Source organism: Sedimentibacter sp. B4 (genome assembly GCF_000309315.1).
In the GTDB taxonomy this organism is placed as follows: Bacteria; Bacillota; Clostridia; order Tissierellales; family Sedimentibacteraceae; genus Sedimentibacter; species Sedimentibacter saalensis.
The window spans coordinates 1-57,671 of record NZ_CANG01000902.1 but is presented as its reverse complement, the minus strand read 5'-3'; the positions used below and the strand labels follow the sequence as shown (position 1 = coordinate 57,671).

Genomic DNA, 57,671 nt, shown 5'->3' with positions numbered 1-57,671 from the left:
ACGGAATATTTGACATCATAAAAGAAATCAACAAACTTGGTACCACTATACTTCTCATAGAGCAAAATGCCAACAAGGCTCTAAAGGTTGCTGATTATGGTTATGTACTTGAAACAGGAAACATAACAATGGAAGGAAAAGGTCTTGACTTGCTCCAGGACGAGAGAGTCAAAGAAGCATATCTGGGAACTTCAAAAGCAAAATAAATAAGACAAAACCACTGAAAACTATATATTAATTCATTGTCATTCTGAGAGCTCGCTCGAAGAATCTCATGTTTGCAACAAAGATGAGATTCTTCACTGACGTTCAGAATGACAAGACCAGGTAACTTGTTGTATTCATAATAAAAAACGGAGATATATGGATATCTTCCGTTTTTGCTACATGAACAATTGTATCAGTACCCCTGCAATTACGCTTGAAACGTATATGTACAGAAGAATTTTGAAATTTTCCTTCATATTTTCATTGACTCTGAACAAAACAACAAGCCCTATTCCTGCTCCTGTTGACAGCCCTGCTATTACTGAGCCGAAGCTCAGGCTGCCCTCAACGAAGAGCTGTGTAAGTATAACTGAAGCTGCACAATTGGGTATAAAACCTATTAATGCTGCCAGTGCTGGCTGTAACATGCTGTTGGTTAAAAGAAACTTGGATAGATTTTCTTCTCCAATTAATGCAATAATAATGTTCAACACCAAAGTTGTCAAAGTCATGAATATGAATATGTTGAATGTATGCTTTGCTGCCGGTATTAAAATGCCCTGTTTTTCACATCCGCAGTGCTCATGTGAACACATGTGGTGGAGGGCCTCTGATGTTTCATTATTTTTGTTTTTTGCTTCCTTTGGAGAATCTATCTAAAATGAAATCTGCAAACAGTCCTGCTGCCAAAGCAACAAAAATTTTTACAGATATTAGTTTCAAAAGTATTCCTGCGTTATTGGGATTGGCCAACATAACAGGTATTGCTTCGTCAGAAGTTGAAATAAATACTGCTATTAATGTTCCTGTTGTAATGATCTTTCCTGCAAATAAGTTTGATGCTGCTACTGAAAACCCGCACTGAGGCACCGTTCCCAGCAATGCTCCGCCAAAAACCCCGAACTTTCTAAGTCCTTTTACGAGCTTTTCCGAAGATTTGTGTTCTATATATTCGATTGCCAAATATGCTGCAAATAAAAAGGGTAATATTTTCAAAGAATCTACAATAGTATCCTCAAGAATTTCCCACATGTTGCCTCCTGTTAGAAATATTTGTAAATTTATTATACTTTTTTATTTCTATGTTTGTCAACATATTAAAAAGTTGCTCCGCAACTCCGCTAGGGGGACCTATGTCCCCCTTCGGCGTAAAAACGCATACGCGTTTTTACGGAGCACCCCCCTTGACGGCAAGGACGTCCCGTCCTTTGCAATCCTCGTTTTTAATATGGTAGGAAAGTTCACTTTCCTACCATATTAAAAAGCCGTATAAACGGCTTTTAGATATGTGTAAATATTTAAATGGTCTTAATTAGTTTACAGCTTCTTTCAAAGATTTTCCTGCTTTGAATACTGGAGCTTTTGATGCTGGTATATCTATTGTTTCGCCAGGATTTCTAGGATTTCTTCCTTGTCTTTCTTTTCTGTCTCTAACTTCAAAAGTTCCAAACCCTACTAATTGAACTTTGCCGCCTGCTACTAGTTCGTCTTTTATTGTTTCCATGAAACCATTTAATGCTTTTTCTGCATCTTTCTTAGTAAATCCAGTTTTTTCTGCAACGCTAGCAATTAAATCAGCTTTATTCATAAAAAACCCTCCTTAATAAAAATGTAGTTTGTTTTTTTTATCTAAATTCCTATTGGAACTTTGATTTTTCCCACAGCTCATCCATTTCTGTCAGAGTCATATGCTTTAAGTCTTTGGTTGAATTATTCTCAATATATTCAAATCTGTCGATAAATTTGTTAATTGTCCTGTTCAATGCAACGTCAGGATTAATTTTCAAAAATCTTGCCATATTGACCAATGCAAACAACAAATCCCCAAATTCTGCTTCCATTTTGTCCGCGTCATTGTTGTCGTATTCTTCAGTAAATTCCAAAAGTTCTTCCTTAATCTTAAGAATGGCTCCTTCTACATCAGGCCAGTCAAAGCCAACTTCTGCAGCACGCTTTTGTATTTTGTAGCTCCTGCTCAAAGGTGACAATGCCTTTGGTACATTCTTTAGATTGTCGGTATAAGTATTAAGATTTTTTTCTTTCTGCTTAGAAGACTCCCAGCTTTCAAGCGCCTCATCAGCGTTGTTGGCTTTTACATCTCCGAAAACGTGCGGATGTCTTGAATACATTTTTTTGCAAACATTTGTAAGGACATCGTTTATGTTAAAATATCCTTCCTCGCTGCCAAGTTCCGCGTGGAAAACCACTTGGAAAAGCAAATCACCGAGTTCCTCCACAAGGTTATCAATGTCATCGTTGTCAATTGCATCAACAACTTCATATGCTTCTTCTATAACGTGCTGCCTGATGGAATTATGTGTCTGTTTCTTATCCCACGGGCATCCGTCAGGTCCTCTTAAGACTTTGACAATCCTTAACAGATTATTTACATTATACACTGTATTTTTTGAAATTTCAATAGGCAGAATGCAAATATATGTTGAAAATCCGTATTTTTTTTCTTGATCCAGCAAAAATAGTGGTATTTTTTTAACATTTTCTTCCAAAACGTCGATTATGAGCACCTCAGAAGTGTCAGGATACAATTCCATAAGTTTCAATTTAAGCCCTGAAGCAATATCCTCGTCATATACCTGAGTCACAATGTTAAAGGAATTTATGTCAAAAGAGAACTCGTCTGCTTCCAGACAATCCAGAACAGCTATGCTCTTATAGTCCGTATGGCCGGATAACTTAATGCATTTGTCAAGAAAACTCATTCCATCAATTATTATTATATTTATTTCGTCTTTATATTCATCAATTAATTTTTTTGTCACTATATCGCCATAATATGGGCTACCTGCAGTGCAGTAGTTTATCATGCCGTGCTCTTTCGCAAGTTCTGCAACGGTATGTGTTATTTTTTCATAAACCGCATCAAAGGATTCATATTTTTCAAAATAGTCATCAAAACTCTTTATATTGATTTCTTTTCTTAGCTCTCCAACAATGGGGTGTCTGTCTGTTCGGGCAAAAGTGGGAATATTTTCCCTAAGCGCATTGTATGCCTTAACAGTGAGATCTTCAACTGTCCCTGCTCCCAATCCTATTATTTGAACTGTATTCATTTTATTTCCTCACAAATCTCCTTAGTTTTTCCCCTTTTGGTATTAACTCCAAATCTTCTTTTGTTATTGCTCCTGTAAGGAATAAGAACACAACATAGACAACTACTGCTGCTCCTATTGATCCTAACGTAGCTAGATTCTGGCTTCCTAAAACTGACCTTAAAATTCTGAAAGATATGCTAACTGCTGCTGCCATAGCTGCTGCTGAAAGAAGAGGCCTTGCTGAAACTTTTATTAAACTTATCTTTATTTTTGTGCTTCTGTTTATGTCCCACCAGTTTAAGAGTGCTACAACCAGGTATGATATGGTTGTGCTTATGGCAGCTCCTCTTATGTTAATTGACGGCATTCCTATTAGTATGTAAGAAAAAACAACTTTTACAACCAATCCCACAGCCAGGTTCTTCACAGGATGGAACTGTTTGTTCACAGACTGCAAAATTGCTGTAAACGACTGAACCAATGTGAGGAATATTACGCTTATTGCCATTATTTCAAGAAGAGCACCTGAGCTTGCATGCTTTGCAGGTCCTATTGATGGATACAACAGTGCTATTATTGGCTCTGCAAGCATGAAAAGGCCAATGCCGCAAGGAAGCCCTATGATCATGGATATTTTAACGCCTGCATTTGCAGTGTCATTCAGTTTCTCATACTGTTTTCTTGTGAATGTTTCTGTTATAACTGGCACAAGGCTCATTGCAACTGCAGTTGAGAAAACCTGCGGAAAGTTGATGAGCGTCTGTGCTGTCCCGCTCAGTTCGCCGTACATGTCAACAATTTCTAAGCTTGTGTACCCGATTGCACCAAGTCTGTTTGATACTATGTATGAATCTATCATTCCCATGAGAGGAGCAATGGATGCACCTATGGTAATTGGAACTGCTATGTACAAAAGACCCTTTACCACATTCCACACAGGTTCTTGTTTATTGTTAGATGATAATTTGATTTCTTCCTTGATGCTTTTCCTGCTCAGGAAAAACATGACATAAATCAATACCAGTGCTGCCAGTCCGCCTGCAGACGCACCAAATGTTGCTCCGGCGGCGGCTTCTTCCAGTCCTCTGCCCACAAGGCTGTAAGCAAGGTACAGACCTACAGAAACTCTGAAAACCTGTTCTATTATTTGTGACAGAGCTATTGGCATCATGTTTTGTGATCCCTGGAAAAATCCCCTGTAAGCCGATAAAAGAGGAACGGCAAACAATGCAGGAACCAGAGCTATCATTGAATAATATGAACCAGGAAATCCCAGGAATGTTACAAGACTTCTTGCAAACACAAGAACAACTACCGATGAAACAAGTCCTATTAAAAAGAGTCCCCATCTTGATACCTTGTATACCTGGTACGCTCCTTCATAATTCTGAAGAGCTCTTTTTTCTGAAACCATTTTTGCTATTGCTGTTGGAAAACCTGACAAAGACACAACCAGCAGCAGGTTATAAATGTTGTAGGCAGGCTGGTAATAGCCTATTCCTTCTGTTCCTATTAAATTAGTGAGGGGAATTCTGTATACAGCTCCCAAAATTTTTACCAACAGCCCTGCAACACTAAGTATTGCAGCGCCCTTAACAAAATTTTCTTTAGACATAACAATTCCTTTCCTGCAAATATATTTATACTTTAATATATTATTGCACACAAATGTTTACTTTTCCTAAATTTTATAATATTTTAATCTTATGCTGAAATTTAGTTTACCACAGTTTTACTGCCTTTTAAAGAGAAATTTGTTGAATCCATCATTTTATAGGATTGACATTAATTTTGTTTTTTATATCATTAGTTTGTGATATAATTTTGTAAGGTTAAACTTAAAGGAGCAATTGATGGAAACACTGAAGGGTACAATCATTGAAACAATTTTCCGCAATAGTGAAAACGGCTATACTGTTGCGTTAATGGAGGCTGACAATGACATTATTACAGTGACCGGGGTTTTTACTGCCGATGTCACAAGTGAAACCATAGAAGTTTACGGCAAAAAGGTGAAGCATCCCAAGTATGGCGAGCAGTTTCAGGTGGACATGTACAACACCGTCCTTCCATCAAGTCTCGTCCAAATTGAAAACTACCTTTCCTCAGGACTCATTAAAGGAATAGGAAAATATACAGCAAAAAAAATAGTGGAGGTCTTCAAGGAAGACACATTCAGCATAATTCAAAAAAATCCTGAAAGGCTCACTGAAGTTGAAGGTATAGGCGAAAAAAAGGCCGAAATGATTGCAAAAAGCTTTGCAGAACAATCAGACATCAAGGAAATCATGATATTCCTTCAGAGCCATGACATAAGCACAAGCTACAGCGTAAAAATTTACAAGGAATACGGCAAAAATACAATAAATAAGATTGCTGAAAATCCATACAGATTAACTGAAGACATTTACGGCATTGGATTTAAACTTGCAGATAAAATTGCAGCTTCTCTGGGTGTTGAAAAAACTTCTCCTTACAGAATATCCTCAGGAGTCAAGTATGTGCTCAAAGATTTCGCCTCAAGAGGAAATACATATGTACCATACGAAATTCTTTTAAACAGCACACTAGCGCTTCTTGAAACAAACGGTGAAGGCATAGAGGATGAAATAAGGAACATGGCTTTTAACGGCGGCATTCATATTGAAAAAATTTACGACGAGCAGGTTGTTTATTATGTTCCTTACCACACAGCAGAAGTAAATGTATGCAGGGACCTTATCAACCTTGCGCGCACGGATTTTGGCATGTCTGAGGAAGACATACTGCCTTTTCTTGATGCAACACAGGAAGAATCTTCAATAGTTCTTACGGATATGCAAAAAGAAGCAGTACTGCAGTCAATTTTAAACGGCGTCACTGTAATTACAGGAGGTCCGGGAACAGGAAAAACAACTATAATACTTTCTATACTAAGGATTTTTGAAAAAATGGGAAAAAAGGTGTTTCTTTGCGCCCCAACAGGCAGAGCAGCCAAAAGGATTACAGAATCCTCAGGAAGAGAAGCACGTACAATTCACCGCATGCTTGAGTATGCTTATGGCGAAGATGACAGCAACCTTTCGTTCAACAAAAATGAAGAATCACCTCTGGAATGCGATGCAGTGATAGTTGATGAGGTATCCATGGTTGACATACTGCTCATGAACAACTTATTAAGAGCCATAAAACGAGGAACAAGGCTCATTCTGGTTGGAGACGTGGATCAGCTTCCATCAGTTGGAGCAGGAAATGTGCTTTCAGACATTATTAATTCAAGCACCATTAAAACCATACGACTTGACACAATATTCAGGCAGTCGGCAGGAAGCATGATTGTACAAAATGCCCACCTCATAAACAAAGGGGCCATGCCTTTGTACAACAAGAAGGACTGTGACTTTTTCTTCATGCGGGAAGGCCGCAGCGACGACCTGACGGACTTGGTAGTGGATCTATATGAAAACCGCCTTCCATTGAAGTATGGCTTCAACCCCTTAAAGGACATACAGATTCTTTCCCCCATGAAAAAAGGAGATGCAGGTGTGATTGAACTCAACAAGAAGCTTCAGGCTGCTGTTAATCCTCCTTCAAAAATAAAAAAAGAAAAATTGTACGGCAAGTACACATTCCGGGTAGGCGACAAGGTCATGCAGATAAAAAATAACTATCAGGCTGAATGGAAAATAACCCACAAGGATGGTACCACCATAACAGGAGAAGGAATTTACAACGGAGACATAGGATATGTAATTTTCATAGATGAAACAGAACAGCAGCTGTTTGTGCAGTTCGAAGAAGAAAAAGAAGTTGCATATCCTTTCAGCCAGCTTGATGAACTAATACTTGCATATGCCACCACTGTCCACAAAAGCCAGGGAAGTGAATTTCCCGTTGTAATAATGCCAATTGTGTGGGGACCACCCATGCTTCTTACAAGAAACCTGTTTTACACTGCCATAACGAGGGCAAAAAAACTTGTTGTTCTTGTGGGAATTGAAAAGTATATGCGCGACATGGTCAACAACAACAAAATCGATAAGCGCTACTCTGCTCTTGATTACAGGCTGCGCTCGGCAGTTGAAACCTATGCAATGCTGTCCGAGGGCTTTATGGAGTAATTATGAAAGATTATGTTGAGTCGTTTCTAGAGCTTTTGTACCCCGAAAAAAACACATGTTTCTTCTGCGAAGCTCATGATGAAGCAATATGTGACAGGTACATCTGCATAGACTGCGAAAGAACAATGAAAAAGATAGTTCCTCCCATATGCATGAAGTGTTCAAAGCCTATTGACCTGAACTCTCATGAAGAACTTTGTTCTGACTGCAGAAAACATGATCACAGCTTTGAGATGTCAAGGTCTGTCTTTTTCTATGAGGGAACTGTGAAAAAGGGCATATATTTGTTCAAATATTACAACAAGCCATATTTCTACAGGTTTTTTGGAAAGTGCCTCGTTGAATTTATGGAGGATACAAGCTATGGCAGATTTAATCTTGTTGTTCCTGTCCCTCTTCACCGTTCGAAACTGAGGAAAAGAGGATACAACCAATCGGAACTTCTGGCCAGGTACATTTCAAATAAAACAGACGTTCCTTATGGGGATGTATTAAAAAGAATAAAGAAAACACCTAAGCAAAGTCAGGTGACAAAAGAAGACAGAAGGAAAAACCTTATTAATGCATTTGATGTTAAAAGAAGCATGGCTGAATTACTCACAGGAAAGAATGTACTTTTAGTTGATGACGTGTTCACAACAGGCTCAACAGCAGATGAATGCTCCAAGACACTCATAAAAAACGGTGCCTCCAAAGTATATGTAATCACAATAGCAAGATAACAAAAAATCAGGCGCAAGCCTGATTGGTTCATTACAAAATTATATTTGGACGTTGTCATTCTGAGAGCTTGCTCGAAGAATCTCATGTTTTCAACAAAGATGAGGTCCTTCACTATCGTTCAGGATGACAGCGTCAAAGTTTGTCAATATTCTAAATCAAGCACAAGCTTGATTTTACATTTAATTCTTAATTCTTAACTCTTCACTCTTAATTAGTATAAATGCTCTTTTCCGTAATTATCATATCCATCTTAATATCGTGCTCTTCTGATGGAACTTCGTCAAGCACCTGAAAATCATATGCTACTGCAACCGCCTTTGCACCATTCTTCAAGCTGCACAATATGCGGTCATAATATCCCTTTCCAAAACCAATGCGGTTTAAATTCTTGTCAAAAACCACTCCCGGTACAACAACAAGGTCAAACTCCTCCGGCTTCACCGGCAGAATTTTATCTTTTGCAGGCTCATAATAACCAAACTTGCTTTTAACCAAATCTTCCTCTATGTTTTTAAGCTCTGATGGAATAATGACTGTATTAACAGTGTCCGTGTAAGGAATCACTACTCTCTTATTTTCCTGAAGCATTTTTTTAATGAGAGTCATTGTTTCCACTTCATTATTAAATGCCATGTACACAAACACTATCCGAGCTTTTTCGTATATGTCCAACGCAGTCAACTTTTCTATTATCACAGCGCTTTTTTCTGAAGAATCTTCCTTTTCCATGTTGTTTCTGATGTTAAGCATTTTCTTTCTCAAATCGCTTTTATTTTCCATGGCTCTCCTAAAAAATCAATGTTATCAGCATATTGTAGACAAAGTTTATTCCAGGGCTTATGATGAGGCTCACACCGTTGAATACAATCAAAAGAAGCATTGCAAATCTCAGGTGATCGTAATATTTGTAGTAGAAGTTCCAAACCTTTGCTCCCCCAATGCTCCCCAAAATATGGTGGCCGTCAAGAGGCGGTATTGGAATCAGGTTAAACATCATGAGAACAAGATTTATGATAACAGTGTTCTGCAAAACTTCCCAGATTATTTGTCCAAGCTGGTTGTAAGGCAGGTAATTGTCTGCAAGTTTAAGAAAAAACACAAACAGTGCTGCTGTCAACAGGTTTGCCAGAGGTCCTGCTATGGACACAATGGCGTCATCTCTTCTGGGATTCTTAAAATTTCTTGAATTGATCATAACAGGCTTGGCCCATCCAAATCCAAAAAGCAAGAGGCATAAAAAACCCATGGGGTCAATGTGATGTATTGGATTTAATGTGAGTCTCCCTTGAATTCGCGGGGTATCATCCCCCATTTTTACGGCGGCATAGCCATGGGAAAATTCATGAATTGAAATTCCAAGCAAAATCCCAGGCAATACCAATAATTTATTTATTAAATAGTTCATAGTTCCTCCTTGTATTATAATAATACAAGATTTAACTTAAATATATCTGAAATTAATCAACATAATCAGTCGGATCTTGATTTTTATAAACAATGGCTGTTTCCAGCCTTCTTCCCTTTATTTCAGTAATTTTGATTTTAAGTCCGTACTCATCCATCTCCATTGTGCTTCCGTCTTCCGGAATGATTCCCAGAACCCCGAAAACAAGACCTCCAAATGTGTCAAAGTCCTCATCAGGCAACGGGATGCCCAGCTGTTTTGATACATCGTCAAGATAAGCAGAACCCTTTATTTTCCATGTGTCTTCATCAATTTTTTCTATTGTTGGTTCTTCAGGTGTGAGATAATCATCGTCAAAACTTCCCACTATTTGTTCAATCAAATCGTCCATTGTGATGACACCGCTCATTCCGCCGTATTCATCAAACACAACTGCAAAATGATTCCTTGTTTTTTTCATGTTTTGAAACATTACATCTGTTCTGACTGTTTCAGGCACATAATATGCAGGCTTCACAGCTTTGTCCAATACGTTTTGTCTTGATTTGTCCTTGAGTCTGAAATAATCCTTCACATTCAAGACACCAATAACATTGTCAGCGCTTCCGTCGCACAGAGGATATCTTGAGTGTCTGCTTTCAGTAATTTTCTGCTCCCATTCTTCATCAGTTTCATCAAGCCACAAAATGTTCACTTCAGTCCTGTGAGTCATTACTTCTTCAGCTGTCTTGTTATCAAATTCAAAAATATTCTGTATCATTTCCTTTTCGCTGACATTGATGGAACCCTTTTCACTTCCCACATCAACCATCATTCTTATGTCTTCTTCTGTAACTTCTTCATCTTCCGAGTTGGGGTCAATCCCAATGAGTCTCAATATGCCGTTTGTGGATGCAGTCAAAAGCCATACAAGCGGTTTAAATACCTTTGATATGAAATAGAGCATTCCGGACATGAAAAGTGCCATTTTTTCAGCATTTTTCATGGCGACTCTCTTGGGAACAAGCTCTCCGAACACTAGAGTAAAATATGACAATATCAGTGTTATAACAATGACAGAAATAGTATTCAAAGTTGAAGCAGGAATGTTAAGTCCTGTTTCTATGAGAAAATCCGTAAGTTTGCTGGCAAAATTGTCCGCAGCAAAAGCACTTCCGAAAAATCCGGCAAGAGTTATTCCAACCTGGATTATTGATAGAAATTGCGACGGCTGCAGCGTAAGCCTGCTAAGTTTTATGGCGCGTTTGTCCCCTTCTGCTGCCATTTTTGCCATTCTGTTATCATTCATTGAAATGACGGCAATTTCTGCAGAAGCAAACACCGCGTTGACAGAAATAAGTATTACCTGTAAAATAAGTGGACCCAATATGGAGCCTTCTTCTAACAAAGTAAAAACCTCCTAAGTTTAACTAAATATTAAAAAAATAATAACATATATATTATAACCAGTCAATATTCATTTATAATAGCCCTATTTTTCAATTTTATTAAATAAAAGTTGATATATACTGTTTAATATTGTAAAATTATAGTATCTGATTACATGGAGGCAAACATGTTTTTTGAAGCTTTGATTTTAGGAACAGTTATAGGATTAATAAGAAGAGGAAAAATTTCACGACTGGCATACGTTCATTTTTCCGGGCGACCGCTCATTTTTATATCTGCTGTCTTGTATCTTGGAATAATTATTATGAACCTTGGTCTTTATGATTACAGCTCATTTCTTTATTCGGGATTTCTGCTTGCTTCATTTGTTTTAACACTTATATTCTTAATATTGAACATAAGCATGAAGTTCATGTTCATTCCACTTGGGGGATTGTTCTTAAACCTTCTGGTATTCCTGGTAAACGGCCTTAAATTTCCCCTTGATGCAGAAGCTTCTGCAAGAATTTACGGTGCTGAAATTTATGATTTGTTAAACAGCGGAAAAATTTTGTTTTTCGTCTCCGCAGAAAATGCACGTTTGAGCTTTCTCGGCAATGTAATTCCTGTAGGCAGCTTGTTCGTGGCAAGCATTGGAGACATAATAGCCGCCATAGGAGTAACACTGGTTGTGCAGGCTATAGTATCTGACAAGTTCATTCAAAACAGAAGCAGGATCACATTTTCAAAAAATATATTTCGTTAATAGAATAAAAACAATGCGCCGGCATCGGCGCATTTATTTTTATTTTTCCTTCATTGTTTCGGACAGTGCCGTTGCAAGTCCTGCAAGTCCCTGCAGTTCAGACGGTATGATAATTTTTGTTGCCTGGCCGTTTGCAGCCTTTTCAAATGCTTCAAAGCTCTTCAGCGTAAGTACTTCCTTGTTCGGCATTGCTTCTCTTATCATTACAATACCATCTGCAGTAGCCTTCTGTATGCTTAATATTGCTTCAGCCTCTCCTTCTGCTTCTCTTATAGAAGCTTCCTTCTTAGCTTCAGCTCTTAATATTGCAGCTTGTTTTTCTGCTTCAGCTTCAAGAATGAGAGATTCCTTTTTACCTTGAGAAACAAGTATTGCAGCATTTTTCTGACCTTCTGCAATAAGAATAGACTCTCTTTTCTCTCTTTCGGCCTTCATTTGTTTTTCCATTGCATTTTGAATTTCTTTAGGCGGTATGATGTTTTTAACTTCAACACGATTTATTTTAATACCCCATGGGTCAGTTGCTTCATCAAGTACAATTCTCATTTTAGTGTTTATTATTTCTCTTGAAGTAAGTGTCTGGTCAAGCTCCAGATCACCTATGATGTTTCTCAGTGTTGTGGCAGAAAGATTTTCAATTGCTGCCATTGGTCTGTCAACGCCGTATGCGTAAAACTTAGGATCTGTTATCTGAAAAAATATAACTGTGTCTATCTGCATTGTTACATTATCCTTTGTGATAACTGGCTGAGGCGGAAAATCCACTACCTGTTCTTTCAGAAGAACCTTCTTAGCTATTTTGTCTATAAGCGGAAGCTTCACATGAATTCCAACTCCCCATGTTGCCTGATATGCCCCAAGACGTTCAATAACATATGCATTTGCCTGTGGAACAACTCTTATGTTTGTTGCCACCAGCACAATCAAAACAAACAATAAAAATATAAAACCTATATAACCCATAATTCCCTCCTATTTTCTTTCAACTATGAGCTTTACGCCCACAATTTTCTTTATAACCACCATTTCACCTTCTGCTATTACTTCATCGTTCAATGAACGAGCAGACCACACCTGACCTCCGACCTTCACTGTACCCTCATTGTTTATGTTGTTGATTTCAGTTACGACCTTAACATATTCTCCAATAAGGCTTTCAGCATTGGTCCTTGTTTTTCCCACCTTAAGCTTTTCAACAAAAAATGGCCTTGTAAGAAACAAACATAATATAGATACCAGAAGGAACACAACTATCTGTATTTCTATGCCTGCCCCGGCAAAATATACAACCCACGCAGCCACCCCTCCAATGGCAAACCAGATTGTGGTGAGACCCATTGTAAAAGCTTCAATTGCCAAACACGCAGCTATTATCAGAAGCCACGCCCAACTAATATATTCCATAACATTCCTCCTCTGCCTATATTATATACCACATTTCAATGAAGGTAAACATTTTTAACTGTTATTAATCAATTATACCGCTCAATGTCTGATAAGGATTTACATAAGAGTTATAAATACTCACTGCATAATGAAGGTGCGGCCCTGTAGAAAATCCTGTTGTGCCTACAGTTCCAATGATATCTCCCTTTTTAACATCTTGACCCCTTACCACATCTATGGTATCCAAATGGTAGTATGAAGTGAAAAGACCCATGCCGTGATCTATTACAACAGTGTTTCCGGGAGACAAAAGACCTTCCATTGCAAATGTTACAATACCGTTGTTTGGAGCAGAAACTTCCGTTCCCTTGGGTGCTGCAATATCTAGGCCTGAGTGCCTTGAAGATGACTTTTCATTATTTACATATCGTATTTCAGCGAAATCTGTTGTCAGTTCTCCTTCAACAGGCATTGCAAATGTGCCTTCCCATAGCTTTTTGTCTGATGACACAGTCCTTGCCGGCTTAACCAGCTCAGCAAATTCAAGGATGGCAGCACTGTCGTTGTTTGACTGGTTAAGATTTTCATCCACAGTAAGATACTGAGTTTTGAAGGACTTTTCTTTTACAATCAATGTTTTTTCGATTTCATATTCTACAGCTTTGTTCTTCATTACTTTAGCCGAGAGCTTGTATTCTCCTGCAGCTGTATTTAAGTCAATGGGACTTATGTACACATTTTTATCTTTATAAAGATAATTTTTAATATCAACCTTTACAGCATCCGTCTGAATTGAAACTGTCTCATCTGCATTTAAGTTATTAACCTGGACTATCAAAATATTGCCCGGGTAATTTTCTCTGGTGACTATGGAAACATCCACATTCTTGTCAACAGTGGCAGTGAAGCTGGATGTGCTGCTGCCGTAAAAATCTGAATTCTGCTTCATGAACCACTGTGCCTGACACTCTATGTAATACTCTCCGTCTGATGCTGCCTTTTGCAGAACTTCTTCAACTGATGAACCTGCAGCCACAAGATTTCCCTCAGAGAAAAGCCTTATAACCTGGCTGTCTGGATTTGTCTCATATTTAAATTCAATGAGGTCAGCATCATGAATTAAAAGTTTCCCTCCATTAATTTGTGAAGTCTTAAGGATTCCCTGCTTCTTCACAAAATGGCCTTCTATGTTTTTATATGTCCAGTCGTACTTAATGTCCGGAGTCACATTTTCGCCGTTTAGTACAACGTGTGAGTCATAAATTGTATTGTCAACATATATATATGAAAATATTTCATTCAAAAAAAGCAGATGTGCTTCCTTATCCCTGATTTTATACAATTCATCATTCTTAGTTACATATGCAGCCTGATTTTTCATGTCAAAATACAATGTATGAGCATCTTTGTCAGAGCCTGAAATAAGGTTGATTTCAAAAGGAAAATAACCAGTTGTATCCTTTTCGGTTTTTTCTGCTTTATTCAGGGCATCCATGATGGATTTTGCATCCACGCTGTCTTTTTCAATCAAAGTGCTCTCATTAGTAACAGTGTTCACAGCTTCTATCCGGTCTATGTTTGAAAGGGATAGCTTACAGCTTGCTGCAAACAAAGCGGAAAACAGAAGCAAAATTAATATTATTTTTTTCATAATACCTCCTTTTCCGTTAGTTTTTGTTTTAAGCAGTGTTTTATACATTATATTTTGTGGGCTGTATTTTATTCATTTGATTGTTATTCAAACAAATGCATGAGAGGAAACAGTCCCAACAGTATTATTTCAATTTTCAGCACCCTCATGTACGCCTGATTGTCGCCGAAGTCAAAATACTCTCCTGTTATGGAATCAAGCACGTCTGTACGGCTTGAAAATGAAGAGTATCTTTCATTCAACTCATAAAAATTGCTCATCTTTTCAAATATGCGCCTGGATTCAATTGTATTGCCGAATTCAGAAGGTCTGTCGAGTATTCTGGCACTTTCAACTGTCATGTACTTGAATCTTATGCACTTTGCAATTGTGGGAATGACTTTTTTCCTGTCTGCTCTGTACCTTCCCTTGTTAAGATGAAGAATAAAATTGTCAGCTTCATCCAGCACTGTTGACAATTCAGATTCAATTTTGCTCAACTCCGTAGATTTTGCAAGTATGCTTGCAACTATGTCATCAATGCTTTTGCTGTACTGGACTTTTTCTTCATCATCCTCCCACAAAGCTGCATATCCGTCATCACCCACAATTATGGTATGGGTTTCATAAAAGCGCGACAACAATTCCATGCGTGCCTCTGTAAGTTTGTTGAGGTACTCCATGAACACATGGGATTCGTTTATGTCGAAATTTAAAAATGTAATACATCCGTATCTGTAAAGATACACTGCCTTGTTGGGCGAAGCATACTTCAATATTTTTTCAACTTCATTGCTGTTAATTTTGACGAATTCCCTCCATCCTGCATCCTGCTTTATGTTGAAATAAGTAGCCAGCTGCATTATGGGAAGCTTCTTGCCTGCTTTGAATGAGTAAAAACTTAATGTCTTCATATTTCACCTACTTAAACAAATCAAGAACCATTAAAACAACTTCAACAACAATCAATATTACAACAATCCACTCCATAAACAATCCCCTCATGGAATGGCTTATGGCCCCAAGACCATCAACAATACTTTTCAATATTTCAGTCTTGCTCTTGATTACTTCATATCGGTCGTTCAGTTCAAAAAATTCAGACATTTTTTCATAGAAGTGCGCTGCTTCACTGTTTGTCCACGTAATATCAGGTTTATCAAGTATCATTATGTATGCTATGGTGTTGTATTCATGTCGTACAATCCTGGATGTTGTCTTTGCAAGTTCCTTGTTTCCAATATTTAGTTTTCCCTTTTCCAGGTTATCAATTTTTCCTTCTATGTTATCAAGAATTTTTACAAGCTGATGCTCGATTCTTTCCAATGCCACAGATTTTGCAATTATAATTGAAATAAGTTCAGCATAAAATAGTTCCTTGTCCGGTATCTGAACATAGCTGTCAGTAAACTCCATTTCCTCGCCCTCTGTAAAGTGGAGGTTGTAATCATCCTTGAATGTATCGTAGTGCTCTATGTCAATTTCCGGTTTGATGCTCTTAAGGTATTTCATCAATATTTCAGTGTGCTTCTGATTTGAATTTACAAAAACAATGCTTCCGAATGAAAACACCAGCACCTTCTCATCCTCACCGGGACTTTCACCTATTATTTTTCCAAGAACGGCATCCTGAAGTATCAAGGGTTCCTCCCATGTATACTTTTTCTTAATTCCGCACTCCACAGCAATTTTGTTAAGGTCGATTTCATTAGTTATGGCATAGGTTTTAAACTCTAAATTGTTCATAATGCACCTCTTTCTATCGGTATCAGTATTATATATACCCCGATTTTTGTTAACTATAACATTACTTCCATATAATTCATTTTAATTCAATTTTGAAATATATGCAACAGGAACCTGGCATATGCCAGGTTCCTGAATGTTATCTTTCTTCTCTGAAATAATTGACGCCGCAGCTTGCAGGCTGTGAGTTTTCCTTTGATTTTCTTATTGATGTTATTACAAGCACCAGAGCAGTAATTACGAAGGGCAGCATGTCATAAAACGCACTTGGTATTGTAATCCATGTTTTCGGAAAGTAATATTTTAAAATGTTGAAGGCTCCGAATACAAATGAACCGAAAATTGCCTTTGTAGGACTCCATGAAGCAAATATTACAAGGGCCACAGCAATCCATCCAAGACCATTTACAGAGTTGCTCATCCATACTCCCCCGCAGATTATCATGGAGCTGTAAGCTCCTCCTATTCCGCAGATGCCTCCTCCAAGGAGAATGTTAAGATACTTTATTTTTGTTACTTTTATCCCGGCTGCATCGGCTGCTGCAGGGTTTTCTCCAATGGCCCTTAAATTAAGTCCCATTTTTGTATGGTTGAGATAAATTCCGCAAAGTATTGCCAAAAGTATTCCAAGATACACAAAAGGGTTGTACTGGAAGAACAGCTGTCCCACAACCGGTATGCTGCTTAATCCTGGTATGTTGATGTTGCTTATGGTAGCAGTGATCTTTTCCGGAAGCTTCAACGAGCTGCTTGCAGAATTCACAAGCATGTATTCTCCCACAAAATTTGAAAGACCTGTTCCAAATATAGTAAGGGTAAGACCTGTAACGTTCTGATCAGCCATGAATGTCACTGTAAGAACTGCATATATTAAAGCTCCCAGCATTCCTGCAGCAAAAGCTGCAATTAAGGCAACAATGAAGCTGTCAGTCAGCAGCCCTGCCATGAAGCCTGCACAGGCACCCATGGCCATCATGCCTTCAACACCAAGGTTTAAATGCCCGGCCTTTTCGCTCATTATTTCACCCAGCGTTCCGAACAACAGAGGTGTTCCTGCAAACACTGCAGCTACTAAGAAGTTTAAAAACATGTTCATTAACGGGCACCTCCTTTTCCTCTTACAATGAATCTATATCTGATGAAGAATTCACATCCAAGTATGAAAAACAATATTATTCCCTGAAGCACAGCAGCAGAGTATGTTGAAATACCATATGTTGACTGCATTACGCTGCTTCCTTTTTCAAGCACGCTGAACAAAAATGAAACCCAGAGTATGCTTACGGGATTTAAGTTTGCAAGCCATGCCACAATGATTGCCGTAAAGCCTACGCCTCCTGCAACTGAAGAAGCCAGTGTCATGTCAGAACCTGCTGATTGTATCATCCCTGTTATGCCGGCAATTCCTCCGCTTAAAATCATGGTGCGAAGAATTATTTTCTTAACGTTCATACCTGCATATTTTGCAGTGGACTGACTTTCACCAACAACGCTTATTTCATAGCCGTGTTTTGTATATTTTAAATACACATACACAACAATCACCAGTATAATTGCAATAATCCATCCGAACTGCACCCCCAGAACCTTGTCGATCTGAGCATTAGCTTGAAAACGTGCAATTTTAGGAAATCCTGATGAACCCGGGTCCTTCCAGGGGCCATCCCTGAGAAATGATATTATATGAAGCGCTATATAGTTGAGCATCAGTGTGAACAAAGTTTCATTTGTTTCAAATTTTGATTTGAAGTATGCAGGCAATAATCCCCACAAACCTCCTCCGATAAATCCTGCTGTAAACATTACTGCAAGCAGCAGGGCATGAGGCCAGTCGCTGTGAAACAGAGCAAAATATGATGAACATATTGCTCCCATAATAATCTGTCCTTCGGCTCCTATGTTCCAGAAGCGCATTTTAAATGCCAGCGTAACTCCAAGAGATGATATCAAAAGCGGTATCATAAATTTTACTGTTGCCTGTATTGCCATTTTGCTTCTGAATGCACCCGATATAATAGTTCCGTAAAGTTCTACCGGATTAAATCCAATTAACAGTATGAACAGACCTCCTGCAAGAAGAGCCAACGCAAAAGCAATTATTCTAAGCTTCATTGTTTCCCTTTTTGAACGTTCTGCAATTTTGACAGTACGAATAAGGGGTTCTTTTGTTCTTTTCATTTTCTCACTCATCCTGATCCACCCCTTCCATGCTCTTTCCTGTCATCATGAGTCCTATTTCTTCCTTTGATGTTGATTTTGCATCAACTATTCCTTTGACTTCACCGTGGCATAGAACCATTATTCTGTCTGAAAGCTCCAAAAGAACATCCAGGTCTTCTCCTATGAACAATATTGCAACTCCCTTTTTCTTTTGTTCGTTCAGTAGGTCGTAAATAACGTAAGAAGAATTAATATCAAGACCTCTAACTGGATATGCAGTAATGAGCACGTTAGGGTTTGATTCAATTTCTCTGCCCAGAAGGACTTTCTGAACATTTCCTCCTGACATCATTCTTACTGGAGTGTCAACATTTGGTGTTACTATTTCCAGCTTCTTTTTCAATTCTTCCGACAGTTTTCTGGAAGGTTTCTTGTCTATAAAAAATCCTTTGTTATTTTTGTATGATTTGAGCATCATATTTTCCACCATGCCCATGGAGCCTACAAGCCCCATACCAAGGCGGTCTTCAGGCACAAAACTCATGCTTATGCCAAGATTTATAATTTCATCGGGGGTCTTGCCTATTATGTTTTCCTTGTTGCAAAGCACTGCCCCTTCCTTTACTTTCATTAGTCCTGCAATTGATTCGCAGAGTTCTTTTTGGCCGCTTCCTGCTATTCCTGCCACTCCGAGAATTTCTCCGCTTTTAAGCTTGAAGTTTACATTTCTTAATGCATAAGTTCCGTCATCATTCATTACTGATAAATCAACTGCCTTAAGAACCGTGTGTTTTTTTTCAATTTCCGGTCTTTCGATTTTTAAGCTTACAGTCCTTCCCACCATGAGTTCAGTCAGCTGTTTTTCATTTGTTTCATTAGTCACAACCGTATCAATGAGTTCGCCTTTTCTGAGTATTGATACGCGGTCGCTAATAGCCATAACTTCATTGAGTTTATGGGTGATTATTATGATTGCGCTTCCTTGTTCCTTCATTTTTCGTAGTATTGCAAATAATTTTTCAATTTCCTGGGGAGTGAGAACAGCTGTGGGCTCGTCCAGAATTAAAATCTGAGCTCCTCTGTACAGCACTTTTAAAATTTCAACTGTTTGTTTTTCACTTACAGACATGTTGTATATTTTTTTCTCCGGTTCAACTTCCAGTCCGAATTTGCTGCTTATGTTTTGAATCTTTTCCTTCAATGCCTTTGGTTTAAGATACTTTTCCTTTGTGCCCAGCACAATGTTGTCCATTGCGTTTAAAACTTCCACAAGCTTAAAATGCTGATGAATCATGCCTATTCCAAAATCAATTGCTTCTGTTGGAGAGCTTATTGCAACTTCTTCTCCTGCTACGGAAATTGTGCCGTTGTCAGGGTAGTATATGCCTGACAGCATATTCATCAATGTAGTCTTGCCAGAGCCGTTTTCTCCAAGCAAAGCAAGAATTTCGCCATATTTGATTGTAAGGTTTATGTTGTTGTTTGCAACCACGCTTCCGAAGGTTTTGGTTATTCCCTTCAGCTCAATCGCATATTTTGTATCATTTGATTTTGACATAATAACTCCTATCCTTTATATTCCTATACATTATGCTGTTAAAGAAACAATAAGGGGTTAAAATTAACCCCTTGCTGTATGTGCTATTTAACTGTTTACTATTTTAATGTTACTGTCTTGTAATACCATTTAATATTTCCTGTTATTGTTGCATCGTCAAGAGTCTTTCCTTCTTCTCCAACTGTCTTTCCGTCATTTGTTTCAATAACGCCGTCAAATACATTGAAGCTTCCATCAAGAATTGATGCTCTAGCTGCTTCTATTGCTTCAGCTGTCCCTTCTGCTACTATGCTTTCATTGAGAGGCGCTATGTCAACAAGGCCTTCTTTCATTCCGCCGTAGTAGTTTTCACCTGTCCAAGTTCCGTTTATAGCTTGCTCAACAGCCCATGTATAATATGCTGACCAGTTCCATACTGCAGATGTCAATGTAGCTTTAGGAGCATCTTTAGACATGTCTGAGTTGTAGCCTACACCAAAAGCTCCTGCTTTTTCAGCTTCAAGCTGTGGGTTAGGTGTGTCACAGTGCTGTGCTATTACGTCGCAGCCTTCTGCCAGCAATGCTTTTGCAGCATTTGTTTCTTCTTCTGGTGAGAACCAGCTGTTAGTTACTTTTACGTAAACCTTAGCATCCGGATTTACAGAGTTAACTCCCATTGCAAAAGCATTTACGCCTCCTGTAACTTCTGAGTTGTCCTGTCCCATGGCTGCAACATAACCTATGAGGTTAGATTTTGTTTTTAAACCAGCTGCAATACCTGAAAGGTATCTTGCCTGATAAATTCTTCCGAAATAGTTGTTAAAGTTTGCATTATTTCCTTTGTAGCCTGTGCCGTGTGAAAATATAACTTCAGGATATTCTTCTGCCAATGCTTCCATTGTGTCCATGTATCCCCAGCTTGTACCGAATATTATGTTTGCTCCTTCTTCTATACATTCAAGGATTGCTGTTTCTGTTGCAGTTGGGTCTGTATCATTTACGTTGTTCTTGCGGATTATCTGGCTGTCAGCAAGTCCCAATGCTTTCTGCATTCCAACTATGCCTTGGTCATGTGCAAATGTGTATCCAGAACCATCTGCAGGATTTCCTATGTGGATAACTCCGATTTTAATATCTTCTTTTGCAATTGCAGGTAAAACACCTGTTGATTCAGCAGGCTTTTCTGCTGCTGGCGCTTCTGCTGCCGGTTCTTGTTTAGCAGGTTCCTCAGTCTTTGATGAACATGCTGTAAAAAGAGAAAGAGTCAATAAAAGTGTTAACAAAATGCTGATAAATTTTTTCATTCTTGTCCTCCATAAATTTTTTAATAAAACATATTTTATATGAGAAATGGCGCGGCCCTTTCGCATAATTCGATAAAATACGCCGCATCTTCATAAAATATGCACATATGAAATGTGCGCGGCTGTTACAAGATGAATTCAGCATCCAAATTTCTTCCGGAGCATATAAAAAGCGAATAGCATAATATCTATCCGCATCATTATAATAGAAAATAGCTCTTCAATAGTCAAACAATTTACGGTCGTTCGGTAGAAACTTTGGATCCATATCATCCACATTATATTGATGCTGTTTATTTAATTATTAATTTCAATTACTATTATAACTCATGAAACAGGAATAAGCAATAACATTTTTGCAAATAATTTTCGTATTATTGAATAATATGTTCGTGATATTTCAATTATATTTCGTCTTTCAAACTAAAGCAAGGATTGTTTTGTAATAATTCCCACAGGACAATGGTCACTTCCGAAGATTTCGGAACAAATAAATGCATCTACAAGCTCATCTTCAAAAGATTTAGATGTGATAAAATAATCTATTCTCCATCCTATGTTTCTTTCTCTTGACTTTGCAAAGTTTGACCACCAAGAATATGCTTCTTCTTTATCCGGGTAGAAATGTCTGAATGTGTCTATGAATCCGGACTGTGTGAGAACAGTCATCTTTTCTCTTTCCTGGTCTGTAAAACCGGCACTCTTCCTGTTTGTTTTAGGATTTTTCAAGTCTATTTCCTTGTGGGCAACATTCAGGTCTCCGCACATTACAACAGACTTCTTTTCATCAAGCTTAAGAAGGTAGTTTCTGAAGTCATCTTCCCACTTCATTCTGTAATCAAGCCTTTCTAATTCTCTTTTTGAATTGGGAGTATACACATTCACCAGATAAAACTTGTCATACTCAAGAGTTATGACTCTTCCTTCCTTGTCGTGTTCTTCAATTCCAAGCCCGTAGGAAACAGACATCGGCTCTTGTTTTGAGAAAACGGCAGTGCCTGAATATCCTTTCTTTTCAGCATAGTTCCAGTATTCGTGGTATCCTTCCATGTCCAGTTCGATCTGTCCTGACTGCAGTTTTGTTTCCTGAAGGCAGAAAATATCTGCATCAAGCATCTTGAATGCATCCATAAACCCTTTGTTTACGCATGCCCTCAATCCATTTACATTCCATGATACTAACTTCATACAAATCTCCTTAAATGTAATTTAATCACTTTATAAAAACTGTATTTACAATACAATATACCATATGGTATTATTTTTTCAAATAAAAATATTGAAAATGAATTTTATATTTATTATACAGAAAGGAGTCTGCTTATTGCAAAGAGAATTTGGTAAAAAAGGTTTAAACTATATATTCAGAAATGATACCTTAATAAGAATACTCATGGTCTTTCCCACAGTACTTCTTATTTTCGCCTTTATTTATGATTCACCTACGTATATTTTTTCAGGTATTTATAAGATTGTTGTGTCCCCGGACATACTTCTCACTGATTATCTTGAAACCGGAGGTTTGGGAGCTGCATTTCTTAATGCTTCAGTGCTTACTTTCGCCAATATTTTCATCATTTATAAGCTTAAGGCTAAAATAAATGGTCCTATTATAGCTGCCTTGTTAACAATAACAGGGTTTTCATTCTTCGGCAAAAACATATTCAATGTATGGCCCATATACTTGGGTGGAATTCTTTACTCCAGATACCGAAAGACAGAATTCAAAAACATTCTTATAGTTATGATGTTTTCAACAGCACTAGCCCCTATTGTGACAGAGCTGTCCTTCGGGCTGCACCTTACCCCTTATTTAAGACTTCCTATAGGAATTGTGACCGGCATACTATCCGGATTTGTTGCAACTCCCCTGTCAGCTAACATGAACAAGCTTCACGACGGCTACAACCTGTACAACATGGGATTCACCGCAGGTCTCATAGGAACAATATTCAACTCCCTTTTAAAAAGTTTTAACATAAACATAGCTCAGCAGAAAATTTTGTCCACAGAGTACGATGCTACCTTAAAATTAATCTTGCTGTTCTTTTTCTTGTTTTTGATTGTTCTTGGATTTTTGGGCAACGGCAGAAGCTTTAGTGGATATGAAAGAATTTTGAAGCGTTCAGGAAGACTGGTAACTGACTTCACACAACATGATGGATATTCCCTTACTTTTTTAAATATGGGATTAATGGGGCTTTTATCTATGTTGTTTGTTATAATATTAGGAGGAGTATTTAACGGCCCTGTATTTGGAAGTGTGCTTACGGTATCAGGTTTTTCAGCATTTGGCAAGCATCCCAAAAATACAATTCCAATAATGGCAGGTGTTTTCCTTGCTGGAGCTCTTAAAATATGGGACCTAAATGCAACGGGCGTTATTATAGCAGGGCTCTTTGGAACTACTCTGGCTCCAATAGCCGGTAAGTACGGTTTCCTTGCAGGAGTGGTTGCAGGATTTTTGCACTTGTCAGTAGTCATGAATGTTGGAATAATTCACGGCGGCATCAATTTGTACAACAATGGTTTTTCCGGAGGCATTGTTGCTTCACTTATGTTCCCGGTTCTTGAAGCATTAAAAAAAGGAGAGTAAAAATGAAGTATGAAATACAGAAAATTACAAGAATAATTGATGTTATTGTTGATTTTTACATGAGTCACCAGGCTAAAAAGCTCAGCATGTCCATAGAGGATACAGAGGATAAATACATATTGAATTTTGAGGCAGAACAAATAGTTTGCTCAGAAAAAACTGCCAATGGACTGAATAAACTTTTAAGTGCCGGTAGACAGCCAGAGGTTGAAGAGGTGTACTGGCAGCTTGGCAGCAACGATGTGGAAGGTGATGAAATCAATCTTGTGGGAATGATGGTGGATGAAGTAAAAATAGATTACAATTGTCCTCATCTTAAAATAACCTTAGTGAGAAATAAAAAATAAGAGGCTCAGCCTCTTATTATTTTTCATCACACTTAAGAACTCCGCCTTGAGAGTAATTTTCAAATTCCATTTCTCTTATAATAATCTTAACAGCTTCCTTAGGACAGTTTGCTGTTTCAACAACAGCCTGAGTAACCTTTTCAGCTAAGGCTCTTTTTTGTTCCAGTGTTCTTCCCTTTAACATTTCAACTTGAATTATTGGCATTTGTGCCTCCTATGATTTATATTTTCATTATAAATGAATTCAGTTTATTATTTTTTTAGCTATAAAATCAGACAGCGATGTAAAAAGCATTGCCTGGTACAATACATTGAATTCAACAATGTCTCCCAGTTTGTAACTGTTCTGGCTGTCGTGAATGTCAAGAATTGTGTGATCGCTGCTTGCTCCAAGCACTTTTATTCCCTTGTCCCTAGGTACAAGCTTTGATGAATCTCCTACATCCTGATTTCCAAGTGCAACAATTGCTCTTTTTCTAATTCCCCTGTCTTCGTAATGGGCATGTTCTCCAAATGCATTGACCATGAGTTCACCAATGGGGTGTGTTGGCTTTTCATTTATTTCAATTATTTGAGCCTTTAAAACAAATGTATCTGCATCAAGGCCTTCAATATATGTATCCCAATAAAGCGGTAGATCCTGAGTGTTTGCTATTCCTTCGCCTATTCTTAAATGATTGATTTTTTCAGGAACTCCTCCTCTCATTAACAGAGGCAAAGTTGTTGTTCCTCCTCCTGAAACAATGTTCATTTTTCGATTAATTTTCTTCTCTATTTCTACTGCAGCTTCACTAAGTTCTGTAAGGTTTTTTGTTGTGGGAGCAACAGAACCGTAGCAGCTTAAGTTTGCACCTATTCCTTCAAGCTCCATGTTGTGAAGCTCATATTCCGTAAACTGGGCAAGGTCAAGAAGCTCCTCTCTTGTAAACACACCTTCTCGAAGGTCCCCAAGGTCATACATGAGTATTGCCTTATATTTTTTGTTTTGGATTTTTGCTTCTTTATCAAGCATAACCAGTGTTTCTTTTTCTGAAACAAGGCACATGTCGCTGTATCTGACAACCTCTTGGATTTCGCAAGCCATTGGTATTCTCACAAGCAACATGGGAGTTTTCATCCCCTGGTCCTTCAATGCCTTTAATTGCTCTATTCTGGAGCTGCCTATCTGGACACACCCTCCTTCAGCCATTTCAAATGCTCCTTCTATTATTCCTCCGAAGCCTTTTATTATGCCTGCAACGCTTATTCCGCTTTCTGCACAAACTTGAGTAACTATTTTAGTATTGGCGCGAAGCCTTTTCAAATCAACTTCCAGCACAGGATATTTTTCCATACTTCCCCCTACTAATTCTTTGTGTTTTAATTTACCCGTAAAGAACTCCTAATGGCAAATTTGATTTTTGAAGAAAAAATCCACCAAGCAAAGTAATTACATTAATATGATACCACATAAATGGGTTTCTTTATAGATTTTTTTTGTATAACATGAAGAATTTGAAAACATATGTGCAAAAAATAACTTAATTTTGAAGTCTAGATTTTATGTCCTCAGTACAAATCAAATTATTGCTCTAATAATACGCTCTCATTTCCAACATATAAATTTATTAAATCGTCATCATTAACTAACTCCCTTATTCTTTCATACACCGGCAAAGCTTTCACTCTCATTTCTTTTTTTGTTTCATCCGGCAGTTCAAGTATTGTCATGCCCTTGTCAATAAGTGATTGTTCTCTTTCCTGAAGACTCTCATCTGCTCCATCACGTACGTATGCTGTTGCATTAGCAGCAGCTTCTTCTATTATTGCTCTTTCAGCTGCACTCAGGCTGTTGTAGTATTTATTGCTCGTTATTAAATTTACTAAATGTGGCAGATGTCTGGTACTTACAAGATATTTTTGCTGTTCATACAACTTCAAAGCAATTATATTTTCATATGGATTGTCTGCAGAATCTATAAATCCAAGCTGTATTGACGAATATATTTCACCCACAGGCAGAGGAACTAATTTAGCCCCCAGAAGTCTCCAAAACTCTTCATGGTTTTTATTTTGAATTGTTCTTATACTTATTCCATTGAAATCATCTATATTTTGTATTTCCTTGTTTGTTGTAAGCTGTCTGAACAATGGATCAGAAAATCCCAAAAGTTTGTATCCGCCGTTTTTGTAAACATCACTGATTTTTTCATAAAATTCAGCATTGTTGATTGCTTTTCTTAATTCATTTTCATCTGCGTGAACCATGGGCATGTCAAACACAGACAATTGAGGCATGAAATCTACCTGTGGCGGTGTAGTTTGAACTATTAAATCAATATTGTCTTCATACAGAATGTTTTGAAGCATTTCCCTGTCTGTTCCCAGTTTCGCATCAGTATTTATATCTATTTTTATTTTTCCGTTGCTTAAATTATTTACTTCTTCGGCAAATCTCTCAGCATAAATGTAAGATGGTGAACCCACTGGGGTTACCATACCCAGTGTCATGGTAAGTTCCCTTATTTCATCCTGAGGCAATTCTGATCCGGTTGGGAAAACTTGAATGTCTTTATATAGTGGATGCTGATCAGCCTTTAGTCTTTGATCTTCCAATGCCAATGGAATTAAGCTGATATTTAATTTGTTCACACAACCCGGATAAAATTGTACATTTTTGATTTGAGCCGGAAAATATCCCAATGCCTCAATGTTTATGCTGTATTCATTGTTTCCATTAGGTGAAACTACCCTTATTTTTGCATTGTCTACAGGTGAACCTTCGCATGAGAATATCTTCAAATGTAAAATTCCTTTTTGATTTTTGTTTTTATTAAACATATCAAGACTTAATATAAAAGCACTATCCTTTGAATACATGTAATCGCAGTAATACAATAATAACACTTCCTTTTGTTATATTTAACTCATATTTCATAATATTCGCATGAATATAAATTGATATAAAAAGTGTAACATTATAATAGAGTAAAATTTTGAATTACTGTTGTATAAAATAAAAAAATAGGACTGGCTTATACACAGCAGTCCATTTTACTTATTGCTTATTTTTTTTTCCTGAGTTCTGAAAAAAAATCCTTTATTATTGCTGTGCATTCTTCCTCCAGTATCCCAAGACGAACATCTATCTGATGATTGAGTTTTTCCATCTGAACAATATTCAATACAGAGCCGCAGGCTCCGGTCTTTAAGTCTCTTGTTCCCACAACAAGGTTCTCAATACGGGCATTTACCAGTGCACCGGCGCACATGGCGCAAGGTTCCAGCGTAACATACATTGTGCAGCCCGGCAGACGCCACCCTCCAAGATTTTTGCATGCATCCTTTATGGCTAAAATTTCAGCATGTAGAGTTGCATCTTTCAGAGTTTCTTTCTGATTGTATCCCCTGCCTACAATTTCCCCATTTCTCACTATTACTGCTCCTATTGGAACTTCGTTTATTTCATATGCCTTATATGCCTCATTCAAGGCTTCCTTCATAAATAATTCGTCCATTGTTATTCCTTATTTTTATTATATCCAATTATAGTTTAATTCTTCACTGTTAGTCAATACATAAGTAATTATTACCTATTTACTTTTACATTCAAAAAAACTATAATATTTAAGACCTAAGTATTTGATTTGATGGAACAAAATGGCTTGGATTTTAGTCTAATATAAAGACATGCAATAAAGGAGGACAATTTGAAAAATATTATTAAGAAAATATCAGTCCTGGGACTGTGCATAGGCATTACAATAAACATGAATGGCATAACATACGCAAGCGTACTTGATGCAATAACTAATGAACCTGACTTCACGGAAGTTCAAGTTCAGGAAAATAATAGTACAGAAGAAGTCAATAATACAACAACAGAAAATAAGGATGCTGCAGTGAGCACTTTAAATTCAACTGCAAAAAGCTATTCCTTTTCAGATATTTCAGACCACTGGGCAAAAAACTGGATTGAAGAAGCTGTTAAGCTTGGCTTTGTTTCAGGTTATGAAGACGGAACATTCAAACCGGATCGTACTGTTACAAGAGCAGAATTTTCAAAGCTTTTAAACAGCGCATTGCATACAGAAAACAAAGCAGACTTAACATTCACAGATGTAAAAAAAGGTGACTGGTTTTATGCTGAAGTACAAAAATCAGTTGCTTCGGGATTTTTCTCAGGATATGAAAACAACACCTTCAAACCAAACAATCCAATCAAGCGTGAAGAAGTTGCAAAAGTTGTAAGCTGCACCATAACCACAGGAGACATTGACGGAGAAGGAGCAACCCTTCTGAAAGATTACAGCACAATACAGGAATGGGCCAAGCCAAGCGTTAATACTGTTTACAACAAGGGCTACATACTTGGATACCCAACAGGTGTGTACATGCCTGCTAAAGCCCTCACAAGGGCAGAAGCAGTAAAAATTATCTGCGACATAGTAGAAAATGAAAATATAGAGCGCGGATTCAACATCACAAATTACAATGAGTCATATTACAGCGCTGTTGTTGTAGGAAATCTGAACATCGTTGATTCCGTAGGAACAGGAAATGTGTATATAAAAAATGTTGTTGTGCTTGGGGACATTGTAATATCAGCTTCAAAGGTAAACACAGTAAATCTTTCAGATGTAAAGGCAAGAAACATAATTGTTAAAGATCAAAACAACCCGGTTAAAATAGTGTTAAACGATAATGTTACAATAGCAAAAACACAGCTGCCGTCAGTTGCACTCATACAAAGACTTGGAACAAACATAAACATATAAGAAATCTGATGTTGAGCCATACAACTTTGTAAAAGGTAATATTAATGCTATTAAACAAGAACAAATGCCGGACTTCTTAAGTCTGGCATTTCTTTGTATACAGAAAACCACTTCAGTGGCTGTTTGAGAAACCCTCAAACATTAATCTGATTTCCTTTTATAAGCCTTCATTGCGAAAATATATGCAACAACAAGAATACCAAGACACCATGCCAAAGCAATCCATATATCATTGCCTACAGTCTGACCCTCAAGCAGTGCACGGATGGCATCCACTATGGAAGTAACCGGCTGGTTTTCAGCAAAGGCACGGACCATTGGTGGCATGGAATCAGTAGGAACAAAAGCCGAACTGATAAATGGAAGGAAGATAAGAGGGTAGGAAAAGGCTCCTACACCATCCACCGATTTTGCAGACAGTCCGGCAATGGCTGCAATCCATGTCAAAGCCAGCGTAAACAACGCAATTATCCCGGCTACAGCAAGCCATGATAGTACTCCAGCCGACGAACGGAAGCCCATAATGAATGCTGCAAGAACAATTACGACAACTGAAATTGCATTGGATACCATTGAGGTCAGCACATGACCCCACAGTGCTGCTGAACGGGCAATCGGCATGGAATGGAATCGTTCGAAGATCCCGCTTTTTATATCCATAAAAAGACGGTAAGCCGTATAGGATATACCACTTGCTACTGAAATAAGCATGATGCCTGGCAGTAGATAATTCACATAGTTATCCGTGCCGGTTTGAATAGCTCCACCTAACACATATACAAACAGCATCATCATGGCAATCGGAGTGATACAAACCGTGATAATTGTATCCATGCTGCGGGAAACATGGCTCATAGAACGCCAGGCCATAACGCTAATATCGCTGAAAAAGTGTTTCTTTAAGGTTTCCATTTACATTTCCTCCCTCTTGTCTATTATTGTGAGGAATATTTCCTCCAATGTGGGCTGTTTTTCCACATACTCCGCTTTAGCAGGCGGGAACAGCATTTTTAGTTCATCAAGAGTGCCGTTTGCGATAATCTTCCCTTCATGCAGAATGGCGATTCGATCTGCAAGATGCTCGGCTTCCTCTAAATATTGGGTTGTCAGGAACACTGTTGTACCGCTATCAACTAGTTCTTTTACAGTATTCCAAACCTCTGTACGTCCCTCTGGGTCAAGTCCGGTTGTCGGTTCGTCAAGGAAGATAAGCTGTGGATTTCCTATAAGGCTCATGGCAATGTCCAGTCTGCGGCGCATACCGCCCGAATATGTGGAAACCCTTCTGTCAGCAGCATGGTCCAGTCCTAAACGGTTAAGCAGATCAACCGCAACCTGACGAGGATTGGAAACGTGACGAAGCTTAGCAATCATCATGAGATTTTCCCTGCCAGTCAATATCTCGTCTACAGCGACGAATTGCCCTGTTAAGCTGATTGACTGGCGCACATAGTCAGGCTTTGCCGATACATCGAAGCCGTTTATTGCGGCAGTTCCGCTGTCCTGTTTAAGAAGCGTGGTGAGAATTTTTATAATCGTTGTCTTTCCTGCTCCGTTGGAGCCTAGAAGAGCAAAAATACTTCCCTTTTCCACCTCAAAGTCAACATCTTTCAAGACATGAAGACCTTTATAGGATTTTTGCAGCCCCTTTACCTGAATTGCTTTTTCCAATTTCAATTTCCCCCTTTTAATTTGTTTTATCCTTCTCCTTTTTTATAGCCTTGTAAACTTCCTGATCAACTGATTCCTGATATATGTCAGCGTAAGTTTTTGAATCTTTAATCAGTTCGTCGCAAAATGACGCTACATCATTGCCCGTCACTTCCAGCACCCCTTTTCCCAAGGCAGCACCACCTTCAAATAGATCGACTATCCCTGACAGCAGACCAAATCCTTCTGAAAGCTCTACAGGTCCTACTTTGTAGAGATATTTTTGAATTTCATCATAAACAATCTGATAATCCTTCGGCAGTGCTTTGACACGTGCCATGTGCGCACGCCACTCTTTTTTTCCTTCGATGATATCCTGTATTCTCATTTTATCCCCCTATTTACCTAATTTTCTTGCAATATTATTGTTTAGCTGCTGACGCCACTTGTCACGAAAAGAATTTGCTCCTTCATCGCCAACCAGTGCTGAACAGAATCCTTTAATATCGTCTCCCAATACTTCTTGTGCACTCTGACCTTCTGCTGCCGTTTCTTCGAGCAGTTCAAGCACACCATTTATAATTGGCATGAGGTTGCGGCCGGTGAAATCTGTGTGTTCCCAAATATATAAATTAATTTTTTCCCATGCTGCTTGATAATCAGACGGCAGTTTTTTGGCTCTCAATTCAAAATTTTTATATTCTTTTGCCATGTCACTGCCCGTAATTTTTTCAAAAAAATTCATTATTTCTTCTCCTTTAATTGATTTATTTTTGATGAAACAAATTCCCACTTTTTCCAAAACCGGGAAAGTTCTTCACGCCCACCATCGTTAAGCCTATAAAACTTACGGGGCGGTCCCATATCGGATGGTTTTTTTTCTATGTCCACAAGTTTATTTTTCTCAAGTCGAACTAAAATAGTGTAAACCGTTCCTTCCACAACATCTGTGAAGCCGAGAGCATTCAGTCTTCGTGTGATTTCATAGCCGTATGTTTCTCCGCGGCTTATAATTTCAAGGACACAGCCCTCAAGCACGCCTTTGAGCATTTCTGTTAGATTTTCCAGATTAATCCCTCCTTACTATTCTGTATTACTGGTATTAAGCATTACTTATTACTGCTACATAGTAACACTTAATAGCGTAGTTGTCAAGAGGTATTTTTATCAAAATACCATAAAAGTTTTCATGCAAAAAAAGAGCCTTTTCAGGCTCTTAAGGTCTATGACAAAGTATTTTTGAAGTTGTCATTCTGAGGGCATAGCCCGAAGAATCTCATGTTTTCAATAAAGATGAGATCCTTCACTATCGTTCAGGATGACAGTGTCAGGGTTTGTCAATGGTATAAGAGCCTTTTCAGGCTCTTAAGGTATAATTCTATTACTTAATAATCATTATTTTAATTTCAGGTAGTCAAGAGTATTTTCAAATCCTGTAAGGTTTATTAAATCTACTCCCCGGTCTTCTTTTTCTCCCTGAATCCTCTTGTCAATTATCTGAAGAGTATACCCACTGTAGAACTTCTTGTCAATTGCATAATCATAGTAATAAAATACAATTGCATTGAAGGCATTTTCAACGTCTATGGACTGATTGTCAACGTCCTTTATGAGATATTCCCTGATTTCATCAAAGTCAACATTGTCAGCTGCAATTCCTTCCTTGTCTGTATATGTTACATAGCAGTACAGATTTTCTGAATTGTAGTTTTCTTCATCAAAAAGATAAAAATATTTGTTTCTTTTCATTTCTTCTGAACTTATTATGTCATAGGCAAGATTATCCTTTGTTTCATTATCTGCGCTGTCACTGTCAGTAATATTGTAATCTCTTATTACTACACTTCCATCATCCATAAGATATGAAATTACTATGTTGTTCATGTAGTAGTCCCCGTAATCGTAATCACGGCCTTTTATTAATTCTCTGTGAAGATCTGCAATATTTTCAATTGATTCTTTATCAGTGAACAATATTAATCCTCTTTCCTTCTGCCATTTCAGGAATTTATCACGGTTGTTTAAAATGTCTTCATCTAAGTCATCAATGTAGTTGAAAACATATCTGTCATTGCCCACATAAGCCATCTTGACATTGTCTATGTCTGGCACAACACCCTTGTACTGGTTTGCAAGCATTATGGTTGCTCCTGTAGCAGCAGTAAATATTACAAAACTCACTGCAAAAACCTTTAAGGACAACCTTGATATTTTAAAAGTTTTTTCGATTATTGCAACTATTATATAATAAGAAAGCAATGCCATTAATATTGATACTGTAACTTTGCTCATTACGTTGTTGTCATAGGACATTACCGAAAAAGCTGCCGGAACAATGAGGCTTGCTAGAACTGATACAAAGTATTTGTAACCGTCAAACACAATAAGGTTTCCTGTGTTTTCATTCTTCCTTTTTCTAAGAAACTTGAATATGAGCAATGTTATTCCTAAGAGTATTGTTCCAAGAAGTAATATATATATGAAATCAACAGGGTCTTCCGAATATTTAATGAAATATATATATTCCATATTGTAAAACTTGTTTACGAAATATTCCATGAGCACACTGGAGCTGAAACCCGGAACTATGTTTTCAAGTATTGAGAAAACAAACATTATTACAAGATAAATTATCAGAGGCAGGCAAAAGTTGAATATTGTCATTGTACCAGCCATTATTGTGTTACCTGCCAGTATAGAAGACAATGAAACAAGAAGTACACCGGCAGCAAGCCATGGAATTATAAACTTGAATACCTCTAAAATTTCAATTCTGAGTCCCTGAAACACAACCGACAATATAATCAAGAATAACAGGTATGTTGTAAAAATAATGTCCGTAACTATATTTATGCTCATTTGCTCCGCAATTGGAACGGGTTTAGACTTATAATAAGCAAGCTTTGAATCGTTATGAAGAAAATTATTGTCTACAAGACAATTTATAAAAACCAGTACAAATAGTTCAAATATTCCGAAAAATATGAAAAATTCCTCATCTGCCTTTAAAATATATGGTATTAGCATTGTTGTAACAAATATGATGGTTGTTGATAACAGGAACCATCCTTTTTTGGATTTAAGAGAATTAATGAGCAAAGTAAAAAATGTGTTATTTTTCTTCAGATCCATATCCGGCACCTCCCAGTTCTGTTATGAATAATTCTTCAAGGCTCATTGACAGTCTGTCAAAAAGTAAAACATTGAAGTCTTTTTTCAATTGTTTTTCAAATTCCTCTGCATCACCTGCAAGAGTGCAAATGTTTATGCTTCCTATTTTCAATGTTTTTAATATATTAAATTTACTGTAATCAGAAGTGTTAAATTCCCCTTCAACTGCAAACTGAACCCTTTTTATGTCAACCTTCATTTTTTCAAGATTTTCTTCTTTAAGTATTTTCCCCTCATGCATTATACCAACTTTGTCGCATATGTTGTCTAATTCCTTCAGGTCATGGGATGATATGATGACAGTCATTTCATTGTCCATTACTTCCTGTATGAGTACATCCCAAAATTTTCTTTTTATTACTGCATCCAGTCCGTCAACTATTTCATCCAGAAGCAAAACTCTTGGCTGTACAGATATGGCCAGCACGAAAGCTGCCTGCTTTTTCTGTCCCTTAGACATCTTGTTCAGGTTCTTATTTACATCTATGTTGAAATAATGAACAAGCTTGTTAAACTTTTCTTCCGATATGTTTTTGTACATGAGTTTTTCATAGAGGAATAATTTCTTTAAGGAATACTGATATGGAAAAAACAAACTATCCTGAACAAAATAAAAATTCTTTATTGCTTCTGATTCTTCCACAACCTTATTGTCATCAAAATAAACATTTCCTTCATCCTGATTGTAAATTGCCATTATATGTTTTAAAAGAGTTGTTTTGCCGCAGCCATTTGAACCAACCAGACCGTAAATCTGGCCTGCTTCGGCATTTATGCTCACATTGCTCAATACCTTAAAATCTCCGAATTTCTTGCTTAAATTTTCTACCCTCAGCATAATGTCCTCCTTATTTATTGTCTTCATTCAATATATTCTTAACCAGCTTTATTACATCTTCATCTTCAAGTCCAAGTTCTTTTAATGATCTAATGGTGCTGTTCAATTGTTCTTCCATGGTCCTTATGTGCACGCTCCTTATTTCATCTGCATTTTTAACAAAATTTCCTTTACCCTTCACAGTGTAAATATAATTGTCTTCCTCCAGGCTTTTGTAAGCCTTTTGAATTGTATTTGGATTTATTTTGATCATGGCCGCAAGTTCTCTTACGGATGGCATCTTTTCATCAGGCTTAAGAGCTTTTGACAAAATAAGCCTTGTCATCTCATCGTATATTTGTTCATAAATAGCCTTTGAACTATTGTTGTCAATTTTTATCATTTTACACCTCCTATCGGAATAATACTATCTGTATTAGTACACTTAGTACAGTAACTGTATTATATGTTATAGTACAGTAATTGTCAACATGAATCTATCTATTATTTTAGCCAATAATTTACAACAAAAAAGACTTGTACAAATGCACAAGTCCCTTAAACTCTTTAGATTAAATTACAGTGTATAGCCAGAAAAACAACGGTATTGTCACAAGGGAGAACAAATGGGTTATGACAACAATTTTAGAACCAAATACACCATCAGAACCATACCTTTGCGCTAAAATCGGCATTAACGTTGCAACCGGCAGGGCTGCATAAATTATAAATATCTGTTCAATCATGGGTTCAAAATCAAGGAATTTAAATATTAAAATCATTATTAACGGAGAAAGAACAAGCCTGAAAAATGTGGCATAATAAGCTTGTCTGTTTACAATTGAATCTCTCACTCCCATGGTCTTAATTTTACTTCCTATAATAATCATTGCTAAAACCGTAGTTACGTTGTTGAGTAAATCCATAAGATTTGTTGCAAACATCGGTAGTTTTATCTGCGTTATGTACAAGAACAGTCCCACATAAATTCCTATCATTCCGGGATTTAATAATATGTCTTTCACATTACTCTTGCCTTTGTCTTTTCCAATCATAATAGCCATTCCGTATGTCCACATAAGTATGATGTTTGGAGTTTGAAACATTGTTGCATAAAACATTGCTCCATTTCCATAAAGCTGATTGACAAGAGGAAATCCCATGAATCCGCAGTTCATCATAGGAACTGTAAACTTAAACATTTTTTTCTTTTCTTCATCCTTTGTGCCGATTGTGCCCAAGTTACCAAGCGCCACTAAAATAATATGAAATATAATAGCTATGCCAAGCAAGGATACACCTGTTTTAACCTGTTCAAAAGAAAATTTAATGTACATTGCCTTTATAACCATGGCTGGAATTGTGATGTTGACAAGTATAAAAGATAAGGAATTTTCTGCATCATCATTTAAAATACTCTTACTTCTTAAGTAGTACCCAACAGCCATCAATATGGCCATCAGGATTATGCTGTTCATGAGTGTTTCTAATATCATATGTATTTAAGCTCCTTTTCATTATGTCCAATTCACAAAAGAATACCATTAAACCTTTCAACTTTCAAGAAAATTTTACAAACGTTTTCTAAAATTATATTCCAATTTGTACCATGATTTTTGATTTCCATACTTAATGGCGTAAATGTACGCCCATAGCAATCGATTTTAAATTTTCAAGAAAAAACAGCACTTTTGTGCTGTCAGTTTGATGATAAAGTATATAGGACGTTGTCATTCAAAGAGTTTGCTCGAAGAATCTCATTTTTTCAGTAAAGATGAGATCCTTCACTATGGTTCAGGATGACAGCGTCAGGGTTTGTCAATAGTCTGACAGTTCGTGCTGTTAATTTAGCTGTTTTCTGTATTCTGAAACTTCTCTTTCATTTCCCAGAATAAAATGTCCCGGTACTATTTCAACCCAGGAAGGAGGATTTTTGTCATAATCAAAATGAGAACTTCCCGGATCATATGATTCAATTTTTTTGTTCCTTTCAATCCTTGGGTTAGGAGTCGGTATTGCGGACAATAAAGACCGCGTATAAGGATGCAGAGGACAATCAAAAAGCATTTCTGTTTCTGCAAGCTCAACAATTTTTCCCTTATGAATAACAGCAATTCTGTCTGAAATAAAACGAACAACAGACAAATCATGGGCAATGAACAAATATGTGAGTCCTTTTTGCTTTTGAAGTTCAGACAACAGGTTTATAACCTGGGCCCTTATTGAAACATCAAGTGCAGATATGGGCTCATCGGCAATAATAAGCTCAGGCTCCATTACCAAAGCTCTTGCTATTCCTATACGCTGCCTTTGTCCTCCGGAAAATTCGTGTGGAAAACGGCTTGCAAATTCAGGAAGAAGTCCAACATCCAGCAGTGCCCGCTCAACTATTTTTTTTCTGTTTTCTTCGGAACCGTAGTTTTTCAGATTGTACAAACCTTCCGAAACAATGTAGTCAACTTTTGCTCTTTCATTTAATGATGCCATTGGGTCCTGGAATATCATCTGAATTTTTTTTGTAAGAGCTCTGTCTGTGTCAGAGTCAATTTTTCCGCTTATTTTTTTGCCGCTGTAAATTATTTCTCCGCCGGCAGCTGGATTTATTCTTATTATAGCCCTTCCGATGGTTGTTTTTCCCGAACCTGATTCTCCTACAAGGCCGAATGTTTCTCCCTTGTATATATTGAAGTTTACATCATTTACTGCAACAAACTTATTATTTTTGTTTCCGAATTCAACTCTCAAGTTTTTAACTTCCAGCAATTTTTCCTTATTCATTTAAGGCACCCCACTTTTCTCTCATTTTTTGAATCATCAAAGGAGGTTCAACCTTTGGTGCTCTTGGATCCAAAAGCCAGGTGCGGGCCTTGTGTGTAGGGCTTACTTCAAAATAAGGAGGCCTTTGTTCAAAGTCTATTTTAAGTGCTCTTGGGTTTCTTGGGGCAAAAGCATCTCCTACAATTTCCTTGAACAGATTTGGTGGTGTTCCTTTTATTGAATACAAAGGTTCTCCCTTTATTCCAAGCTGAGGCAGTGATGACAAAAGTGCCCATGTATACGGATGCTTTGGATCAAAAAATACTTCTTCAGCAGTTCCAAGTTCCACAATGTCTCCGGCATACATTACAGCAATTCGGTCTGCGACATTTGCAACAACTCCCAGGTCATGGGTGATATAAATTATTGTAAGGTCGTATTTCTGCTGCAAATTCTTCAACAACTGCAGTATCTGAGCCTGTATTGTAACATCCAGAGCTGTTGTAGGCTCATCGCATATCAATATGTTTGGGTTGCATGCCACTGCAATGGCTATTACTACTCTTTGCCTCATTCCCCCTGAAAATTCGTGAGGATATTGCCTATATCTTCTTTCAGGATCTGTAATTCCTACATCATTTAAAATTTCTATGGTCAATCGTCTTGCTTCTTCTCCCTTTAAACCCTGATGAAGCTCAATAGATTCCTGAACTTGCTTGCCCACGGTTTTCAAAGGATTGAGACTTGTCATTGGATCCTGAAAAACCATGGCAATTTCCTTGCCTCTGATTTTTATCCAATCATCTTCTGTCTTGTACCTGGCCATGTCCTGATTTTTATACATAATTTTCCCGGACTCTATTCTTCCGTTGGCATCTAAAAGGCCCATAAATGATTTTGTGAACACTGACTTGCCTGAACCTGATTCTCCAACTATGGCAAGGCTCTCGCCCTTATGAAGGTCCAGGGATGCTCCCCTTATGGCAGTAAGTTCCTGGCCTCTTAAATTGAATTTTATTACTACATCTTCAGCTGATAATATTACTTCACCGTTTAATATTTCTTCAATTGATTTCTGTGCCATACGCCCTCCTACACATGATTTCTGGGGTCAGCAGAATCTGCAAACACATTTCCGATTACATAAAATGATACTGTTACAAGTGATATTACAGCAGCAGGGAAAAACAGCTGATACCTTGAACTTGGAACCATCATCAGAGCCCTTCCTTCATTGATGAGGTTTCCCAGTGAAGGTATATCAAGAGGAAGTCCCATTCCTATATAAGAAAGGAATACTTCATTACCTATGGCTGCAGGTATGGCCAGTGCCATTCTAAGCATTATAACAGAAACAAGGTACGGAAGGAGGTTTTTGGTTATTATCCTCTTTGTAGGAGTACCAAGACATCTTGATGCCAGGTTGTATTCTCTGTCTCTTATGATTATTATGAGATTGCGCACAAATCTTGCCATCTGTAGCCATCCGGTCATACACATTGCAAAAATTATTGTAGGAATACTTGGTTTCATAATATATGTTAAAATTATCAACACAACCGTTGTGGGTATGTTGTCCCACACGTTGTAAATTTCAGTTATTATGGCATCAAGTTTTCTTACATAACCCCAAAGAGCTCCTATGGTGATGCCAACAATTGCTTCAAACAATCCAACGGCAAAACCTATGAAAATTGATGTCCTTGTTCCGCTCCAAACCCTGGACCACAAATCCTGACCTATGGAATTAGAGCCAAACAAGAACTCCTCTCCCGGCGGAACATTCCGATATTGCAATCCTGTAGCAGGATCTATATATATTTGTGTAGGGCTTTTTTGATTTGGTAAATACGGCTGTAACAAAGTGAACACTACAATAACCGCCACTATTATCAAAAATGCCACTGCTGCTTTATTCTTCATGAATACCTGCAGTGTCGATCTCCAGAAAGAATAATTTGAATATCCGGTCAGTTCAGATTTTGATTCATCATATTCAGCAAATTCAAACATTGAAGGATCTATGTTGTCTGCCAGTTTCTTAATTGTCTTGCTGCCCATTATCTTGATCCTCCTTCACCGCTTAATTTAATCCTTGGGTCAAATGATGCCATGAGAATATCTCCAAGCATCAAACCTATTATTCCTATTGAAGAGTACAACAAAGACAACGCCTGTACCAATGTGTTGTCCTGTCTTTGAATTGCAGTTACCAGCAATCCCCCTGTTCCCGGAATTGAAAACAATGATTCAACGTAAATGGAACCGGCCACTGTGTAAAGTATGGATGCCGGAAGATATTGAGCCATTGGAACAAAAGCATTTCTCATTACGTGTCTAACCATAATTTCCTTGTTTCTTAAACCTTTTGCCCTTGCCAGTCTTACATAATCTTTGTTTAATTCATCAACCATGTATCGTCTTATCCACATTGCATAATATGCTATGTTTACAAGTGATAAGCACATTACAGGAAGTATCCAGCTCTTTGGGTCATTTTTATCAAACAGCAGCGGCAATTTAAACCACTGTGTGAAAAATACCTGTATGAGAAGATAATATATTACTGCAGGAACTGCATTAGCTCCCACAACGTAGCCTGTTCCCAGTTTGTCCCAAAATTTCCCTTTAAACCTTGCCATGAGGATACCCAGACTTAATCCAAGCACCAATGAAACAATGAGTGATGCCAAACCAAACTTCAGGGAAATCATGAGCTTTTCTCCCAATATATCAGAAATTTGAGCCTTGGGCCTGTATGTTATGGACTGACCAAAATCTCCTTTCAGCACATCTGTGTAAAAGTCTTTCAGCTGTATGTACCATGGATCTAAAAGCCCGAGATTTTCAAGCTTAGCCATTTTTTGTGCTTCATCAAGCTTATCATAGTTAGAACCGAAGTATCCTTCAACAGGCATTAAGCGCATCAGCAAAAACACAACCGTAACAACTATTATCAATGTAACAAATGATCTAAACAGCCTGCTTATATAATATTTCATGCGTTGCCTCTCCTTCTGCATTTTTTTGTTGCTAAAATAAATCAGGGGCTAGATAGCCCCCAATCCATTACAGTTTATTTTGCTGCATCTTTTATAGCTGCATCACGTGCTGCCTGCCATTCTGTTTGAGCTGCGTTGAATTCTTCTGTATTTAATGGTTTAGCCAATAGTCTTTGTCCTTTCCACCTGTTAGAGGAAATTCCAAATGCAGAGTAAGGAGTTTCAAAAGGATGAACCTGTGATGCAACGTAACCATCACCACCGCTTACGTTGTATGGAATTACAAATGCGTTGTCAACAAGCATTGCTTCAGCATTTGCAAACAGTTCATAACGTTTTGTCAAATCAGTGTATTCCGTCTTAGCTTCATTTACTAAAGCTTCATATGCATCAAAGAAATTCTTTCCATCAGCAGTAACTTCAGTTGTATACTCTGGGAAGTTGTAATTTCCTTCTCTTCTGAATGGGTCTGTATATGTCTGTGGATCTGCATAGTCAGGACCCCAATTGCATTTCATTATTGCATAGTTTCCTGCACGTCTTGTTCCATCAAGGAATCCTGTAGGAGCATGAGGAAGCAGTGTTATTTCAATAAAGTCTGAACCAAGCAATGTTTCAAGCTGTTGTTTAACAACCTGAGCTTCATTAGCCCATGAAGTTGAGTTTGTGTTGTACGGCATCAATACTTTAATTGGGAATGTAGCACCGGATGCAGTCAATTCTTCCTTAGCCTTGTCCCTTAAAGCTACAGCTTCTTTTTCGTTGAAGAATTCTCTTGCTGTAACTGCTGCTAAATTTCCTGTCTGAGTAAAGTCTACACCATTTTGTGATGCAAAGTTTGGAGGTGTTATAGTGTTTATTATTCTGTATTCTGGATTGTATGGATCTTCAGTCTTCATGGAAGCAATTCTGTTGAATCCTGCAACTACAGCTTTTCTGAAATTGGAGTTATTAACTGCCAGTTTCCAGTTTTCTGGTTCATATTCAGCATCAAATGTAGGTTTAAAGTTAAATGCGTAGAAATATGTGTATGTTCCTAATCTGCTAGGTCTTACCTGATCCTTAAGAACAGGGTCTTTCATCCATTCATCAAGACTTGCAGGAGGAATTATAACATCTGATATTTCTCCACGTTTGTACATTTCACCTGCCAGTGCAGTTGCTTCTTTGTTGTATTTGTAGTTAAGTTCTGTTATGAATATATTTGCAGCATCCCAGTATGTTGGATTCTTTTTAAGAATTCTCTGCATCTGAGGTTCAAATTCTGACAATAAATATGATCCGTTGTAAAGAAGAGCAGAGTTTGATGTTCCAAACATATCTGCCATTTCATCAAGGAATGGTCCGTATGCAGGGAAGAAACAAACATATGTAAGCATTGATTCAAAATATGGTATTGGTTCTTTCAATGTATAAACCAATGTATAATCATCTTCTGCCTTAACTCCTACCTGGGCAAAATCTGTAATTTCTTTATTAAAGTATGCTTCAGCGTTTTTAATTACACTGTAGAAAATATTTGCTGTTTCTGACTCATTTGCAGGATCTAAAAGATACTGCGCAGCACTTACAAAATCGTTCGCTGTTGTTTCAGCAACTTCATTTCCTTCATAGTCAACCCATTTTACGCCTTTTCTCAAATGGAATGTCCATGTGAGTCCGTCATCTGATGATTCCCATGATTCTGCCAAAGCAGGCTGGATTATTCCATACATGTCGTAGTCAACCAATGTATCAACCAGGTTTGCTGCCAGAGCAAAGTCAACATTTGTTGCAGTGGTCAAATAGTTTATGCTTGTTACTTCTTCAGCATAAACAGTCTTGTAAACCTGTTCTTCTGCATATTTACCGCCTTCTGTAATGTCTGCAGGTTGTTCAGATGCTGCAGGTTCTTTGGCAGGCTCTGTTGTTGTTCCGCTTGAACAAGCTGTCAGTATCATTGTCAATACTAACATTAAAGATAATATTTTTTTCATTTTTCCCTCCTCAAAATTATAAATAAATTGGCTTCAGCCAATATATTACAGCATACGTTTTCATAACGAAATAAAAATGGTGCACCTGAGAGGAATCGAACCCCCGGCACATGCCTTAGGAGGGCACTGCTCTATCCTACTGAGCTACAGATGCACATTTATTTATCTATTATTGAATATTACACTAATTTTTGATTTTTGTCAATACGCTTATTGGGTAATCGGTCTTGTGAATTTTATAATTATGCTTTTCGCGCTTTATTTAAAAAATTCTTTAAAGCGTTTATTATTAGTTATATTATGAAATTTCAACGTACGACATATTTTCACATTTTTTTCGGAGTTTTGTTGCAGAAATAATTATGCAAACGTTATTTTTAATTAATTGAAATATAATCATTATGCTGAATACATTTACGTTTTATGACTCAGCATAATGATTTTTTATCTTATTCAAACAAAGAGCTGAAAAACCTTAAAATCCTCACAAAGATATTTGTTTTTTCAATATTTTCATTTACTGTTGCATCAACTTGTCCTACTTCCTCATCATTTACAAGTATGCTTATGGTTCCAATCTTGTCGCCCTTCGATAAAGGAGCCTTCACTTCCTGGTTGTAAGTTATTTTAGTTCTTACTGTGTCTTCCTTGTTAACAAGTTTTGAGTAGTCCTGAGCAGGAAATATGTCAACTTTTCCTAATTTTGAATTTGTAATATAAACACTGTCTATGGACTGCGATGTATCAGCCAGCTTTTCCATAGTGAAGTTATTTTTGCCGTATTCAAGAAGTGTTTTTGTTTTTTCAAGCCTTTCTTCGGCAGTTGCGCTGCCCATGAGAATTGCTACAAGCCTGTAGTCCTGTCCGTTGCCTGTTACCGGCATTGTAGACACCAGACACAAACCTGCCTTGTCCGTATAACCTGTCTTAAGACCGTCAGCACCTTCAACTATTCCAAGTATGGGATTTGTTGCTGTCTTGCTGAAATTTCTTTCCGGTACAACAAGCTGAGGCTCTTTTGTTACTTCCAGCATTTGTGGATATGTCAGAAGTATGTGCCTTACAAGTTTGTAAATGTCTGAAACTGACATGTGGTTCTGACCTGTTTCATTGTCATCAATTGGAAGGCCATGAGGATTTACAAAGCTTGCAGATAAAAGACCTAGCTCTGAGGCTTTGGAATTCATCATAATTACAAAATTGTCCTCTGTTTTTCCCACATGCTCTGCAATAGCAGTTGCACAGTCATTGCCGGACACTATGAGCATACCTTTCACAAGTAGGCTCAACTTGACTGTTTCGCCGGACAATATTCCAAAGTTGCTTCCTTCAGTGGCAGCAGCATGTCCACTTATTACAACATCGTCATCAAAGGATATCTCCCCTTTTGATACTGCATCCATCATGACAAGGTATGTCATTATCTTTGTGACACTGGCCATGGCCAGCTGTTCATTTATATTGTATTCATATAAAACTTCACCAGTTTCCAGATCACCCAGCAACGCACCCTTTATATTTTCATTAATATTAATTTCGCCAAATGCAATTGTATTGGTGAGCATAATAATAACAAGGCAAAGCGAAAGCAGTTTTCTGATATTTTTCATTTGTTTCCTCCAATCTGTAATATATCAATTATATAATAGATAAAGAAGAAATGCATTATTAAATTTGAAAAACTTGCTGTCAATTATTAACTCTAGTCCAATACCCGTAGTCATTGAACTTTATTTCCACGGAAATAATAGCGCTGCAATAAATTACTTAAATTTTGCAATTCTTAAAATCCACTTTTCAATATCACGGTACACAATGTCTCGGTCTGTTTCATTCAATATTTCATGCCTGTCATCTTCATATATTTTTATGTCCAGGTTTTTCATTCCCATTGCCTTAAATTCATCATAAACCTTCTTCACACCTTTACTGAAATTTCCCACAGGATCATTTGCTCCGGACAAGAAAATCACAGGAAGTTCCTTGTTCATATTATGAAGATTATTCTTGTTATACAAACTTTCCATTCCTTTGAACATGTTATAAAATGCATTCAAAGTGAAAACAAAATCAATTCTTTTATCCTTTATATAATCATCCACTCTTTTTTCATCCTTGCTTAGCCAGTCCACTCTTGTCCTGGCAGGTTCAAACCTTTTATTGTTATTACCTATGGCAAGTTTATTTACAAAGCTGCTTCTGTACCTCCAACCCTTGAATAAAGCTATTATTCTTGTAATAATAATTCCTGACTTCAAAAGTGCATAAGGCTGATTTCCTGTTCCCATTATTATGGCTCCATGAAGTCCTTCATTGTAAATTGTTATATATTGTCTCAAAAGAAATGAGCCCATGCTGTGCCCTAAGAAGAAATATGGCTTATCTTTAAATTCAGTTTCTATAATCTTTCTAAGCTCATGCATATCCTCTATGACAGTTTTGTTTCCGTTGTCCCGGCAAAAATATCCTCTGTTTTCTTCATTGATAAGTGAATATCCATGGCCTAAGTGATCATTGCCTGCTACAAGTATACCATTTGCAGCAAGGTAACTGGCAAATTCGTTATACCTGTCCATGTGCTCAAGCATTCCATGGGAAATCTGAAGAATTCCTTTTACTTCTCCATCCGGAATCCACTTTAACCCATGAATTTTTGTTGATTTATCTGACGAGTCATAATAAAATTCTTCTTTTTTAACCATATTTACCTGCCTTCATATATTATTTGTATTAATAATATTGGTATTTTGCAAAATAGTCAATATCATGAACATTGTCATTGAAATAACTGTTATAATAATATAGAATGAAAATACAAATCTTGGAACTCGAAAGGAGTGTTGCATTATGTTAATTGTAAATTATGAAGTAAACAGCAATCCGGAGGTATATAAATACTAAGATATGCCTCCATTTAAAAACAGGAGGATTTAATTGAACATAATTGATATGAAAGAATATGGCCTCAATGAAAGGTTTATGAATGAGGCAGGCTTATATGAGGGTCTTGCTGCAGGAAGGATAATTTCCCAATTCAAAGACCTGTACAAGGCTGTCACTGAAGACGGCGAAATAACGGCACAGGTGTCAGGCAAATTCAGGTATAACGCAACAACCATTTCGGATTTTCCAGCTGTAGGTGATTTTGTCATGCTTGATAAAAAAGATATGGATGGAAATTCTATTATACACCATGTTCTCACCAGAAAAAGCGCATTCGTAAGGAAAGCTTCCGGAACAGGCAACGATGAGCAGATTGTTGCAGCCAACATAGATACGGTTTTTATATGCATGTCCTTAAACAACGATTTTAACTTGAGGAGGCTTGAGCGCTACATTGGAATAGGCTGGGACAGCGGAGCAGTTCCTGTTGTTGTTCTTACAAAAGCAGATCTTTGTAAAAATCTTGATGAAAGACTTTCTGAGCTTGAAGAAGTGTGTCTGGGGTTGGATGTTATAATTACATCCAGCATGAGCGAAGACGGATATTTATCCGTTACAAAATATATCGAACATAGCAAGACAGTTGCTTTCATTGGTTCTTCAGGAGTAGGAAAAACAACATTGATCAACAGACTTTTAGGTGAAGATGTCTATGAAACAAATGGACTTCGCAATGACGATAAAGGAAGGCACACCACAACAAGAAGAGAGCTCATAATGCTTCCTGGAAGAGGTGTTGTAATTGATACTCCGGGCATGAGAGAACTTGGCATTGAAAGTGCCGACCTGGAAAAGACTTTTTCCGACATTGATGCATTGTCAGAAGACTGCAGGTTCAGTGACTGCACCCACACAAATGAACCAGGATGTGCCGTGAAAAATGCAATTGAAAATGGAAGTTTGTCAGAAGAAAGGCTTTTAAGCTATCATAAGCTAAAAAAAGAAGCTGGATATGAAGGCTTGAATTCAAGGCAGATTGAAACAAAAAAAATAAATGAAATGTTCAAAAGTGTAGGGGGCATGAAAAATGCCCGCAAAATCATAAAAGAAAAAAATAAAAACAAATAATTGTCAACAAGTTTTAAAAGTTTTATAAAAGTTGTCAACAATTCATTGAGTTATGAACAAGGAAAGCAAAACTTTCCTTGTTTTTTAATGCTTATAAAGCTCTTTTAACTTTTTAATTTCCTCCCCATGGCCATCCAGCTCATTTGGAGTTTCAAGGAAGAAAGGAAGATCATATAAATTTGGATGGTTGATTATCCTTGAAATTGCTTCTATTCCTAAACTCCCCTCTCCTATGGTTTCATGTCGGTCCTTATGGCTGTTGAATGGATTTTTGCTGTCATTAAGGTGAATGGCATAAAGATTTTCAAGCCCAATAATTTTGTCAAACTCATCTAGAACACCATCCAGGTCATTGACAATGTCATACCCTGCATCATATACGTGACATGTATCAAGACATACCCCTATTTTTTCTCTTAACTCAATGTTATCCATAATGAGTTTCAATTCTTCAAATGTACTTCCTATTTCAGTTCCCTTTCCTGCCATGGTTTCAAGCAGCACAACAGTAGTCTGCTCAGCCTTAAGAACTTTGTTCAACAGATCAGTTATGTACCTTACTCCTTCATCTATACCCTGCTTTAAGTGGCTTCCCGGATGAAAGTTATAATAATTGTACGGAATGTATTCCATTCTTTTCAAATCATCCTCAAGCACTTCTGCAGCAAACTCCCTTGTATTTTCATCTGCCGAGCAAATATTCAATGTGTACGGCGCATGTCCTATGAGCTTTCCAAAGTTATTTTCTTTAAGCAACTTTCTTAATTTTTCAGCATCAAGTGGATCAATATCCTTTGCCTTGCTTCCTCTGGGATTACGTGTGAAAAACTGAAATGTGTTGGCTCCGATTTTCAGAGCATCTTTTCCCATTGCTTCATATCCGCCAGAGACAGATAAATGACATCCTATTTTAAACATTTTTCCTCCAATTAAAAAGTTGCTCCGCAACTCCGCTAGGGGGACCTATGTCCCCCGACCGCGCAAAAATACGTATTTTTTGCTGAGCAATCCCCGTTTTTAATATACGAGGAAAGAGAACTTTTCTCGTATATTAAAAGCCGCATTGCTGCGGCTATGTTATTGCTCTGTGCAGCTGAACAGCCATGGCACTCCATACTTGTCGGTCAGCGAGCCGTACAACTTGCTCCAGAATGTTTGCTGCAAATCCATTTCAACTGTCCCTCCACCTTTCATCTTGTCAAACCATGTTCTGATTTTTTCCGTGTCGCTTTCCAGAATTGCTATATTAATGTTGTTGCCTGTTTTAAATGGCATTCCCGGAAATGTATCAGAAAACATTATTTTCATGCCGCTTATGTTTAGATAAGTGTGCATGATTAAATTTTCCGCTTCCTTTGGAAGGGGGTTTTCCGGATTTTGCGGACCTTCTTTAAAAGTCATTACTTCATTTTTTTCAACATTAAAAACATCTGCGTAAAAATCAACTGCTTCTCTGCAATTTCCGTTAAAATTCAAATATAAACTTACAGCCATAATTTCTCCTTTACAATTTATATTTATGATTATCATATACCAAAAAATTATTACTCTAATCATATATATTTGTAAAAAATTATATTATTTGTTCTCCCTTGTAAGTTTCTCCACCGGCATTTGGCATAATGCCATATTTTTCAGACCATAATGTCTTGTATTTAACTGCCTGCGAATGAATTTTATCTGTTTCTTCAGAAATAGTCCTCATAATTTTAGCTGGAACTCCTGCTACAAGTGAAAACGGCGGTACAACCTGGTTTTCCTTGACAACTGCTCCTGCTGCAACAATGCTTCCTCTTCCTATGACAGCATTGTTCAATACAATGGCTCCCATTCCAATGAGGCAGTGGTCTTCAATTGTGCAGCCGTGAATTATTGCTCTGTGTCCTACAGTGACAAAATCCCCGATTACAGTAGAGCAGTCATCTGCAACATGGACTACGCTTCCGTCTTGAATATTTGTATACTTTCCTATCTTAATGCTGTTTACATCCCCTCGTGCAACGCAGTTGTACCAGAGACTTGAGTATTCCTCCATTGTGACAGCCCCTATTACATAAGATCCGTCAGCTATGTATGTTTTTTCGTCAATAGTAGGCATTATGCCTGCAAATTCTTTAATCATATTAACACCTTTCTAATTTATTGTTGCTTACAATTTTACTAAAATTATAATTACATTACCATATTATGATAATTTGTCAATGAGTTTAGATAAAAAAAAACCTTATTGCATATAATAAATTAAGACTGACTCTAAAGGAGAATTATGTACAACAAATACAGCACCAGCGCACTTCTTGCAACATTAATTTTTGAAGCAGTAATCATTTATACAGGAGCAAAAAGCTATATGGCCGGGCAGGAGGAAATTTTCAAGCTGTCCATTGCTGCTGTTTTTTGCCTGTTAGTTCCCTTTCTTTTAAACCATGTTGCAAACAAGAAAAAGTTAACTTTGCCTAAGAGTTTTCAGATGATTTTTTCCCTCTTTATATTTTCAGCCCTATATCTTGGAGAAATAAACAAATTTTACAGCAAATTCTGGTGGTTTGATCTGTTTCTTCACTTTGTGTCCGGATGGTATGCTGTTGTTTCATTTCTTTTTCTCATTAAGAAATCAATCAAAAATGAACAAGGGACATCCCACAAAAGGTTTGAGTTTATTAAATCCATAAGCGCCTTTTCCTTTTCTGTTTCACTGGGAACATTGTGGGAAATGTATGAATTTTCCGGAGATTATTTGTTTGGTACGGAAATGGTGAAAGGAGGTCTTGATGATACTGCAACAGACCTCTTGATTATGATTGCTGCTGCAGCTGCTACCTCTATTTATTATTACTTTAAAAACAGAAAATAATTTATAGTTCAACAACCTTGTATTCATGTCCAGTATACGGCAGGAAAATATTGAGTATGTCTGTTGTTTTAACTTTTATGGATGATGTATTTATTAATGGGTGGCATCCAAAATATTCCTGCTCAGCAGTTTCCTTGTCTATAACCAAGCTGACTTCCACTTGTTTATCGTTCATAAGACCTAAAACGCTCACTGAACCAGGTGTAATATTTAAAAGTTTTTCCATGTGCTCTCCTTCAGCAAAGGAAAGCCTGGAGCTTCCTATTTGTTTTGAAAGATTTTTTGTGAGAAACTTTTTGTCTCCAGGCATAAGCAGCAAGTAAAACTTGGACTTTGATGCATTGCACAAAAATAAATTTTTACATATTCTTGTTCCAAGAACATCCTCAACGTTTTTTAAGTCCTCTATGGATGAGGCTTCTCCATGATCGACCCTCTCAAAATGTATGCCAAGTTCTTCAAGAACTCCGTATGCTTCCATTTCTTTCTCTAATCTTCCTGTAGGGTCAGGCCTTGTGGAGTAAAGTGTTTTGTCTATGTAAATTTCGCTCATTTAATTCTTTCCATTCCTCTCATGTAAGGCCTTAAGACTTCCGGTATTGTCACAGTGCCGTCTTCATTCTGGTAGTTTTCAAGTACTGCTGCAAATGTCCTTCCCACAGCCAGTCCTGAACCGTTGAGTGTGTGAATGTACTCAACTTTTTTGTTGTCACTTCTCCTGTATCTTATGTTTGCACGTCTGGCCTGAAAATCTTCAAAGTTGGAGCATGAGGAAATTTCAACATAACGACCGTAGCTGGGCATCCATACTTCCAGGTCATAAGTCTTGGCTGAACTAAATCCCAGGTCACCGGTGCAAAGTTCAACAACCCTGTAGGGGAGTTTTAATTCTTTAAGAATATCTTCAGCAAAAATTGTTAGTATTTCAAGCTGACTGTAGGAATCCTCAGGAGTTGAATACATGACCATTTCAACCTTGTCAAACTGATGGTTTCTTATGAGTCCTCTTGTATCCCTTCCGGCTGAACCTGCTTCAGCCCTGAAGCATGGGGTGTATGCAGTCATGTACATGGGTAATTTTGCTCCGTCAAGCACTTCATCTCTGAAAATGTTTGTTACCGGAACTTCAGCTGTTGGTATGAGATAGTAATCTTTGCTTTTTAACTTGAACATGTCATCTTCAAATTTGGGAAGCTGTCCTGTACCTATCATGCTTTCTTTGTTTACCATGAAAGGTGGTGCAATTTCTGTGAACCCATGATCAACAGTGTGCTTGTCAAGCATGTAGGATATTATTGATCTTTCAAGGAGTGCCCCTAATCCTTTGAACATTGAAAAACGCGGTCCTGTTATTTTAACAGCCCTTTCGAAATCAAGAATATTCAATTTTGTTCCAATGTCCCAGTGAGCCATGGGCTCAAAATCAAAATTTCTGCTCTCGCCCCATCGCCTTACTTCCATGTTGTCTCTATCAGTCTTTCCTACTGCAATTTGAGAGTTAGGTACATTAGGAATTTTTAATAGCTCTTCTTCAATTTTTATATCAAGACATTTGATTTCATCATCAATTATTCTTATTCTATCAGCAATATCCTTCATTTCCTTCAATGTGCCTGAAACATCTAAACCTTGTTTTTTCATGGAAGGAACCTGCTTAGACACCTTGTTCTGCTCTGATTTCATGTTTTCTGATTCTACCAGCCTTTTTCTTCTTTCAGTGTCAAGTTCAAGTAAACAGCCAATGCTCAGATTTGGATTTCTTCTTTTCAAAAGACTTTCAACTTCTTCATGATTATATCTGATTCTTTTGATGTCTAACATTTAATACCTCCATAGAACAAATACTCTACTGTTTTTCCTATTATATAAAAAAATCCCGTCTCATAGAGACGAGAGATACTCGCGGTGCACTCAAAATTATACCCCTAATGATTAAAATTAATGACCTAGATATCTGACTACATCTGTATCTTTAATAAATCATTCCGTCATCACAATTGGATAATACCGCAGTAGTTAAAATTTGTCAAGATTTTAGTGGACTGCCGGTGTTAATATGCAAAGCGCTTCTGCTTCTTCATCATAATTGTTGTGAATCATGTGTCCGTTGTTTTCCGGAACACATATGCTGTCCCCCTTTGACACTGTATACACCTTTTCCCCTACTTTGCAGTCAATTTTTCCTTTGAAAACATAAATGTATTCTTTTGCATCATTAATAATTTTGTTTTCGCTAACTGAGGTTTTAGGTTTAAGCTTGAATAAAAAGGCTTCCATACCTGCATTTTTCTCACCCTTATTTGTCACAGGAGTAATATATTCAAGTTCAATGTTTATATTTCCGAATTTCACTTTTGTTCTTTCATCTTCATGCATCTTAACCACGTTGGCATCACTGTCTTCCATAAACAGAACAGACAACGGAATGTCAAGCGCCTGGGACAACCTCTTCAATACCGACAGCGAAGGAGAAATCAAATCTCTTTCTATTTGCGAAATATAGCCTGAGGTTACATCAATTTTCTCAGACAACTCCACTATTGTTAAATTTTTGCTCTTTCTGATATTCCTAATCTTTTCTCCAATCAATTTAGTACCCTCGTCATTGTAATACTGTTACAACCATTATACACCAAAAAATTTGTATGTCACGTAAATGTTTTAATAAATATTAAAATTTTCCTAACAAACTATATAATACAAGAAGCTTTTTCAACTATTTCACTTAAGCATTATTTGTTAATATTTGCGCACTATAGCAGCATAAAACAACTTTTTATATTTAACAAGTACTTTTAATTTTTTCTTTTCATATAATGCACAATATGATATAATTATCTATTAAATATTTATTTTAATTAATTAATATTTGTGCGGTTTTAAAAGGGGAAATAATATGATTGAATATAACGACAAATACTTAGAAGAAATTCAATACCTTGAAGAAATAATAAACTTATTGAAATATAAATTGGACATTGAAACAAGCAATCTTGAGGAACAGAAGATAGATCTTATTGCTGCGAGAAAAGAAATGTGGGAAAACACAACCCATTCATCAGCGGATTTTGACAAACTTTCAGACCTAAACCAATATTTAAGCGCCTTACAGGCACAAACTTTCACATATACGGAACTGGCCAAGAGAATCTCCAAGTATGAAAAGATGCTCGACAGCCCTTATTTTGCAAGGATTGATTTCACTGAGCATGGCTATGATGACACAGATAAAATATATATAGGACTTTTCAACTTGATGGATGAAGAAACCCATGACATAAAAGTCTATGATTGGCGTGCTCCAATTTCAAGCGTATATTACAGAAATGAACTAGGTCCTGTGGAATACAAAGCTCCTGCCGGAATAATCAAAGGAACAATTACTCTAAAAAGACAGTACAAAATAACAAAAGGTGAAATGGAATATTTTTTCGACAGCAACATCAACATACTTGATGAAATGCTCATGGAAGCACTGTCACAAAACATGACTTCCAAAATGAAAACAATTGTTGAAACTATTCAAAAGCAACAGGACCTTATAATAAGAGACCTGGAAAATGATCTTCTTGTTGTTCAAGGAGTGGCTGGAAGCGGAAAATCATCTGTTGCGCTGCACAGAATAGCATTTTTAATGTATCAGGGACTTAATTACAAGTTAAGCGCCAACAACATCATCGTAATTTCACCTAATCCCCTGTTTTCAAAGTATATCTCCAATGTTCTTCCAGAGTTAGGAGAAGACAACATCAACGAATTCACATTTGAAAACATCTTCTCTAAACTTTATGAAAGCAGACTGTCTGTTAAAACTAAAAGCGAAAACTTTGAAAATATAATATGTGCTGCTACAGAAGAAGAACGAAACTTCTTAAGGTCTTACAACGAGTTCAAGGGATCTAAAACTTTTAAGGAAATATTGGACCGTTTTGTGTATTATTTTGAGCACAAAATGATAAAATTTGAAGATGTGTATTTCAACGGTGAAGTTCTAGAAACAAAACAGCTTTTAAAGTCGTTCTTATTAAGCGGAAAGCTCAATATGCCAACTGTAAAAAAACTAAAAATAATGGAAAACAGAATTATAGAAAAACTCCACGAAAGGAAATTGTCAAGACGAAGCAAAATTGAAAAGGCTGTTGTGAAGCTGAACCAACATGAATTTGAATCCAAATCATTTACGAGAATGTTGGCTGCCAAAGAAACTGCTTCTTTTATTAAAAATTTGCACAATTTCACGGAATTTGACTGTTTTGAACTTTACAAGACACTTTTTGAAAACCGCAAAATTTTCAATGCAGTATCAAAAGGACTGATTCTTCCTGAAAATATTGAAAAAATAATTGATTACACAAATCAAAACCTTCAGGACAGGTACAATATTCCCTATGCAGACGGTATGGGTCTTGTTTATCTTAAGATAAAAGCTGAAGGTTGTGACTTGTTCAGAGACATCAAACAAGTTGTGGTTGATGAGGCGCAGGATTATTACCCCATTCATTACCACATCTTAAAAAATCTATACAGAGATGCGCGTTTCACTGTGGTTGGCGATGTAAATCAGTCCGTTGAAAAGAAAAGCGACGTTTCAATTTATGATGATATAATTGAAATATTCGGTTTTGAAAAAAACAACAAAGTATTTTTGAACAAGAGCTACAGAAGCTCTTATGAAATAAGCAAGTTCAGCTCAAAACTCCTTGAGGAAGGTACGTATACTGAGTACTTCAAAAGAAATGAGGAAGAACCTGAAATCGTTCAGTGCAAAACAACAGATGAGCTTGACAACAAGCTTATTAAAGATATTGAAAATTATAAATCACAGGGATTAAACACAGTGGCTATAATCTGCAAGAACAGAAAGACTGCAGCCGATTTATATTTCAGAATAGCAGGGCGCACAAAGGTTAAGCTTGTAGATTACCTCGAAGAACAAAGCATAACAGGTACAATCATAGTTCCCGTATACCTTGCAAAAGGACTTGAATTCGATGCTGTTATGGTTTACGGAACCGAAAACAAAACTTACAATACAGATTATGACAAGAAGCTTCTTTACATTGCTTGTACAAGAGCCCTTCACAGGCTGTCGCTGTACTACACAGGAAAAATAACCAGGTATTTAAAGTAGACAAAAGCCGCTATGCGGCTTTTGTTATTATAACTCTTGATTTTTAGTTAATATTGTCATATAATTTAAATGATTAGTTTGCGGGTGTAGCTTAGTGGCAGAGTTCCGGCTTCCCAAGCCGGCTGTGTGGGTTCGATTCCCATCACCCGCTCTTGCAGAAAATGTGCTGTTATAACAGCACATTTTTATATTGAATATATATCCGAAAATTCTATGTTTATTTTTTCAGATTTGTTATCCATGAACATGATAAAATTCTTATTTTCTGTTTCATCGATTAGTCTTGCCGGAAGAATTATTTTAAATGTACTTCCTTCTCCCAACTTGCTTTCCACTCTTATTTCACCTCCATGCATTTCCACCAGTGATTTGACCAGAGCCAAACCAATGCCGCTGCCTTCTGCATTTCTTGAAAGTGTCTTGTCTATCTGATGGAACCTTTCAAATATCACATTCAGATATTCTTTTTCCATTCCAACTCCATTGTCTTTGATATCTATCTCAACACAATCTCCTTCATCCTGCACAGTTACTGTTATTTCATTGCTTTTATCGGAAAATTTAATTGCATTTGACATGAGATTTAAGATGATTCTTTCAATTTTATATGAATCCACTGCCATTATCTTTTCTTCTGTATTGGTGTCGAAAATGACACTCAGCCCCTTACCTTCAATATAATGATATATTGATTGCACAATGTCTTCAACAAGTTCTACAATATTCACATTTTGAAGATTTAAATCCAGATGACCTGACTCAATTTTAGACAGGTCCACTATGTTATTCACAAGTTTAGTAAGCCTGTAGCAGTTTTGTTTGATTATTTTCATATTTCTTTCAAATGATCCCTTGTTTTTTTCATTCAAACCTTCCGACAGCTGCATGCTCATGAGCTGGTTTGCGCTGAAAATTACATTCAATGGAGTTTTAAGCTCATGGGTTATATTTATAAAAAATTCTTCTTCCATTTCTAATGATTTTTTTGCCAGATTTCTTTCAGTAACTTCATTTGTTACATCAATGCACATTACTGCAAGTTCTGCAACTTCATTGTTTAACTTGAAAACAGGTTGAAAAATAACCCTGTAATGCTTTTCTTCCCCGGAAATTGAAAGCTGTTTTGTATATGAATAATTGAACATTTTATTGCTCATTCTTGACTCATCATTGAGCACCTTCATAAGATGGTCGATGTTAACGGACTTTTCATCAAAGCACTCATATATACTTTTCCCGGCAATATCATTCATGTGAGGCAACTCAGGAAATACTTCCTTTAAAATTTCATAAAACATTCTGTTTATACCAACTACCCTCAACACTGGATAAGATACCCTCAGAAAACCCATATTCATGCTGTTTATAATGCTGTTCAACGTATCATACTGAGTCTGGAAATATAGATTTTCTTCATATTTTACCCTTTCTGTGACATCACTGAGCAACACTATGGACTTTTCAATATTTCCGCTCTCATCATATATGGGTGCCCCATTAGCATTGAAATGATGCTCTCCATAAGGTCCTTTACTTGAAAAAATAAAATTCTTAACTACCTCACCATTTTGTATTCGCGGCAGGGGCATTTTATCAAGTTTTATTTCCTTGCCATCCAGATCAAAGTATTTTGTGTGAACAAGTGTGTCTCCAAGTTTTTTAACTGAATCTGACTTATATATGATTTCCTTGGCCTTTTTATTCATTTTTACATAGTTGCCTTCATTATCTATTATAAACAGCCCATCTGACATATTTTCAAAAATTGCTTCTAACTGCTTGTTTTTTTGTTCTATTTCTTTCCTCTGAACTACTCTCTTAGTAACTTCCAAAATAGACATCAAAATATATTTATTTTCATTTCCATCAGGCATAGTAACCAGTGATATGTTCCAGAAGGATGTTCCCCTTTTCATGTTAAATACTTCGTATTCTTCTTCAAAATAAGGCATGCCGGTAGAAATAACTATGTTAAAGAAGTCTTGCATTTTACTGTTTTCAAAATCCGGCACAATCTCACTTATCTTTTTCCCTATAATTGTTTCTATATTGTTGTAAGGTTCGTCCAACGTCTTGATAAATTCTTCATTTACCTTAAGAACTCTCAAATCGGGGCAACTCATTACAATAAAACCGGTGTTTTTATCTGTGCTGAGCTTTTCAATTACGCTGAAGCTTTTGTTGAACATATAGCCTTTTTCTGTTTCGAAAATATACAGACTTTTCTCTTTTTCCAAATCTATGCATCTTATGGCTACTTCAATAGGTTCAAGCAACTTACTAAATATATATGAACATACACTTTTATTTTTGAAATCATGTCCCAACTGGAAATCAGTTTTTAATTTTTTTTCTATATGCTTGATTGAACATCCTGTAATTTCTTCATTGCAATATCCAGTAAGTGATGTAAATTCGGCGCTGGTTTCCATAACAATGCCTTCTCTTACCAACAAAAACGGCTTGCTTGAAAAATTCTTCATTTCTGCATAATCACCCCTTGTCTGATAGTTTATATTATTATAGCACACAATACTTAAGTATATTTTTCTTTTCTGTTAAGTTTCTATTAAAAATACATTAGTACAAAATAAAAAAAGATGCCAAAAGACATCCTGCATAACAATATGTATAAAGCTGCCGACGGGAATCGAACCCACGACCTACGCATTACGAGTGCGTCGCTCTACCTGCTGAGCCACGGCAGCACATATATATAATTTAATACTTTTTGAAAGATTTGTAAACATTAATTTCAAATATTTGGGTATTATTCATTTTGGTATTTCCTAGGAAATAATGTCGTAACACCTCGAAATTTGATTCATATATTATAGTAAATAAATTAAAATAAAGGAGAGTCAAAATGGACAAAAATAAAAAAAATAACATTCAAAATGAGAATGGTATAAATGATAACATTGAACCTGACATGAATAACAACAGCATGTATTATATGGATAATATGAATAATATGAACAACAATGTTTATTCTAACCGTTATAACAATGGTAGATATGACAGCAACTGGCGTCTTGATAACTATTATGATTATAACAGAAGAAATGACAGGCGTTATGACAGAGATTATTATGATAGAATGAGATACTATCAATATCCTTACTGCGACAGATACGGCAGGTGTGAAAACCCTATATGGTGGATGTTCTGGCCGTTATTCTTCCTATAAAAGTGAAACAAAAAATATACTTACTTT

At 37.0% G+C, this 57,671-nt stretch carries 54 protein-coding genes, 3 tRNA genes, 1 pseudogene and 1 riboswitch (1 of these 59 running past the window's edge); of the genes and pseudogenes, 12 read left to right on the top strand and 46 right to left on the bottom strand.

Annotated elements, in window-relative coordinates:
* Positions 1-206: the end of an ABC transporter ATP-binding protein gene (locus tag BN358_RS13860; RefSeq protein ID WP_019229241.1), read on the top strand. The gene continues 505 nt to the left of window position 1, outside the view; only the last 206 of its 711 coding nucleotides appear in the window; its start codon lies beyond the left edge, outside the window; its stop codon occupies positions 204-206.
* A 177-nt stretch (positions 207-383) separates the two neighbouring features.
* Here BN358_RS13860 and BN358_RS24615 read toward each other — a convergent pair.
* The 4 genes and pseudogenes from BN358_RS24615 to BN358_RS13840 all read right to left on the bottom strand — a co-directional run bounded on the left by BN358_RS24615 (position 384) and on the right by BN358_RS13840 (position 4,875).
* Positions 384-1,239: pseudogene (locus BN358_RS24615) on the bottom strand (putative manganese transporter).
* 280 nt (positions 1,240-1,519) lie between these two features.
* On the bottom strand, positions 1,520-1,795 hold the full coding sequence (locus tag BN358_RS13850; RefSeq protein WP_019229238.1) for an HU family DNA-binding protein: 276 nt from the start codon (positions 1,793-1,795) through the stop codon (positions 1,520-1,522).
* Positions 1,796-1,844: 49 nt separating this feature from the next.
* Positions 1,845-3,278, bottom strand: a complete 1,434-nt coding sequence (mazG, locus tag BN358_RS13845) for a nucleoside triphosphate pyrophosphohydrolase (RefSeq protein WP_019229237.1) — start codon at positions 3,276-3,278, stop codon at positions 1,845-1,847.
* A gap of 1 nt (position 3,279) precedes the next feature.
* Positions 3,280-4,875: a polysaccharide biosynthesis protein gene (locus BN358_RS13840; protein WP_019229236.1), complete on the bottom strand. Its 1,596-nt coding sequence runs from the start codon at positions 4,873-4,875 to the stop codon at positions 3,280-3,282.
* A 238-nt stretch (positions 4,876-5,113) separates the two neighbouring features.
* Between BN358_RS13840 and BN358_RS13835 the strand changes: the two genes are divergently transcribed.
* Together BN358_RS13835 and BN358_RS13830 are read left to right on the top strand one after the other, a co-directional pair.
* Entirely contained in the window at positions 5,114-7,360 is a 2,247-nt protein-coding gene (locus BN358_RS13835; protein ID WP_019229235.1) for an ATP-dependent RecD-like DNA helicase, read from the top strand.
* A gap of 2 nt (positions 7,361-7,362) precedes the next feature.
* The gene (locus BN358_RS13830) at positions 7,363-8,082 is read left to right on the top strand and encodes a ComF family protein (RefSeq protein ID WP_019229234.1); all 720 of its coding nucleotides are present in this window, start codon (positions 7,363-7,365) and stop codon (positions 8,080-8,082) included.
* 208 nt (positions 8,083-8,290) lie between these two features.
* On the opposite strand, the gene BN358_RS13825 is transcribed toward BN358_RS13830, so the two are convergent.
* The 3 genes from BN358_RS13825 to BN358_RS13815 are packed head-to-tail and all read right to left on the bottom strand — an operon-like array spanning position 8,291 to position 10,875.
* Complete coding sequence (locus tag BN358_RS13825) at positions 8,291-8,863, bottom strand: 5-formyltetrahydrofolate cyclo-ligase (protein WP_019229233.1); 573 nt, start codon at positions 8,861-8,863, stop codon at positions 8,291-8,293.
* Between the two features lie 7 nt (positions 8,864-8,870).
* Complete coding sequence (locus BN358_RS13820; RefSeq protein ID WP_019229232.1) at positions 8,871-9,488, bottom strand: site-2 protease family protein; 618 nt, start codon at positions 9,486-9,488, stop codon at positions 8,871-8,873.
* A 52-nt stretch (positions 9,489-9,540) separates the two neighbouring features.
* Positions 9,541-10,875 (bottom strand): hemolysin family protein, encoded by a 1,335-nt coding sequence (locus BN358_RS13815; RefSeq protein ID WP_019229231.1) that lies wholly within the window; start codon positions 10,873-10,875, stop codon positions 9,541-9,543.
* Positions 10,876-11,043: 168 nt separating this feature from the next.
* Here BN358_RS13815 and BN358_RS13810 point away from each other — a divergent pair, with 168 nt between their 5' ends.
* Positions 11,044-11,622, top strand: a complete 579-nt coding sequence (locus tag BN358_RS13810; RefSeq protein ID WP_019229230.1) for a DUF5317 family protein — start codon at positions 11,044-11,046, stop codon at positions 11,620-11,622.
* 39 nt (positions 11,623-11,661) lie between these two features.
* Here BN358_RS13810 and BN358_RS13805 read toward each other — a convergent pair whose 3' ends face one another.
* The 10 genes from BN358_RS13805 to BN358_RS13760 all read right to left on the bottom strand — a co-directional run bounded on the left by BN358_RS13805 (position 11,662) and on the right by BN358_RS13760 (position 22,573).
* Entirely contained in the window at positions 11,662-12,585 is a 924-nt protein-coding gene (locus tag BN358_RS13805) for an SPFH domain-containing protein (RefSeq protein ID WP_019229229.1), read from the bottom strand.
* 9 nt (positions 12,586-12,594) lie between these two features.
* Positions 12,595-13,026: an NfeD family protein gene (locus BN358_RS13800; RefSeq protein ID WP_019229228.1), complete on the bottom strand. Its 432-nt coding sequence runs from the start codon at positions 13,024-13,026 to the stop codon at positions 12,595-12,597.
* A 64-nt stretch (positions 13,027-13,090) separates the two neighbouring features.
* The gene (locus tag BN358_RS22440; protein ID WP_019229227.1) at positions 13,091-14,659 is read right to left on the bottom strand and encodes a M23 family metallopeptidase; all 1,569 of its coding nucleotides are present in this window, start codon (positions 14,657-14,659) and stop codon (positions 13,091-13,093) included.
* 83 nt (positions 14,660-14,742) lie between these two features.
* Entirely contained in the window at positions 14,743-15,552 is an 810-nt protein-coding gene (locus BN358_RS13790) for an RMD1 family protein (protein WP_019229226.1), read from the bottom strand.
* A 7-nt stretch (positions 15,553-15,559) separates the two neighbouring features.
* Positions 15,560-16,384, bottom strand: coding sequence for an RMD1 family protein (locus BN358_RS13785; protein WP_019229225.1), 825 nt, complete (start codon positions 16,382-16,384; stop codon positions 15,560-15,562).
* A gap of 139 nt (positions 16,385-16,523) precedes the next feature.
* Positions 16,524-17,480, bottom strand: a complete 957-nt coding sequence (locus BN358_RS13780) for an ABC transporter permease (RefSeq protein WP_019229224.1) — start codon at positions 17,478-17,480, stop codon at positions 16,524-16,526.
* Positions 17,480-18,574, bottom strand: coding sequence for an ABC transporter permease (locus BN358_RS13775; protein WP_019229223.1), 1,095 nt, complete (start codon positions 18,572-18,574; stop codon positions 17,480-17,482). Before BN358_RS13775 ends, BN358_RS13780 begins: the two co-directional genes overlap by 1 nt.
* On the bottom strand, positions 18,567-20,102 hold the full coding sequence (locus BN358_RS13770; protein WP_019229222.1) for an ABC transporter ATP-binding protein: 1,536 nt from the start codon (positions 20,100-20,102) through the stop codon (positions 18,567-18,569). Before BN358_RS13770 ends, BN358_RS13775 begins: the two co-directional genes overlap by 8 nt.
* Before the next feature lie 98 nt (positions 20,103-20,200).
* Positions 20,201-21,385 (bottom strand): BMP family ABC transporter substrate-binding protein, encoded by a 1,185-nt coding sequence (locus tag BN358_RS13765; protein ID WP_019229221.1) that lies wholly within the window; start codon positions 21,383-21,385, stop codon positions 20,201-20,203.
* Between the two features lie 204 nt (positions 21,386-21,589).
* Positions 21,590-21,691: riboswitch (purine riboswitch) on the bottom strand.
* 117 nt (positions 21,692-21,808) lie between these two features.
* Positions 21,809-22,573 carry an exodeoxyribonuclease III gene (locus BN358_RS13760; protein WP_019229220.1) on the bottom strand — a complete coding sequence of 255 codons (765 nt, stop codon included), beginning with the start codon at positions 22,571-22,573 and terminating at the stop codon, positions 21,809-21,811.
* Positions 22,574-22,709: 136 nt separating this feature from the next.
* Here BN358_RS13760 and BN358_RS13755 point away from each other — a divergent pair, with 136 nt between their 5' ends.
* Together BN358_RS13755 and BN358_RS13750 are read left to right on the top strand one after the other, a co-directional pair.
* The gene (locus tag BN358_RS13755) at positions 22,710-23,981 is read left to right on the top strand and encodes a DUF1576 domain-containing protein (RefSeq protein WP_019229219.1); all 1,272 of its coding nucleotides are present in this window, start codon (positions 22,710-22,712) and stop codon (positions 23,979-23,981) included.
* A 2-nt stretch (positions 23,982-23,983) separates the two neighbouring features.
* Entirely contained in the window at positions 23,984-24,328 is a 345-nt protein-coding gene (locus BN358_RS13750) for a hypothetical protein (protein WP_019229218.1), read from the top strand.
* Positions 24,329-24,344: 16 nt separating this feature from the next.
* Here BN358_RS13750 and BN358_RS13745 read toward each other — a convergent pair whose 3' ends face one another.
* From BN358_RS13745 to tadA, 4 genes are all read right to left on the bottom strand, one after another.
* Complete coding sequence (locus BN358_RS13745; protein WP_019229217.1) at positions 24,345-24,533, bottom strand: 4-oxalocrotonate tautomerase; 189 nt, start codon at positions 24,531-24,533, stop codon at positions 24,345-24,347.
* A 39-nt stretch (positions 24,534-24,572) separates the two neighbouring features.
* Entirely contained in the window at positions 24,573-25,661 is a 1,089-nt protein-coding gene (locus tag BN358_RS13740) for an alanine racemase (RefSeq protein WP_019229216.1), read from the bottom strand.
* A gap of 230 nt (positions 25,662-25,891) precedes the next feature.
* A complete protein-coding gene (locus BN358_RS13735; RefSeq protein ID WP_019229215.1) occupies positions 25,892-27,205 on the bottom strand; it encodes a TRAP transporter substrate-binding protein in 1,314 nt (437 codons plus the stop codon).
* A 167-nt stretch (positions 27,206-27,372) separates the two neighbouring features.
* On the bottom strand, positions 27,373-27,825 hold the full coding sequence (gene tadA / locus BN358_RS13730) for a tRNA adenosine(34) deaminase TadA (protein WP_019229214.1): 453 nt from the start codon (positions 27,823-27,825) through the stop codon (positions 27,373-27,375).
* A 192-nt stretch (positions 27,826-28,017) separates the two neighbouring features.
* Between tadA and BN358_RS13725 the strand changes: the two genes are divergently transcribed.
* Complete coding sequence (locus BN358_RS13725; RefSeq protein WP_019229213.1) at positions 28,018-29,085, top strand: S-layer homology domain-containing protein; 1,068 nt, start codon at positions 28,018-28,020, stop codon at positions 29,083-29,085.
* A gap of 141 nt (positions 29,086-29,226) precedes the next feature.
* On the opposite strand, the gene BN358_RS13720 is transcribed toward BN358_RS13725, so the two are convergent.
* From BN358_RS13720 to BN358_RS13640, 17 genes are all read right to left on the bottom strand, one after another.
* Positions 29,227-29,997, bottom strand: coding sequence for an ABC transporter permease (locus tag BN358_RS13720; RefSeq protein WP_019229212.1), 771 nt, complete (start codon positions 29,995-29,997; stop codon positions 29,227-29,229).
* Complete coding sequence (locus tag BN358_RS13715; protein ID WP_040583723.1) at positions 29,998-30,756, bottom strand: ABC transporter ATP-binding protein; 759 nt, start codon at positions 30,754-30,756, stop codon at positions 29,998-30,000.
* Between the two features lie 16 nt (positions 30,757-30,772).
* A complete protein-coding gene (locus BN358_RS13710; protein WP_019229210.1) occupies positions 30,773-31,123 on the bottom strand; it encodes a DUF1048 domain-containing protein in 351 nt (116 codons plus the stop codon).
* Positions 31,124-31,132: 9 nt separating this feature from the next.
* The gene (locus BN358_RS13705; protein ID WP_019229209.1) at positions 31,133-31,480 is read right to left on the bottom strand and encodes a DUF1048 domain-containing protein; all 348 of its coding nucleotides are present in this window, start codon (positions 31,478-31,480) and stop codon (positions 31,133-31,135) included.
* Positions 31,480-31,785, bottom strand: a complete 306-nt coding sequence (locus BN358_RS13700) for a PadR family transcriptional regulator (protein WP_019229208.1) — start codon at positions 31,783-31,785, stop codon at positions 31,480-31,482. Before BN358_RS13700 ends, BN358_RS13705 begins: the two co-directional genes overlap by 1 nt.
* A 345-nt stretch (positions 31,786-32,130) precedes the next feature.
* Complete coding sequence (locus tag BN358_RS13695; protein WP_019229207.1) at positions 32,131-33,867, bottom strand: hypothetical protein; 1,737 nt, start codon at positions 33,865-33,867, stop codon at positions 32,131-32,133.
* A complete protein-coding gene (locus tag BN358_RS13690; protein ID WP_019229206.1) occupies positions 33,848-34,744 on the bottom strand; it encodes an ABC transporter ATP-binding protein in 897 nt (298 codons plus the stop codon). The genes BN358_RS13695 and BN358_RS13690 overlap by 20 nt, the downstream gene beginning before the upstream one ends.
* 10 nt (positions 34,745-34,754) lie before the next feature.
* Positions 34,755-35,126, bottom strand: coding sequence for a GntR family transcriptional regulator (locus tag BN358_RS13685; protein ID WP_019229205.1), 372 nt, complete (start codon positions 35,124-35,126; stop codon positions 34,755-34,757).
* Positions 35,127-35,295: 169 nt separating this feature from the next.
* Positions 35,296-36,219 (bottom strand): AEC family transporter, encoded by a 924-nt coding sequence (locus BN358_RS13680; protein WP_019229204.1) that lies wholly within the window; start codon positions 36,217-36,219, stop codon positions 35,296-35,298.
* A gap of 346 nt (positions 36,220-36,565) precedes the next feature.
* On the bottom strand, positions 36,566-37,501 hold the full coding sequence (locus BN358_RS13675) for an ATP-binding cassette domain-containing protein (RefSeq protein ID WP_019229203.1): 936 nt from the start codon (positions 37,499-37,501) through the stop codon (positions 36,566-36,568).
* Entirely contained in the window at positions 37,494-38,564 is a 1,071-nt protein-coding gene (locus tag BN358_RS13670) for an ABC transporter ATP-binding protein (RefSeq protein WP_019229202.1), read from the bottom strand. The genes BN358_RS13675 and BN358_RS13670 overlap by 8 nt, the downstream gene beginning before the upstream one ends.
* A gap of 8 nt (positions 38,565-38,572) precedes the next feature.
* On the bottom strand, positions 38,573-39,541 hold the full coding sequence (locus BN358_RS13665; protein WP_019229201.1) for an ABC transporter permease: 969 nt from the start codon (positions 39,539-39,541) through the stop codon (positions 38,573-38,575).
* Entirely contained in the window at positions 39,541-40,482 is a 942-nt protein-coding gene (locus BN358_RS13660) for an ABC transporter permease (RefSeq protein ID WP_019229200.1), read from the bottom strand. Before BN358_RS13660 ends, BN358_RS13665 begins: the two co-directional genes overlap by 1 nt.
* A gap of 74 nt (positions 40,483-40,556) precedes the next feature.
* Positions 40,557-42,458: a peptide ABC transporter substrate-binding protein gene (locus BN358_RS13655; RefSeq protein WP_019229199.1), complete on the bottom strand. Its 1,902-nt coding sequence runs from the start codon at positions 42,456-42,458 to the stop codon at positions 40,557-40,559.
* Between the two features lie 77 nt (positions 42,459-42,535).
* Positions 42,536-42,612: transfer RNA gene (locus tag BN358_RS13650), tRNA-Arg, on the bottom strand.
* Positions 42,613-42,907: 295 nt separating this feature from the next.
* Positions 42,908-44,068, bottom strand: coding sequence for a D-alanyl-D-alanine carboxypeptidase family protein (locus tag BN358_RS13645; RefSeq protein WP_019229198.1), 1,161 nt, complete (start codon positions 44,066-44,068; stop codon positions 42,908-42,910).
* A 153-nt stretch (positions 44,069-44,221) separates the two neighbouring features.
* Positions 44,222-45,160, bottom strand: coding sequence for an alpha/beta fold hydrolase (locus tag BN358_RS13640; protein ID WP_019229197.1), 939 nt, complete (start codon positions 45,158-45,160; stop codon positions 44,222-44,224).
* A gap of 232 nt (positions 45,161-45,392) precedes the next feature.
* Between BN358_RS13640 and rsgA the strand changes: the two genes are divergently transcribed.
* On the top strand, positions 45,393-46,469 hold the full coding sequence (gene rsgA, locus BN358_RS13635) for a ribosome small subunit-dependent GTPase A (RefSeq protein WP_019229196.1): 1,077 nt from the start codon (positions 45,393-45,395) through the stop codon (positions 46,467-46,469).
* Between the two features lie 84 nt (positions 46,470-46,553).
* Here rsgA and BN358_RS13630 read toward each other — a convergent pair whose 3' ends face one another.
* From BN358_RS13630 to BN358_RS13620, 3 genes are all read right to left on the bottom strand, one after another.
* A complete protein-coding gene (locus BN358_RS13630; protein WP_019229195.1) occupies positions 46,554-47,387 on the bottom strand; it encodes a deoxyribonuclease IV in 834 nt (277 codons plus the stop codon).
* Between the two features lie 159 nt (positions 47,388-47,546).
* Entirely contained in the window at positions 47,547-47,963 is a 417-nt protein-coding gene (locus BN358_RS13625; RefSeq protein ID WP_019229194.1) for a VOC family protein, read from the bottom strand.
* A gap of 79 nt (positions 47,964-48,042) precedes the next feature.
* The gene (locus BN358_RS13620) at positions 48,043-48,591 is read right to left on the bottom strand and encodes a gamma carbonic anhydrase family protein (RefSeq protein ID WP_019229193.1); all 549 of its coding nucleotides are present in this window, start codon (positions 48,589-48,591) and stop codon (positions 48,043-48,045) included.
* Positions 48,592-48,735: 144 nt separating this feature from the next.
* Between BN358_RS13620 and BN358_RS13615 the strand changes: the two genes are divergently transcribed.
* Positions 48,736-49,323 carry a hypothetical protein gene (locus BN358_RS13615; protein WP_019229192.1) on the top strand — a complete coding sequence of 196 codons (588 nt, stop codon included), beginning with the start codon at positions 48,736-48,738 and terminating at the stop codon, positions 49,321-49,323.
* A 1-nt stretch (position 49,324) separates the two neighbouring features.
* Here BN358_RS13615 and BN358_RS13610 read toward each other — a convergent pair whose 3' ends face one another.
* From BN358_RS13610 to BN358_RS13600, 3 genes are all read right to left on the bottom strand, one after another.
* Entirely contained in the window at positions 49,325-49,876 is a 552-nt protein-coding gene (locus BN358_RS13610; protein ID WP_019229191.1) for a prolyl-tRNA synthetase associated domain-containing protein, read from the bottom strand.
* Positions 49,873-51,144 carry a serine--tRNA ligase gene (gene serS, locus BN358_RS13605; RefSeq protein ID WP_019229190.1) on the bottom strand — a complete coding sequence of 424 codons (1,272 nt, stop codon included), beginning with the start codon at positions 51,142-51,144 and terminating at the stop codon, positions 49,873-49,875. The genes BN358_RS13610 and serS overlap by 4 nt, the downstream gene beginning before the upstream one ends.
* A gap of 213 nt (positions 51,145-51,357) precedes the next feature.
* On the bottom strand, positions 51,358-51,912 hold the full coding sequence (locus BN358_RS13600) for a helix-turn-helix domain-containing protein (RefSeq protein ID WP_019229189.1): 555 nt from the start codon (positions 51,910-51,912) through the stop codon (positions 51,358-51,360).
* A 307-nt stretch (positions 51,913-52,219) separates the two neighbouring features.
* Between BN358_RS13600 and BN358_RS13595 the strand changes: the two genes are divergently transcribed.
* Both BN358_RS13595 and BN358_RS13590 read left to right on the top strand, forming a co-directional pair.
* Complete coding sequence (locus BN358_RS13595; protein WP_019229188.1) at positions 52,220-54,454, top strand: UvrD-helicase domain-containing protein; 2,235 nt, start codon at positions 52,220-52,222, stop codon at positions 54,452-54,454.
* Positions 54,455-54,534: 80 nt separating this feature from the next.
* Positions 54,535-54,605, top strand: a tRNA-Gly gene (locus tag BN358_RS13590).
* A 34-nt stretch (positions 54,606-54,639) separates the two neighbouring features.
* Here the strand turns inward: BN358_RS13590 and BN358_RS13585 are convergent.
* Positions 54,640-56,937, bottom strand: a complete 2,298-nt coding sequence (locus BN358_RS13585; RefSeq protein WP_019229187.1) for a PAS domain-containing sensor histidine kinase — start codon at positions 56,935-56,937, stop codon at positions 54,640-54,642.
* Positions 56,938-57,089: 152 nt separating this feature from the next.
* A tRNA-Thr gene (locus tag BN358_RS13580) sits at positions 57,090-57,162 on the bottom strand.
* A 158-nt stretch (positions 57,163-57,320) separates the two neighbouring features.
* Between BN358_RS13580 and BN358_RS13575 the strand changes: the two genes are divergently transcribed.
* A complete protein-coding gene (locus BN358_RS13575) occupies positions 57,321-57,644 on the top strand; it encodes a hypothetical protein (protein ID WP_019229186.1) in 324 nt (107 codons plus the stop codon).
* Positions 57,645-57,671: the final 27 nt, after the last annotated feature.

What these genes read in the sequence shown, in the direction of transcription:
- BN358_RS13850 (WP_019229238.1), bottom strand. Translation starts at nt 1,795, where the DNA reads ATGAATAAAGCTGATTTAATTGCTAGCGTTGCAGAAAAAACTGGATTT.
- mazG (WP_019229237.1), bottom strand. Translation starts at nt 3,278, where the DNA reads ATGAATACAGTTCAAATAATAGGATTGGGAGCAGGGACAGTTGAAGAT.
- BN358_RS13840 (WP_019229236.1), bottom strand. Translation starts at nt 4,875, where the DNA reads ATGTCTAAAGAAAATTTTGTTAAGGGCGCTGCAATACTTAGTGTTGCA.
- BN358_RS13835 (WP_019229235.1), top strand. Translation starts at nt 5,114, where the DNA reads ATGGAAACACTGAAGGGTACAATCATTGAAACAATTTTCCGCAATAGT.
- BN358_RS13830 (WP_019229234.1), top strand. Translation starts at nt 7,363, where the DNA reads ATGAAAGATTATGTTGAGTCGTTTCTAGAGCTTTTGTACCCCGAAAAA.
- BN358_RS13825 (WP_019229233.1), bottom strand. Translation starts at nt 8,863, where the DNA reads ATGGAAAATAAAAGCGATTTGAGAAAGAAAATGCTTAACATCAGAAAC.
- BN358_RS13820 (WP_019229232.1), bottom strand. Translation starts at nt 9,488, where the DNA reads ATGAACTATTTAATAAATAAATTATTGGTATTGCCTGGGATTTTGCTT.
- BN358_RS13810 (WP_019229230.1), top strand. Translation starts at nt 11,044, where the DNA reads ATGTTTTTTGAAGCTTTGATTTTAGGAACAGTTATAGGATTAATAAGA.
- BN358_RS13805 (WP_019229229.1), bottom strand. Translation starts at nt 12,585, where the DNA reads ATGGGTTATATAGGTTTTATATTTTTATTGTTTGTTTTGATTGTGCTG.
- BN358_RS13800 (WP_019229228.1), bottom strand. Translation starts at nt 13,026, where the DNA reads ATGGAATATATTAGTTGGGCGTGGCTTCTGATAATAGCTGCGTGTTTG.
- BN358_RS22440 (WP_019229227.1), bottom strand. Translation starts at nt 14,659, where the DNA reads ATGAAAAAAATAATATTAATTTTGCTTCTGTTTTCCGCTTTGTTTGCA.
- BN358_RS13790 (WP_019229226.1), bottom strand. Translation starts at nt 15,552, where the DNA reads ATGAAGACATTAAGTTTTTACTCATTCAAAGCAGGCAAGAAGCTTCCC.
- BN358_RS13785 (WP_019229225.1), bottom strand. Translation starts at nt 16,384, where the DNA reads ATGAACAATTTAGAGTTTAAAACCTATGCCATAACTAATGAAATCGAC.
- BN358_RS13780 (WP_019229224.1), bottom strand. Translation starts at nt 17,480, where the DNA reads ATGAACATGTTTTTAAACTTCTTAGTAGCTGCAGTGTTTGCAGGAACA.
- BN358_RS13775 (WP_019229223.1), bottom strand. Translation starts at nt 18,574, where the DNA reads ATGAGTGAGAAAATGAAAAGAACAAAAGAACCCCTTATTCGTACTGTC.
- BN358_RS13770 (WP_019229222.1), bottom strand. Translation starts at nt 20,102, where the DNA reads ATGTCAAAATCAAATGATACAAAATATGCGATTGAGCTGAAGGGAATA.
- BN358_RS13765 (WP_019229221.1), bottom strand. Translation starts at nt 21,385, where the DNA reads ATGAAAAAATTTATCAGCATTTTGTTAACACTTTTATTGACTCTTTCT.
- BN358_RS13760 (WP_019229220.1), bottom strand. Translation starts at nt 22,573, where the DNA reads ATGAAGTTAGTATCATGGAATGTAAATGGATTGAGGGCATGCGTAAAC.
- BN358_RS13750 (WP_019229218.1), top strand. Translation starts at nt 23,984, where the DNA reads ATGAAGTATGAAATACAGAAAATTACAAGAATAATTGATGTTATTGTT.
- BN358_RS13745 (WP_019229217.1), bottom strand. Translation starts at nt 24,533, where the DNA reads ATGCCAATAATTCAAGTTGAAATGTTAAAGGGAAGAACACTGGAACAA.
- BN358_RS13740 (WP_019229216.1), bottom strand. Translation starts at nt 25,661, where the DNA reads ATGGAAAAATATCCTGTGCTGGAAGTTGATTTGAAAAGGCTTCGCGCC.
- tadA (WP_019229214.1), bottom strand. Translation starts at nt 27,825, where the DNA reads ATGGACGAATTATTTATGAAGGAAGCCTTGAATGAGGCATATAAGGCA.
- BN358_RS13720 (WP_019229212.1), bottom strand. Translation starts at nt 29,997, where the DNA reads ATGGAAACCTTAAAGAAACACTTTTTCAGCGATATTAGCGTTATGGCC.
- BN358_RS13710 (WP_019229210.1), bottom strand. Translation starts at nt 31,123, where the DNA reads ATGAGAATACAGGATATCATCGAAGGAAAAAAAGAGTGGCGTGCGCAC.
- BN358_RS13705 (WP_019229209.1), bottom strand. Translation starts at nt 31,480, where the DNA reads ATGAATTTTTTTGAAAAAATTACGGGCAGTGACATGGCAAAAGAATAT.
- BN358_RS13700 (WP_019229208.1), bottom strand. Translation starts at nt 31,785, where the DNA reads ATGCTCAAAGGCGTGCTTGAGGGCTGTGTCCTTGAAATTATAAGCCGC.
- BN358_RS13695 (WP_019229207.1), bottom strand. Translation starts at nt 33,867, where the DNA reads ATGGATCTGAAGAAAAATAACACATTTTTTACTTTGCTCATTAATTCT.
- BN358_RS13690 (WP_019229206.1), bottom strand. Translation starts at nt 34,744, where the DNA reads ATGCTGAGGGTAGAAAATTTAAGCAAGAAATTCGGAGATTTTAAGGTA.
- BN358_RS13685 (WP_019229205.1), bottom strand. Translation starts at nt 35,126, where the DNA reads ATGATAAAAATTGACAACAATAGTTCAAAGGCTATTTATGAACAAATA.
- BN358_RS13680 (WP_019229204.1), bottom strand. Translation starts at nt 36,219, where the DNA reads ATGATATTAGAAACACTCATGAACAGCATAATCCTGATGGCCATATTG.
- BN358_RS13675 (WP_019229203.1), bottom strand. Translation starts at nt 37,501, where the DNA reads ATGAATAAGGAAAAATTGCTGGAAGTTAAAAACTTGAGAGTTGAATTC.
- BN358_RS13670 (WP_019229202.1), bottom strand. Translation starts at nt 38,564, where the DNA reads ATGGCACAGAAATCAATTGAAGAAATATTAAACGGTGAAGTAATATTA.
- BN358_RS13665 (WP_019229201.1), bottom strand. Translation starts at nt 39,541, where the DNA reads ATGGGCAGCAAGACAATTAAGAAACTGGCAGACAACATAGATCCTTCA.
- BN358_RS13660 (WP_019229200.1), bottom strand. Translation starts at nt 40,482, where the DNA reads ATGAAATATTATATAAGCAGGCTGTTTAGATCATTTGTTACATTGATA.
- BN358_RS13655 (WP_019229199.1), bottom strand. Translation starts at nt 42,458, where the DNA reads ATGAAAAAAATATTATCTTTAATGTTAGTATTGACAATGATACTGACA.
- BN358_RS13645 (WP_019229198.1), bottom strand. Translation starts at nt 44,068, where the DNA reads ATGAAAAATATCAGAAAACTGCTTTCGCTTTGCCTTGTTATTATTATG.
- BN358_RS13640 (WP_019229197.1), bottom strand. Translation starts at nt 45,160, where the DNA reads ATGGTTAAAAAAGAAGAATTTTATTATGACTCGTCAGATAAATCAACA.
- BN358_RS13630 (WP_019229195.1), bottom strand. Translation starts at nt 47,387, where the DNA reads ATGTTTAAAATAGGATGTCATTTATCTGTCTCTGGCGGATATGAAGCA.
- BN358_RS13625 (WP_019229194.1), bottom strand. Translation starts at nt 47,963, where the DNA reads ATGGCTGTAAGTTTATATTTGAATTTTAACGGAAATTGCAGAGAAGCA.
- BN358_RS13620 (WP_019229193.1), bottom strand. Translation starts at nt 48,591, where the DNA reads ATGATTAAAGAATTTGCAGGCATAATGCCTACTATTGACGAAAAAACA.
- BN358_RS13615 (WP_019229192.1), top strand. Translation starts at nt 48,736, where the DNA reads ATGTACAACAAATACAGCACCAGCGCACTTCTTGCAACATTAATTTTT.
- BN358_RS13610 (WP_019229191.1), bottom strand. Translation starts at nt 49,876, where the DNA reads ATGAGCGAAATTTACATAGACAAAACACTTTACTCCACAAGGCCTGAC.
- serS (WP_019229190.1), bottom strand. Translation starts at nt 51,144, where the DNA reads ATGTTAGACATCAAAAGAATCAGATATAATCATGAAGAAGTTGAAAGT.
- BN358_RS13595 (WP_019229188.1), top strand. Translation starts at nt 52,220, where the DNA reads ATGATTGAATATAACGACAAATACTTAGAAGAAATTCAATACCTTGAA.
- BN358_RS13585 (WP_019229187.1), bottom strand. Translation starts at nt 56,937, where the DNA reads ATGAAGAATTTTTCAAGCAAGCCGTTTTTGTTGGTAAGAGAAGGCATT.
- BN358_RS13575 (WP_019229186.1), top strand. Translation starts at nt 57,321, where the DNA reads ATGGACAAAAATAAAAAAAATAACATTCAAAATGAGAATGGTATAAAT.